Annotated in this window: 47 protein-coding genes (1 of these 47 running past the window's edge); 27 read left to right on the top strand and 20 right to left on the bottom strand. The window is 54.8% G+C overall.

The features are described from left to right. From P3C29_RS25125 to P3C29_RS25115, 3 genes are all read right to left on the bottom strand, one after another. Window positions 1-827, bottom strand: the 5' portion of a protein-coding gene (locus tag P3C29_RS25125) for a CocE/NonD family hydrolase (protein WP_275965773.1). The gene continues 997 nt to the left of window position 1, outside the view; 827 of the gene's 1824 nt are visible here — the first part of the coding sequence; the start codon lies at window positions 825-827; the stop codon falls past the left edge of the window. Between the two features lie 19 nt (window positions 828-846). After that, window positions 847-2286, bottom strand: a complete 1440-nt coding sequence (locus tag P3C29_RS25120; RefSeq protein WP_275965750.1) for a Na+/H+ antiporter NhaC family protein — start codon at window positions 2284-2286, stop codon at window positions 847-849. 108 nt (window positions 2287-2394) lie between these two features. Then, entirely contained in the window at window positions 2395-3291 is an 897-nt protein-coding gene (locus P3C29_RS25115) for a LysR family transcriptional regulator (RefSeq protein WP_275965749.1), read from the bottom strand. Window positions 3292-3463: 172 nt separating this feature from the next. Between P3C29_RS25115 and P3C29_RS25110 the strand changes: the two genes are divergently transcribed. Continuing rightward, complete coding sequence (locus tag P3C29_RS25110) at window positions 3464-4687, top strand: OprD family porin (protein ID WP_201126111.1); 1224 nt, start codon at window positions 3464-3466, stop codon at window positions 4685-4687. A gap of 6 nt (window positions 4688-4693) precedes the next feature. Here P3C29_RS25110 and P3C29_RS25105 read toward each other — a convergent pair whose 3' ends face one another. The 5 genes from P3C29_RS25105 to P3C29_RS25085 form a co-directional block, all read right to left on the bottom strand. Next, entirely contained in the window at window positions 4694-6151 is a 1458-nt protein-coding gene (locus tag P3C29_RS25105) for a glycosyltransferase family 39 protein (RefSeq protein ID WP_275965748.1), read from the bottom strand. A 111-nt stretch (window positions 6152-6262) separates the two neighbouring features. Further along, window positions 6263-6811, bottom strand: a complete 549-nt coding sequence (locus tag P3C29_RS25100; RefSeq protein ID WP_275965747.1) for a nucleotidyltransferase family protein — start codon at window positions 6809-6811, stop codon at window positions 6263-6265. Further along, window positions 6808-7317 carry a hypothetical protein gene (locus P3C29_RS25095; RefSeq protein ID WP_275965746.1) on the bottom strand — a complete coding sequence of 170 codons (510 nt, stop codon included), beginning with the start codon at window positions 7315-7317 and terminating at the stop codon, window positions 6808-6810. The genes P3C29_RS25100 and P3C29_RS25095 overlap by 4 nt, the downstream gene beginning before the upstream one ends. A gap of 110 nt (window positions 7318-7427) precedes the next feature. After that, the gene (locus P3C29_RS25090) at window positions 7428-7715 is read right to left on the bottom strand and encodes a DUF6124 family protein (RefSeq protein WP_275965745.1); all 288 of its coding nucleotides are present in this window, start codon (window positions 7713-7715) and stop codon (window positions 7428-7430) included. Between the two features lie 1970 nt (window positions 7716-9685). Beyond that, window positions 9686-10498, bottom strand: coding sequence for a hypothetical protein (locus tag P3C29_RS25085; protein ID WP_275965744.1), 813 nt, complete (start codon window positions 10496-10498; stop codon window positions 9686-9688). A gap of 160 nt (window positions 10499-10658) precedes the next feature. On the opposite strand from P3C29_RS25085, the gene P3C29_RS25080 reads away from it, so the two are divergent. From P3C29_RS25080 to P3C29_RS25070, 3 genes are all read left to right on the top strand, one after another. Next, the gene (locus P3C29_RS25080) at window positions 10659-12008 is read left to right on the top strand and encodes a hypothetical protein (RefSeq protein WP_275965743.1); all 1350 of its coding nucleotides are present in this window, start codon (window positions 10659-10661) and stop codon (window positions 12006-12008) included. 78 nt (window positions 12009-12086) lie between these two features. Beyond that, window positions 12087-12266, top strand: a complete 180-nt coding sequence (locus tag P3C29_RS25075; RefSeq protein ID WP_010463641.1) for an AlpA family transcriptional regulator — start codon at window positions 12087-12089, stop codon at window positions 12264-12266. Window positions 12267-12751: 485 nt separating this feature from the next. Beyond that, window positions 12752-13420 (top strand): inovirus Gp2 family protein, encoded by a 669-nt coding sequence (locus tag P3C29_RS25070; protein ID WP_010463639.1) that lies wholly within the window; start codon window positions 12752-12754, stop codon window positions 13418-13420. A 569-nt stretch (window positions 13421-13989) separates the two neighbouring features. On the opposite strand, the gene P3C29_RS25065 is transcribed toward P3C29_RS25070, so the two are convergent. Then, a complete protein-coding gene (locus P3C29_RS25065) occupies window positions 13990-15063 on the bottom strand; it encodes a WYL domain-containing protein (protein ID WP_275965742.1) in 1074 nt (357 codons plus the stop codon). Here P3C29_RS25065 and P3C29_RS25060 point away from each other — a divergent pair. From P3C29_RS25060 to P3C29_RS25045, 4 genes are all read left to right on the top strand, one after another. Beyond that, complete coding sequence (locus P3C29_RS25060; RefSeq protein ID WP_275965741.1) at window positions 15062-16045, top strand: hypothetical protein; 984 nt, start codon at window positions 15062-15064, stop codon at window positions 16043-16045. The two genes, P3C29_RS25065 and P3C29_RS25060, sit on opposite strands and share 2 nt — an antisense overlap. A 75-nt stretch (window positions 16046-16120) precedes the next feature. Beyond that, the gene (locus P3C29_RS25055) at window positions 16121-16483 is read left to right on the top strand and encodes a hypothetical protein (RefSeq protein WP_230682624.1); all 363 of its coding nucleotides are present in this window, start codon (window positions 16121-16123) and stop codon (window positions 16481-16483) included. 81 nt (window positions 16484-16564) lie between these two features. Then, window positions 16565-16924, top strand: coding sequence for a hypothetical protein (locus P3C29_RS25050; RefSeq protein WP_275965740.1), 360 nt, complete (start codon window positions 16565-16567; stop codon window positions 16922-16924). Beyond that, entirely contained in the window at window positions 16864-17538 is a 675-nt protein-coding gene (locus P3C29_RS25045) for a UbiA family prenyltransferase (RefSeq protein ID WP_275965739.1), read from the top strand. Before P3C29_RS25050 ends, P3C29_RS25045 begins: the two co-directional genes overlap by 61 nt. A 338-nt stretch (window positions 17539-17876) precedes the next feature. Here P3C29_RS25045 and P3C29_RS25040 read toward each other — a convergent pair whose 3' ends face one another. From P3C29_RS25040 to P3C29_RS25020, 5 genes are all read right to left on the bottom strand, one after another. Further along, window positions 17877-18182 (bottom strand): hypothetical protein, encoded by a 306-nt coding sequence (locus P3C29_RS25040; RefSeq protein WP_275965738.1) that lies wholly within the window; start codon window positions 18180-18182, stop codon window positions 17877-17879. Between the two features lie 86 nt (window positions 18183-18268). Beyond that, the gene (locus tag P3C29_RS25035; RefSeq protein WP_275965737.1) at window positions 18269-21454 is read right to left on the bottom strand and encodes a UvrD-helicase domain-containing protein; all 3186 of its coding nucleotides are present in this window, start codon (window positions 21452-21454) and stop codon (window positions 18269-18271) included. Window positions 21455-21456: 2 nt separating this feature from the next. Beyond that, on the bottom strand, window positions 21457-24072 hold the full coding sequence (locus tag P3C29_RS25030; RefSeq protein WP_275965772.1) for a PD-(D/E)XK nuclease family protein: 2616 nt from the start codon (window positions 24070-24072) through the stop codon (window positions 21457-21459). Window positions 24073-24179: 107 nt separating this feature from the next. Continuing rightward, window positions 24180-25271: a WYL domain-containing protein gene (locus P3C29_RS25025; protein WP_275965736.1), complete on the bottom strand. Its 1092-nt coding sequence runs from the start codon at window positions 25269-25271 to the stop codon at window positions 24180-24182. Between the two features lie 30 nt (window positions 25272-25301). Next, window positions 25302-25952, bottom strand: coding sequence for a HEPN domain-containing protein (locus P3C29_RS25020; protein ID WP_275965735.1), 651 nt, complete (start codon window positions 25950-25952; stop codon window positions 25302-25304). A gap of 311 nt (window positions 25953-26263) precedes the next feature. Between P3C29_RS25020 and P3C29_RS25015 the strand changes: the two genes are divergently transcribed. The 5 genes from P3C29_RS25015 (at window position 26264) to P3C29_RS24995 (ending at window position 32934) form a co-directional block, all read left to right on the top strand. Then, window positions 26264-27541, top strand: a complete 1278-nt coding sequence (locus P3C29_RS25015) for a DUF445 domain-containing protein (protein WP_275965734.1) — start codon at window positions 26264-26266, stop codon at window positions 27539-27541. A 577-nt stretch (window positions 27542-28118) separates the two neighbouring features. Further along, window positions 28119-28985 (top strand): GTPase, encoded by an 867-nt coding sequence (locus P3C29_RS25010; protein WP_275965733.1) that lies wholly within the window; start codon window positions 28119-28121, stop codon window positions 28983-28985. 12 nt (window positions 28986-28997) lie between these two features. Further along, the gene (locus tag P3C29_RS25005; RefSeq protein WP_275965732.1) at window positions 28998-29453 is read left to right on the top strand and encodes a hypothetical protein; all 456 of its coding nucleotides are present in this window, start codon (window positions 28998-29000) and stop codon (window positions 29451-29453) included. A gap of 6 nt (window positions 29454-29459) precedes the next feature. After that, window positions 29460-31319 carry a hypothetical protein gene (locus P3C29_RS25000; protein ID WP_275965731.1) on the top strand — a complete coding sequence of 620 codons (1860 nt, stop codon included), beginning with the start codon at window positions 29460-29462 and terminating at the stop codon, window positions 31317-31319. Next, window positions 31306-32934 (top strand): GTPase, encoded by a 1629-nt coding sequence (locus tag P3C29_RS24995; RefSeq protein WP_275965730.1) that lies wholly within the window; start codon window positions 31306-31308, stop codon window positions 32932-32934. Before P3C29_RS25000 ends, P3C29_RS24995 begins: the two co-directional genes overlap by 14 nt. Window positions 32935-33089: 155 nt before the next feature. Here P3C29_RS24995 and P3C29_RS24990 read toward each other — a convergent pair whose 3' ends face one another. Continuing rightward, a complete protein-coding gene (locus P3C29_RS24990; RefSeq protein WP_275965729.1) occupies window positions 33090-33962 on the bottom strand; it encodes a WYL domain-containing protein in 873 nt (290 codons plus the stop codon). Window positions 33963-34081: 119 nt separating this feature from the next. Here P3C29_RS24990 and P3C29_RS24985 point away from each other — a divergent pair, with 119 nt between their 5' ends. From P3C29_RS24985 to brxL, 13 genes are all read left to right on the top strand, one after another. Beyond that, entirely contained in the window at window positions 34082-34339 is a 258-nt protein-coding gene (locus P3C29_RS24985) for a hypothetical protein (protein WP_275965728.1), read from the top strand. An 11-nt stretch (window positions 34340-34350) separates the two neighbouring features. Further along, window positions 34351-35403 carry an ADP-ribosylglycohydrolase family protein gene (locus P3C29_RS24980; RefSeq protein ID WP_275965727.1) on the top strand — a complete coding sequence of 351 codons (1053 nt, stop codon included), beginning with the start codon at window positions 34351-34353 and terminating at the stop codon, window positions 35401-35403. 206 nt (window positions 35404-35609) lie between these two features. Beyond that, window positions 35610-35813: a helix-turn-helix domain-containing protein gene (locus P3C29_RS24975; protein WP_033898344.1), complete on the top strand. Its 204-nt coding sequence runs from the start codon at window positions 35610-35612 to the stop codon at window positions 35811-35813. Further along, window positions 35806-36417, top strand: coding sequence for a DUF1819 family protein (locus P3C29_RS24970; RefSeq protein WP_275965726.1), 612 nt, complete (start codon window positions 35806-35808; stop codon window positions 36415-36417). The genes P3C29_RS24975 and P3C29_RS24970 overlap by 8 nt, the downstream gene beginning before the upstream one ends. Beyond that, entirely contained in the window at window positions 36414-37070 is a 657-nt protein-coding gene (locus P3C29_RS24965) for a DUF1788 domain-containing protein (RefSeq protein ID WP_275965725.1), read from the top strand. The genes P3C29_RS24970 and P3C29_RS24965 overlap by 4 nt, the downstream gene beginning before the upstream one ends. 11 nt (window positions 37071-37081) lie before the next feature. Next, complete coding sequence (gene brxC, locus P3C29_RS24960) at window positions 37082-40642, top strand: BREX system P-loop protein BrxC (RefSeq protein WP_275965724.1); 3561 nt, start codon at window positions 37082-37084, stop codon at window positions 40640-40642. A gap of 72 nt (window positions 40643-40714) precedes the next feature. After that, window positions 40715-42541 (top strand): BREX-1 system adenine-specific DNA-methyltransferase PglX, encoded by a 1827-nt coding sequence (pglX, locus tag P3C29_RS24955; protein ID WP_275965723.1) that lies wholly within the window; start codon window positions 40715-40717, stop codon window positions 42539-42541. After that, a complete protein-coding gene (locus P3C29_RS24950; protein ID WP_275965722.1) occupies window positions 42538-43695 on the top strand; it encodes an AAA family ATPase in 1158 nt (385 codons plus the stop codon). Before pglX (P3C29_RS24955) ends, P3C29_RS24950 begins: the two co-directional genes overlap by 4 nt. Next, the gene (locus P3C29_RS24945; RefSeq protein ID WP_275965721.1) at window positions 43695-44252 is read left to right on the top strand and encodes a hypothetical protein; all 558 of its coding nucleotides are present in this window, start codon (window positions 43695-43697) and stop codon (window positions 44250-44252) included. Before P3C29_RS24950 ends, P3C29_RS24945 begins: the two co-directional genes overlap by 1 nt. Before the next feature lie 230 nt (window positions 44253-44482). Next, entirely contained in the window at window positions 44483-46318 is a 1836-nt protein-coding gene (pglX, locus tag P3C29_RS24940) for a BREX-1 system adenine-specific DNA-methyltransferase PglX (RefSeq protein ID WP_345952314.1), read from the top strand. Between the two features lies 1 nt (window position 46319). Beyond that, the gene (locus P3C29_RS24935; protein WP_275965719.1) at window positions 46320-48188 is read left to right on the top strand and encodes a DUF262 domain-containing protein; all 1869 of its coding nucleotides are present in this window, start codon (window positions 46320-46322) and stop codon (window positions 48186-48188) included. Next, on the top strand, window positions 48185-50692 hold the full coding sequence (gene pglZ, locus P3C29_RS24930) for a BREX-1 system phosphatase PglZ type A (protein WP_275965718.1): 2508 nt from the start codon (window positions 48185-48187) through the stop codon (window positions 50690-50692). The genes P3C29_RS24935 and pglZ overlap by 4 nt, the downstream gene beginning before the upstream one ends. 12 nt (window positions 50693-50704) lie before the next feature. Further along, complete coding sequence (gene brxL / locus P3C29_RS24925) at window positions 50705-52807, top strand: BREX system Lon protease-like protein BrxL (RefSeq protein ID WP_275965717.1); 2103 nt, start codon at window positions 50705-50707, stop codon at window positions 52805-52807. A gap of 244 nt (window positions 52808-53051) precedes the next feature. Here brxL and radC read toward each other — a convergent pair whose 3' ends face one another. The 5 genes from radC to P3C29_RS24900 form a co-directional block, all read right to left on the bottom strand. Continuing rightward, window positions 53052-53549, bottom strand: coding sequence for a DNA repair protein RadC (gene radC / locus P3C29_RS24920; RefSeq protein ID WP_275965716.1), 498 nt, complete (start codon window positions 53547-53549; stop codon window positions 53052-53054). Between the two features lie 53 nt (window positions 53550-53602). Continuing rightward, entirely contained in the window at window positions 53603-54523 is a 921-nt protein-coding gene (locus tag P3C29_RS24915; RefSeq protein ID WP_275965715.1) for a hydrolase or metal-binding protein, read from the bottom strand. A gap of 106 nt (window positions 54524-54629) precedes the next feature. Then, window positions 54630-55634 (bottom strand): lambda-exonuclease family protein, encoded by a 1005-nt coding sequence (locus tag P3C29_RS24910; protein ID WP_275965714.1) that lies wholly within the window; start codon window positions 55632-55634, stop codon window positions 54630-54632. 81 nt (window positions 55635-55715) lie between these two features. Then, on the bottom strand, window positions 55716-56684 hold the full coding sequence (locus tag P3C29_RS24905; RefSeq protein WP_275965713.1) for a DUF932 domain-containing protein: 969 nt from the start codon (window positions 56682-56684) through the stop codon (window positions 55716-55718). Window positions 56685-56739: 55 nt separating this feature from the next. Further along, on the bottom strand, window positions 56740-57069 hold the full coding sequence (locus P3C29_RS24900; RefSeq protein ID WP_275965712.1) for a hypothetical protein: 330 nt from the start codon (window positions 57067-57069) through the stop codon (window positions 56740-56742). A gap of 333 nt (window positions 57070-57402) precedes the next feature. Here P3C29_RS24900 and P3C29_RS24895 point away from each other — a divergent pair. Further along, window positions 57403-57671, top strand: a 269-nt coding sequence (locus P3C29_RS24895) for a transposase (protein ID WP_275965711.1), incomplete at its 3' end; no start/stop codon positions are given.

Here is a 57671-nt window from a genome sequence, read left to right as displayed (position 1 = left end):
CCCGCGCAAAACGCCGAGTAATTGGCCAGGGTCGAACTCACGTAGGCGTCGTACCAGCTGGACATGAACAGCACCGGGATATCCGGCAAATCCTGATAGTGGCCCTCGGCGTAGATTCCCGGTGACTGCCAGTACGGGCCGAAATCACCCTGTGCCCATTGCTCCAGCAAATAGGCTTCGTATTCCGGCACATGGCGCAGCGGCGACTGCCCGGCCTGCCACGGCATGCGGGTGAACCACTGGTGAATATCTTCCTGTTCCAGCGCCTCAAGGATCGTCGAGTTTGCCAGCGCCGCCGGACTTTCCTTGGCCTGGCGCCAGGCCCAGGTGGCTTGCTTGAGTTCGAATGCGCCGCCCTGGCGAATCCCGCATTGGTAGGCGTTGGCAAAGCCGCCGCTGTCCAGGACCATGCTGCTCAGGCCGGGCGGATGCAGGCAGGCCATCGCCAGTTGGGTGTGGGCAGCGTAGGACAGGCCCATGCTGCCGATCTTGCCGTTGCACCAGGACTGTTCGACGATCCAGGCCAGGGTGTCGAACCCGTCTTCGCCCTCGGCGGTGTATTTGATGAACACACCTTCGGAGGCGTAGCGCCCGCGGCAATCCTGGAAGATCGCGACAAAACCCTGGGCGGTAAAGCGTGCGGCCATTTGCTCGCGGGAAATGTGCTGGCCGTCGAGCTGGATTTCCGAGCGCGACGGTTTGCTCTTGTCATAAGGGGTACGTTCGATCACCACCGGAAACGGGCCCGCGCCCGGCGGCAAGTAGATGTCGGTGGCCAGGTGGATGCCGTCGCGCATGGCGATCATCTGGTTGTGCAGCGTCTGCATGGAAAAAACACTCATGGGTTCAATATCCGGTCCCAACGGCAATGGCCAACAGCACCATCGCCAGCACGGCATAGATCAGAAACAGCGGCAGGATGTAGCGCGCCCACTGGCCCCAGCCGACGTTGGCGGTGGCCAGCAGCACCAGCAGGCCGCTGGAGGTCGGGGTGATCATGTTGGTCAGGCCGTTGCCCATCAAAAACGCGAACACCGTGGTTTGCGGGCTGACACCGGAGAGTTGCCCCAGCGGCCCGAAGATCGGCATGGTCACGGCCGCCTGTCCCGAGGTGGACGGGATCAGCACATCCAGCCCCAGTTGCGCGAAGAACATGCCGTAGGCCGAGACCACCGGGCCGTGATCACCCACCAGGTTGGCCAGGCTGTTGACGATGGTGTCGAGCACCTGGCCGGTGCTGAGGATGATTTCCACGGCGGTTGCCAGGCCGATCAACACACCGGCAATCAGCACCTTTTTCATCCCGTCGACAAAGGCGCTGGCGGCGGTGCTGGCGCCAAGCCCGGCGATCACCGTGAAGGCCACGGTCAGCAGCAGGTAGAACGCCGACAGCTCGTGGTATTTCCACTCCCAGCGGTTGGAGGCGTACACCAGGAAACCAATGCCGGCGCCGAGTACGATCAAGTTCAGCAGGTGGCGCAGGGGCAGCGGCTTGCGTTCGAAGGTGATCTGCGCGCTGGCATCAAAGCCGTGCTTGCGGATGCTCCACAACACGAATGCGATGCCCACTAGCAGGAAGGTGCAGTAGGCCAGGACGCGCATGCTCAAGCCGCTGAAAATCGGCAGCCCCACCATCGGCTGTGCCACGGACAACGCCACCGGGTTGGAGATGGAGGCCAGGTAGCCGATCTTCACCGAGATGGTCACGATGGCCAGCCCGATCAGGTTCGACAGCCCCAGGCGGTTGGCCATGGCCACCATCAACGGCACGATCAGGATGAATTCCTTGGCCAGGCCCATGAAGGTGCTGCCGGCGGAGAACACCAGCATCAGGCTGGGCACCAGCACGTAGATATTGCCCCGGGTCAGTCCCAGCAGGCGCTCAAGGCCGGCGTCGATCACCCCGGCCTTGTTCAGTACGCCGAACATGCCACCGATGAACAGCACCATGAAAATCAGCGCAGCGCGTTTTTCGATGCCCTGGGGAATGGCCATGAAGCCCTCCACCAGCGACACCGGTCGGGCGATCGTATCGCCGACCTTGCGCGGTTCGAGGGAGAACAGTTGGCCGAAGGAGTCGTGTTTTTCCAGCACCTGATAGGAGCCCGGCACCACCAGGCCATTCTGGCGCTGGAACTTGCCCGAGTTCACCGCGTAGGTGAAGGCGACGGCCAGCAGCACGATGCTCAACAGGATGATGGCCGGGTTGATCTGCTTGCGCTGCGCCGGTTTTTCCACCGGCGTTTCAGTGGGCGAGTGGGTACGGACGATCTGCGGTTCGGTCATGCTGGTTGCCCCGGTGTGCGCTGTTATTGTTGTGTCGGGTGACACTTGTGGAGCGGACACTAGGGCAAAGTTTTAGCGGCGACAACGTTATGCGCGGGCTGGGTTGGGCTATGCGTTTTGTGCGGCCAGCCGGTGCTTGAGGTGCTCGGCAAACGTCGTCACCACCTTGGACCTGGGTTCATTCGCGCGAAACGCCAGGCCGAACGCATAGGGCAATGCCGGCCGAAACGGGCGGACCACAATCGGCAAATGCATGAAGTGGCTGGCCAGCAAACCATTGACGATCGACACCCCGAGCCCCTCGGCAACAAAGCTGCACGCCGCGCCCACCGAATGCACTTCGACTCGCACCTGCGGCGTCAGGTTGGCTGCGCGAAACACCTGATTCAACTCGGCCCGCAGCGCCCGTTGCCGGCCCAGCATCACCAGCGGCACGTCTCGCAGGTGTTGCACCTCAATGCACGCGTGACGGGTCAACGGATGGTCCGCCGGCATCACGCACACGCCTTCGGTTTCCAGCACCGGTTCAATCTCGAAGTCGGGAATTTCGGTGGGCAAACGCACAAAACCGAGGTCGGCGGAGCGGTCGAGCACGGCCCGCTCGATCATGTCGTAGGAGCCGGTCAGCAACTCGACGACGATGTCTTCACGGCCCTTGAGAAACTCGGCGACGATCCGTGGCAGCAGCTCTTGCGTCATGCTGGTGGGCACCCCGACCTTGATCAGGCTCTTGCGCGAACGGCCCACGCGCATCTCATCCGCCAGGCGCTGGATACGCTGCATGCCGTCCACCAGTCCGGCCACTTCGGTGAGCAGTTCTTCAGCCTCCGGGGTCGCCATCAAGCGGCCCTTTTTGCGCAGGAACAACGCGAAACCCAAGGCCTCTTCCAACTGGCTCAACAACCGGCTGACCGCCGATTGCGACAGGCCCATGCGGGTCGCCGCACCGATGGTCGAACCGGTGGACATGATCGCCTTGAAGGCTTCGAGCTGCTTGAGATTCACCGTGATGTTCCTGTGGTTTGAGGGCTTTGCGCATAGCCTGATGCGCTTCTCGCATAACGTTGCCGGGCGTTCGATCAGCCGTTAGTGTCCGCCGCAATGCGACACGCCGTCCAGCCTGTCGCAGGCAGCAACTGCCCATAAAAAACCACAATACGGCATTCGGGAGACGGTTATGCGTGAGCTTTTCACGAGGGGAGGAGTGGTGTCTGCAGGCTTGTTGGCGAGCTTGTCACCGGCGTTGATGGCCCAGGGTTTCTGGGAGGATTCCCACGGCAAGCTGACCTTGCGCAATTACTATTTCAACGACGGTTACCGTGACGGCGGCGAAGACCGCAAAGAGTGGGCCCAGGGCTTTCTGCTCAACCTGCAATCGGGCTATACCGAGGGCACAGTGGGCTTCGGCCTGGATGCGTTGGGGTTGTCGGGGATCAAGCTCGACTCCAGTCGCGCCCATGCCGGCACCGGGTTATTGCCGGTGCACGATGATGGCCGCGCGGCCAGTGAATTCTCAAGCCTGGGCGTCACCGCGAAGATGCGCATCGGTGAGGCCGTGGTGAAAACCGGTACGCTGCTGCCGAAAATTCCGGTGCTGGTGTACAACGATGGCCGGCTGTTGCCGCAAACGTTCCAGGGCACTCAAGTCGAGTACAGCGGCATCCGTAACCTGTACGTGCACGCCGGGCATCTGGACAAGTTCAAGCTGCGAAACTCGACCGACAGCGTGGACATTTATCCCCAGGGCTACAGCGGCAAAAAGGGCAGCGACTTTGATTTCGCCGGCGCCACCTACGCCTTCACCCCCAAGCTGAGCGGCACCTGGTACTACGGCGAAATGCGCGAATTCTATCGCCAGCAATTCGTCGGCCTGGTGCACAAGCAGCCAGTGGGTGCCGGCAGCCTGACCAGCGATTTGCGTTACTTCATCAGCAACGAAGCGGGCGAGGCACGCAACGGCAAGGTCGACAGCGACATGTTCAGCGGGCTGTTCACCTACCGGCTCGGGCCGCAGGCGTTGGGCGTGGGTTATCAGAAAGTCACCGGCGATACCGCCTTGCCCTATGCCAGCGTGTCGACCGTGTATTCCTTCAGCAACGCCGGCGTCGGCAAATTCATCCAGGCCGGTGAGCAAACCTGGATGCTGCGTTATGACTACGACTTGGTCGCCGTGCTGCCGGGTCTGACCTTCATGACCCGTTACTACAAGGGCCAGAACGGTGATTTCAAGGGCCGCGAAGCCCGTGAATGGGAGTCGGACACCAACCTGCGCTACGTGATCCAGGACAGCACCTTCAAAGGCCTGGGCATCGAGTTGCGCAAGGCCACGTATCGCTCGACTTATGCGAGCGATCGTGACAACTATCGGGTTTACCTCACGTACGACCTGGCGCTGTGGTAACCGGCCTTACTGCTCGACGAAATAGTACGGCTGACGGTTGATCGCCATCTCCTTGACCACCGTCACCGGTACGTTCAGCCGGTCAGTATTGTCCACCAAGGCCACGTTACCGGGCTTGGCCGCGAGGTAGCTTTTGAGCTCCTCCGGCGTCTGCAGAATCGTCAAATAGGCCTGCATGTAGAACACCCCGGCGCCGGCGATTCGCTCGTTGGCCTGATACAGCACCACTTCCTTGCCTTGCGCCTGCATGGCCTGGATCTGGCTGATCACCGGCACAAACGACTGGCGCTTATCGGCCTTTGGCGCGTACCAGAAAGCAGCGATCAGGTAGCAGGCAATCACCACAACGAAAAAGCCCCCCACCAGGCCACGGCGATGTTCATAAACATGTTCGGCGACGTGGGAAACCTGTCCGCGACTTTTCAGCCAGCCCAGCAGCACGCCGCCATACTCGGCTGCCAGCACCGCAGCGGCGGGTGTCAGCGCCATCAGGTAGACCGTGCGCTTGCTGGAGGCCAACGTCAGCAAGGTGAATTGCGCCACCAGCCACACGCAGAAAAACAGCCGGTAGCGGTTACGCACCAGGCTTTTGCGGAAGTGCCACAGCCCCAGGTACACCAGGATGTTCCACGGCAAAAACGCTTCGGGCAACTTGACGATGTAGTAATAGAACGGCTCGTAGTGACCGGCTTCGACAAACGAGCCGCTGAAACGCCCGACGCTGTTGGTCAGCAGCACTTCACGTACCGCTTGCAGCCCGTCGCGCTGGTACAGAAAACCCAGCCAGATCATCAGCGGCACCAGCGCCAGCAGCGTGAACAGCCCGGGTTTGATCCAGTCGCCCAGCTTGAATCGTTTGTCCATCAGGCTGGTGCTGACCAGATAGACAAAGATCACGATGCCCGGCATGGCCAGGCCCAGCACACCTTTGCTCAACGTAGCGATCACCATGCCCAGGCTGAACAGCAACCAGGTGCCCAGGTTGGAACTGTCGCGCTCCGATTCGGGGCGGTTGGCCTGATAGAACGCCAGCAGGGCCGTGGTGACCCCGAGGGTGAGCAGCGAGTCTTCACCCACGCCGCGCACATTGCTCCAGTAACTGGCCATGGTCGCCAGCATCAACGCCGCGATAAACGCCAGGGTCTTGGGCCGGCCAAACTTGCGCAGCATCCCGTACAGCAGCATCACACTGAACAGCCCGGCAAACGCCGACGCCAGGCGCACCGCCCAGGTGGTGCCGCCAAACAGACGAATCGCCCCGGCGTCGAGCCACAGACTCAGCGGCGGTTTCTCCAGGAACGGTTCACGAAACAATCGCGGCACCACCCAGTCGTTATCCAGATGCATGGCCATGGCAATCCCGGCCACACGGGCCTCGGTCGAGCCTTGCAACTCGTGATTGCCAAGGGCAAAGAAAAACAACAGCGCAGCAAGCAGGAGCAGCAGAGGAGCGGAACGCGTCATGGATTCTGGCTACCGGGGCAGGGGACCGTTCGGGGGAACAGTCCGGGCGATCAGTGAGTATACGAGGGCGATTCTTAATAATTCGTGAATGAATGTGAGGTTTTTGTGGGGTCAGGGCTGTTTCAGCAGCGGCCAGCGGGTTAGCCAGCGTTTGGAGGCGATGCGTTGCTGGTAAATGGCGTGTTTTTCTTGGGTGAAGCGGTGTGTGGGTTTGAGTTGGAGGTTGAACAGGTCATCCAGGCCAAGTGGTGCTGAAACTTCGCACAGGTCTTCTGCGGTTCTTCTGACGGCTACGGCGGTGGCCGTCTCTGGCCAGAAGCGCATGGCGTCGCTGGCGTTGCAGTAGGGCGCGTCGCTGTTGCGCAGGTGCATGCGGGCCTGGTTTTTGACTGACCAGTCGATGGAGGGTTCTGCTGCGCGTAACAGCGCTTCGAGGCGGCGGTCTTCGGCGGGGTCGGTGCAGGTGGCGTCGAACCACAGTACGTCGACGTCACCGGTCAGTGGTGACAGGGGGCGACCGTGCAGGTGATCCCACACGGCGTTACGTACGAAGCCGGCGCCGATCCAGCAGTCGGGGAGGGCGAGGGAGCGGACGACGGCCAGTAAGTGCCAGCGTTGGACATCGCTGCTGATCAGTGTCTGGAGGGCTTTCTCGCTCAAAGGATTACGGCCTCTTTTACAACGATCCCCAGGTCATTGCTGACTTTCACCACCCTTACTTCATCGCGGTGACCGATCCACGTGGGGCGGCAGATTTTAATCGTCTTATTCAGTTCAGCATCGAAGACCGTGATTCCGCTGCAGCTTTTACTTCCGCCTGACGAATATTCGTAGTGAGCCGTATAGCTGCTGCGGGTGCCGCCTGAACATAAAATGGCCAACGAAAACAGCGTCACCGATAACAGCGTGCATAGGATGAACATCCCGGCAAACGCCTTAAGCAGGGTCCATTTTTTTTCGAGCCGCAGCTGAGGTTTTCTTACACGCCAGACAATCACGGACGCAGCCAGGGTCAGGACGAGCGATACGAATAAACAGGCTTTCCCCGCGATCAGCTTGAAGTGGATGGCCGGCGAAATGCTGAACTGCCATATAAAGAGCAGGGCCAACAGAAGCTGTACGCCCAGCACGACAGGTATCAGGTAGGCGTAGGAATTCTTGTTCACTGCGGCACACATCCTTATGTTTCAACAAAGGTGGGGTTTATCTTAAAAGAAAATAGACCCTCACCTTTTTCTTACTGTTGGGGTACTCAAGCGGATCGCTATGTTCCCTGTCAGGAAACGGCCCTATCCGCAGCTTCTGAATCTGCCGTTGGCGCAAGAATGTCCAGTGCGCGCGTCACCAGCAACTCACCCAGGACGCTCAATTGCTGGGTGGCCAGAAGTTTATGGCGAAAGGCGCCATCAAGCTCGAAAGCCAGGTCGGTAGTGAGCGCGTTCAGTGAGGCGAGGGTTTCGCAGGCTTGTACCAGCAGGGTTTCGGGGTCGATGTTTTGGGCGATACAGAAGATATCCGTGCCGGATTGGCTTGGGTGTGGAGGGTTGGGGCTGTGCTTTTTCATGACTGCAACTCCTTGATTGGTGGAGTCGCCAGACATCGCTGCTAAACGAAAAGGGTGGCGACTGTACGCGGGTTAGCAGACCAGGAATCAAGGAACCCAGCGCACTCGAAAGTGCCCCACGCACAGCCGCCATAACGCGGACTAGCGAACGCGGATGCTCGCTTGAACGGATGGTGGCATTGCATGCCTTGATATTAACCGAGCTGCTAAACCCGGTCGCTGATTTTGCAGCGACGTTTCAAGGCTAGTCGTGTCGATTGATCAGCACCAGTTCACCCAGGGCGCGATGTCTTGCGGGAAAAATCCGAAGGTTCATTCGGCGGTGTGTTTTCAGGAGGCCAGAAACGACAAAACCCGCACGAGGCGGGTTTTGGTGGTGCTTCGTATTTGGTGGGCCGGGGTAATCTGAACAGATGTCATAATTTGTTGATTTTAAAGCAAAAAAAAAGTTTATATTCTTTGTGGAATACTATTTGGAATACCGCTCTTAAGGACATTGATAACCTAGGACGGCTGTGAAAGGTGACTGAGGCGCGGCCCCACCGACAAGCTCCTCTCAGCTAACAGCTGTTTCTTTTCCACAGGGCTCGAACACCGACGAGGTCCGTTGAACAAATTTTAACCTGAGCCTTGGGGAAGGTTGTCAGCGCCACCTCCAGTCCAGAGGTCGGCTCCCCAGGTCAGTACTCGGTGTCTGCGAATCAGTTGTTCAGAATCGCTGTGCGCAGGAGTGCGATTTTAAGTACGCCTTAATTGATAGTGCTGAGGCACTTAGGCTTGTGAATTACATATCGAAGTGGATCTTCATCTAACAGTAATGATGAGTCGTTCACGCTCTAGAAAACAGCGCTCAAACTGCCAGATACAGATGATCTAGAAACTTTGAAGTATTGCGAAGCATTGGTTTTTCAAGGACGCTCCTCATGCGGTAGGTACGATCTTACTTAGCACACCTACGAATAGCTTTACGCAGTTGCAGGGCTGGTGACTTCGATACTCAAAAATACTCTTCAATCCTGCAGAGTCCCACAAGGATTTAGTCCTCATTTACCGTTATCTGGAATTTTTCCTGCCGGTACAAACGACTAAGGGTGGGTTCCCCACTAGACCTAACCAGCCTGTATGAAAAGCAGATTCGGAAATTATGATCGAAACTCAGTTGTACATGATGCTTATGGTAAATAATATATAAATTGCCCTTGAGTTCATGGAGCTCATCCGCAAGTGGATCGCATAAGTAGCCCCGTACTGTAGGAGTTTCCTGCAGCAACATCTGAAGTTGGCGCAAATCGACGCACCGATGAACTTGACTGCCTATTTCAGGGCAGTAGGGATAAGGCAGAAATGCTGCCCCTTCACGGGTATCAAATTGTAATCAATGGTCAGCCTTAGGAGTGGCGTCTGGAGGTGCTGGGTGACGTTATAAATCTTGGCCTTAGTGTATCCCAGTTCTCCGAGTCCTATCGTCAGGAGTGGGGTGCTGGCTAGCACGATAGACTGTTGAAAATGGCCAACATGATTTCGATATCTTTCCGAAAAACTAACCTCTCACCGGTGTACTACAAGCGGAAGTTCGAGAGCGGGAGTTGAACTGTTCTTATCCTCACGATCAGCACTATGTCACCTGTCTGAACGACCAGCCTTTCACTTTTCCTCGTGCCTTAGATCAAATACCAAATCTCGCCATGATTCTGGTATTTTGAAGGTTGCTATGATCTAAATTTCTGCAGTACTTCGTTTAACTATCGCGCCATGGACTGCTTCATTTTGAGTGCAAAATGGTTAGCTCGGCTAGTTGTCCGGTTGCTGTTTAATGCTTTTCAGGTTCGCTTCTAGTATGTAGTCATGCATCTGCATCTATAGTTCTATCTCTTGCAGCTTTATACAGCCATTCCTGGAGTTGGATTCATAATGATCGCGAAGTTATTGAGGTTGCTATGGAGGTTGCGGTATTTCTCTGAAAGGGGATTTTATATTTTTTCTGAATGATCTTCTGGTTTGGTGTGGGGCGGCTGGTGAGATATCGTCGCGGATTCTTGTTGGCGTTTTTTTGTTAATTCAGGTATGGAGGAGATGATGTCTATGATCTCTTCATCGCTCTTGTCCTTGTCCTTGTCCTGTACCTGGCTCTGGATTTTTGGTTTTATTAGTTTTCTATATTTTCTTATGTCCTCGGCTTCAAAAATGGAGTTTGTACTTAGTAATGTTGTTTTTCTTATATTAAAAAGCTCTTCGATTTTTTCTTTTGGTGGGGTTGGAAGTGTTTGATGGTCAGGCGCCAGGGTTTCAAACTGAAGTTTTAGTTTGCAAATTTCGGTTAGGGTTTCGCTTAGTTTTGAAGCGAGTATGGATGCTGCGTTCCGCTCGTTTCGTAGGCTTTTAAGGTTGTCCTCATTCAGAGTCCTTGCTTGAGTCTTGTATTGCTCTTTTAGTTCGAATCCGCTCTGGATTAACCATTCCAGGGTTTCAGTAATAGTGGCTTTTCTTGACGATGCCAAGCTTTTCAGCTTTCGCTTTGCTAGAAGTGAAATTATGAAGTTGTTCGCTTGTCGCCCGTCTTTGCTTTCTCGGAGTTTTTTCTGGCGCCAAGCACCTTTCATGTTCTTCAGAAGCTCTCTTTTTTCGCTATTCTCAGGCCAATTCTCAGACCATCTTACAAGTTCGTCGTAGGTGGTTTGTTTGGAGATGTCTGCCCCCTTACCATTCAAGTATCGAATGGCCCATTGCTGCATGTCTGGGTTGTTCCTTTCTATCCATTCAAGTCTTTTTTTTGGCTTTTCCAAGGCATTCCCCCGCTAATGCGTTTATTGCAGTAAAAGTTATTTTTATGTTGATCGTTACGGAGTGACGTTACGGAGTAGCATACGCTTCTCTGATTGTGCTTGAAATAGGGTGTTTTTCTGCGATTTAATGGATGTTTTTCTAGAGGGGTGGAGGGTAGTGGTGCACTGCGTTCTGTTGGGTCTTGGATTGGCTGGGATCAGCCCAGAAGCGAAGTTTGTCCTCGTAAGGCTCGTGCAGCTGTACGGGGTGGGCGAGTCGATCACGATCGGGGTTAAGAAGTTAGCCAAGGTTTCAGGTGCCACGGATCGTGTGGTATCTAGCGCTCTGTCTGAATTGGTGGCGGAAGATTTTTTGATCTGCACCCCTATCGTCATCGGGCGGGGACGCCCTAAGAGCGAGTATCGAGCTTCGAGTAAGTTAGCCCGATTGCTGGAAAACTGGGACGAAACGTCTAATGTGATAAATCGATCGAGAATCGATCATTTGCTGCATGCTGCGGAAGAGCGTAAGGGCAGTCTTAGTGTCTGTAATCGATTGCTACTATCCACCCTGCTTCTTTACGCCGATCAATTTGGGATTGTACGAGAAGTCGGAGTATCCAAGCTATCCAAGGTAACCGGCCTAAACCGAGAGAGAATAAAGGCGCAGGTTCACAAGCTTATCGCTTTGAGGGTAATGAGAGGGGTGATTCCTGGGGTTACAATGTCTGTTGTATTGGGTGTTTCAAAGTCGGTTTATTTTATTAATTTTAATCATGATGTTTTCCCAGAAGGCAGTTCGGGAACGATCGTGCTGACTGCCATTTCGAACGCCAGTGGGGGTGTCGGGGAGTGTAATGAGGTCGGAGCTCTCATTGAGTCGGCTAAAATAGGTAAGTGGCTTAGGTTTGAGAGGTATAAGAAATTCTTTGGAATGCTGCCGGATAGCGATCGATTTAATGCTTTGGCAAGATTGTTTTCTTCTTTCGCCAAGAATGGCGAATCCCCAAGAGTGCTCCAAGTTAGATTGGAGGAATACGCGTCGATGCTGCTGTCCAAGCATTGGAAAGCTTTTGAGGTAGGTGAGTTTAGATCTGATGATGAATTGCTGATGCGTATTAAGAAGGGTTTCAGTAAGGGGGTGGGGTTAGGGCAAGATCTGGAAATTGACAACCTGCTAGGTGAGCTGTTTTTTGAGTTCATTTATGAAATTGTTGTTCTGATGGCTCGTCGCGTCCAAGGTGTGATATTAAGTGCTAAGGGGTTTCCGTACGAAATTGCTGGGCTGCAGATTCTGCCGAGTTTTGACCTAGGTGGATATTTTGGTCTGTTCTCTTTTGGTCGGTCGTTGTTAATTGTTCCCCATCAAGAGTTTCGAGCGGGGGAGTGTTATGTCATGAATAGGAACATCCATGGCGAGCCTGTGTGTGAGAGGTTTTCTGACGAGGTGGAACTCTCCGAAGAGGATCGTTATCGTTTTGGTCTGCTTACTAAGGTTCATACTCCTACACGCTATCGATATCGAGGGTAAGACATTCGGCAGATTGGTGGTGGGCAGTAAAACTTTATCGGCTTCCCAGATCCTGTGTACGGATTTGAGGAGTTGGTCATGCGCATACTACGAATGAAAATGGTTGTTGAGATAACAGGTCTGGCCCGGTCGACGGTATATAAGTACATTGCAGAAGGGATATTTCCTAAGCCCATTCCGCTGGGCGGTCGAAGTGTCGGGTGGGTAGAGTCTGAAGTTTTTGCGTGGATTCAGGCTAGGGTAGCAGAACGCAATTAGTTAGGGTTGATTAGCATGCTTGCGATATCTGGTCTTGCTTTTTAGATTTCATTTACTTTCAATGAAAACATCATGCCCGGTTGATTTCCGGGCATGATGTTTTTTTTGCCGGACCTTTTGGTTGTGTTGGTTTCCTTGGTCCTGAACAGGAATGTTTAACTTCCCCTTGTGTTTCAAGTGATGAGTTTTTCGGTGCGGGTAATATGCTTTAGTGTTTAAAGTGTTACCTTCTAATAACTCAAGTCTATCATTTATGTAGAGATGCATATTGAGCAATTAAGTTAAGGGCATAGATACCCCTTCAAAGGGAATCTGTGATGGTTGTCTGATCAATGCCTAGCAAATGGCAGTATGGCATAGGTAAACGTCATTGGTGTTGTTAGTGTGAGCGACTCATTGAAGTCTGGCTCAATGGGCTATGTTGAGCGTGTAAATAACTACCGAGCTGACTGAAGATATGATCTTCAGTAAAGTAGGTAGTAACCATGCTTCGTTTCTCCGAAAATCGTAATCTTCGTTTGTACTCAGCAGCTACGTTTCAAGGCCTGCCGATAATGGTTGAAAAAGGACCTTTTATACTTGGGTACCTTGAAGCGCTGAATCGCACCATTAACCTTGCCCTTGATCAGTATCCTAGGGTGATTGCATTCAGGGTGGATTTACGTCTTTCGCGTCTGATGGGGTTTCCAGATGACGCTTTGTCAAATCGTGTGATCAGTAGGTTCATCGAGTCGTTCAAAGCAAAAATTGAGCATAACCGTGATAAGGCGCGTGAGCAGAACAAGTACGCCCACGACTGCAGGGTGCGTTACGTCTGGGCGAGGGAGGTGGGCTGTGGAGGGCGACCGCATTACCACCTGTTGATTCTGCTGAACAGAGACGCCTACTACACAGTAGGGCGATTGCAGCCACAGAGGCCCAACATGATCAGCCGTATGCAAGAAGCTTGGGCCAGTGCACTGAAGTGCGAGGTTGAGCAAGTGCGGGGCTTGGTACATATCCCGCCTAACGCAGAATTCCGAGTAGATCGGAATGTCCGGCCAGGGAATGTGGATCAGTTGCCTGAACTGTTTCGACGCGCGAGCTACCTCTGCAAAGCTGCGACAAAGCGTTATGGCGATGGATCCCATGGCTTCGGATGCAGCCGGGGGTAAGCTAATGGTTTAGCTGATCATCACCATGGTGGCGTTCGATCCAGTGTTGTTTGTTTTCCTCACAGCCCCGGCGTCAGTGAAAGCAGGCGCGCGTTGTTAGTGTGTCTAGAATGGCGACATATCCTGAAGATATGTCCACTTGATGTGGTCAGGCGCGGAGCCAGCCGGTCACGGATGACCAACCTGACGGGCCTCGTATCGACGTCGGACAAAGGAGCATCGAAATGGAACTCACCGGCACACGCAGTGCAGCGTCGCATCCGTATGCAGCAGATCGAATGGTTGATCTCCTATGGGGGCCACACCTATAGCCAAGGCAGGGGGAGTACTTCTTCGACTGGGCGCATTTCCAGCAGATGCTGCTCGACCTGACGGCCATGGAGCGGCAATTGGTCGACTAGGAACGGAATAGCTACGTGGTGGTGAAGGATAATCAAAATCTTCACAGTAAGGTATCGCTAGGGGGCGATACCACCATTTCAGTTCCCTGGCCGAGTCAGGGAACCATCCTAATTGGTGATGTGGTTGAAACCCTCAGCCAACATTACATCAAATCTGTGGCCAGGCAATTAATCGCCAGCGTATACACTCGCTGCGCGACGAAGAGTATCGCGCACGTGCGCTCGGATTAACGGGGGCTCGAGCACTTCAATATCCCCAGCGTTGCTGAGCAGGAACAGGCGTAGGCCTTGGGTGTCGTGGAGAGTGCAACTCAAGTCCCACTTGTCATCGGCGTATTGCACTACGACCTGGTCTTCAGCCAACGGGTTCTCGGTAAGCCGATTTTGCAGGTTGGGGCCAAGACGTAGTTTGAGTTGTACGGGGTCATCGCCGTGTATTGTCATGAGGTGCTTTTGGGCTTCAAGCGAATTGACGTCGTAGTTTTCCGGGTCAGCTATTTTTAGCCAACTCGCTTTGACCTCTACCATTCGATGCAGCATGAGGGCGCACATCGTCTTGGGGCCGTTGCTGCTGTACTTGCCGCGGCGGGTGTTTGGTGAAGGCGTATGCCCCTCCGGCCATTGCTCCTCGAGCACGTATGCCGACAGATAGACGTTTGAATCCTGATATGAGAGGGCCAAGGGTTTGAGTAAGTAGATGCATTCGGCGCCGCTGGCGTCTCTTGGCAGGTAGGTCACCTCAAGCGAAGCATCGTCCAGAATGGCCTGTTGGATTCTGGTTAGGTGTGCAGGATCATATTTACCTGGCCTGAGCAGCGTAAATCGGGTCCCAGTAGTGATTCGCTTTGTCCACACATGTGTTCGCGTGGAGCGCTTCGTCATTTCCGTGGTTGCGTATTCGCGTAAATCGACAAGTTGTTCTGTGTGGGCCTTGAAGCCGAAGCGCTCTGCGTGGTCGAAAATAGCTGCCAACGTCATTGCCTCTGTGGGGGAAAGCGTCAAGTCGAAGCTGCCACGACCGGATTTCCAGTATTTTGATTTTTTATCCGAGCCAGCGTCACCTTTGGCTACAAACTCGGCTGCGGTCAGAGCCTGGAGGTCACGCAGTGTGGTTTTTATATGGAGACTGGAATCATCGAACCACCGACATAGTTCACTGTGGATATCCGCCGTCGACATAGACTTGCCATAGCGCTGGAGGATTTTGCGCAAAGTGGTGCGGCGTCGGTGATGATTGATCATGGCAGAAGCTCAGGGACAAAAAGTGGGTTTATCTGCTGGGAATATGTTCTGGCTGGCAAGCAATCCTGCGACTACAAGCGCCAGCCCACAGGAGCATTTCATGAACAGCCAAACCTATCTAGCCCTTCCCCACGTTGCTGGATTCATCCGCTGGCTGGCCTCTGAGCTCAATTCTGAGTCGTGTTTCAAGCACCAGTACGTCAATCGTCGTAGCGGTGAGAAATGGACATGCAGCAGCCTGTATAACGCCTTCGAAAACTACCGTTGGAATCACCCGGGTAATGCCCGCTTGGGATTCAATCCAGGCGTATGTTCCAGCAGCAACGGGATCGCTTTGTCCGCCTTGCGTCAGGATCTGGTAAGCGCTACTGGGAGCGACTCACACACTCTTGAGGCAGCCGTCGACGTCATGCGCTGGGGCGGCGTTATGGCCCGCAATGCGGACTGGCTGAAGGCGAATAATGTGGGGCTTGGCCGAATGCTGCAAGGCGTACAAGCTGCGATAGTTGCCGGCGACGATCAGGCACCTGTCTTGCGTTCGAAAAGCCTTCGCTTCAATTCTGGGATGACCAAAGTTTACTCCTTGCTCTGCAAGAACTTCATCATCTACGACAGCCGTGTTGCGGCAGGTCTGGGCTGGTTGGTCGTGAAGCATTGCCAAGCGCATGGGCTGTCCAAGGTACCTGAAGCGCTGTGCTTCCCTTGGGCAGCTGCCAAGGAAGGAGAAAATACGCTCGCTCCCAAGCGCCGCGACCCTGGTACCGGCGGGCTTAAGTTCAAGGGCTTGCGCTCAGGCCACCATCACGCCATGTGGAATATGCGCGCCAGTTGGGTACTGAGTGCGGTCCTGGCGCATCCAGACGCCGCCGGCAGCCGTTTCCATGTGGTTCCCTCTCCGAATGACCCGCTGCGCGCACTGGAGGCTGCACTCTTCATGATTGGCTACGACTTGGGCGATCAGCGTCCAGCTTTTGCGGCTTAAAACCTGGTCGACAACTTCCTCCCCTTTGCTTGGCGGGGAGGTCATTCTGAATGAGTGAGGTACAGGATGCGTGACATGAATCCGTTGCAGGCTTTGATTATGCAGCTCGCCGCTGACGGAATCAGCGCTGGTGACTTGAGAAAGGCCGTGATGCAGGCATACCCAAATCTTTGTGATGCGAAGTATCAATCCACGCTATTTGGTCTGCAGGAGGCCGATAGCCTTATGGGCCAGGAAGTGGGCGGCGAGTGGTGCTTCACAGCAATCGATAAAACTGATCCGGACTACCCTCACCCGGAGTACAGCGCTGAATTCGCCGAGAAGATCTTGGCCGCATCATGCGGGGAATTTGTAGAGATCAGCGCAGATGATTTGCTGGCTCAACTGGACGAGATGCTGGCAAAGGCACGCGCCAAGAAACCGGACACAGGACCGTAAAACACCCAGCAGCCCAGTATTCAATACGGATGCGGTGTTTAACGAGCATCAACTGTGTATCAGTCTGCAAGGGGTGTCTTGATGGACATCAAGTCCGATTTTGTGTCCGTCGAACGTGATGAGTTCGATGGTCTCACCACGATTCAGCACCTGCGTCACTGCCGGTATCGTTCTGGCAAGAATGAAATCACCTTCTCGTGGCGCCGCAATATTCGTCCTGCTTCAGACCGCATGATTCTTGATGTTGAGATAAAGACCTCGCGCCCGGGCGGCTGGCTGCCCTCTCAATTGACCTTGTTGGTCGATGGTCGGCGGATCGAGTTGAAGTACCTGACAGGCAAAAGCAGCGAATTTCGAGGGAAAGCTTCTTCGAAATCGGTATGTTTTTCATCGAGCCATCTGAAAAGGTTCTTCGCTGCCTGTGTGATGCCAAAGTACTGAAGCTCAAGCTTAAATCTGACGAGAAAAATGAGCACACGGTTCTTCCGGACGAGTTTTGTGCCCAACAGTTGCAGGCTCAGCAGTTCTATAACAACGCTTTCGATGGTGACGAGTATTTGTCAGCCGTCAGTGGCGTAGCCGTACGGACAGAAGACACAACGTTCGCTGAACAGAATGCCAGCCGCGAGTCGCGCTATCCGCAATTGTGCAAATATCGACTGCTCTGGGCTGTACTCTGGGGCAGTTTTTTTGGTGGGCTGTGCGTGCTTGGCGCGTTCGAGATCATCACGTTCTCGGTCAAGTCGACGGACCAGTTGATCATCGCTGGAGTGCTCAGCGCCTCAAGCTGGCTAATTCCCCATCTTCAGATCCTTTGGATCGAACACCAGAAAAACAAAGAGTGTCCCAGTTGTCACCATAGAGCGATAAAGATGGTCCGCTATCATGAGGCGGTTTATCAAGTCCGATCCGTGGAGCGTCTTGTCATCGACAGATTGACAGGGCAGCGCAAGTCACGGCAGGTGACCGTGACGGACCATGAGGTGACGCAGGATTTCGAGTGCAAGGACTGTCGGCATCTATGGACGCGAAGCCATATTGCTCGAGGTCTCTAAGACATCCTGTCAATGAACGGCATCGCTAGGCTCGGATCTGATTTCGGCTAACGACTCATCTTGTCGCTCCCCGCTGTAGTCTGGAGTAAGTGCCCACAGATTGAGGAGTTTCTATGGTCAGGCCAGTGCGTCCTTTCACCATGCGTTGCAAAGATTGTGGTTGGAGCCAAACGGTTGTCCCGCTCAGTGATGTCTTGCGATTCGAAGACTGTCCTGAGGTTTGCCCGCGTTGTAAAAGTCGGGATGTAAAGATGGAACAAGCCACGGCCCTGGAAGTGGCCGTGGCAAAAGTAAAGCGATTATTTGGTTAGTCCTGAGCCTGAAACTCTGCCTAGCGGCTATAGCGCACCATTCAGTTCTTTTACTTTGTATACGCCAGGCTTGACTCGCAGGTACTTTGCTTCGGCACCCTGTTCGACATTGTAGCCGCCGACTCCCGTCTGCTCGTCCTGCGCGTAGTTGGCGATGGTCGTCCCGATCGTCGATTCCATAAAGAACTCGAATCCGATCCGATATTTTTCAACCAGCTTCTGCTCTACAGAGCACATGACCCGACGACGTTCGCTAGTCAGTTCCTGCACTTCAAAGGGTTCGCTCAGCGCACCGTTGCGCACTTCCAGCAGGATTGATTCATACAGCGTCATGGTTTTTTTCCTAGTGATGTCAGCGGCCGAGATCAACCCGACCTCCGTGATTGGTCGTTTACGCGAATGTGGAATCACGCCGGCGGCTAGAAAACCTGAATCGCTCCCGCGGCCACCGGCAGAAAGAGCCATGCGGCGATGACAGGCCGCCCCGATGCGACCTCAATCGCTTGGGCGTAAGCATCAAGCTGACCCGCATGTTCCTCGGCCAATCGCTCCCACTGGGCTTCGGGCGCCGGGTTGGATTTGTGGTCAATGAGCACCCAGCCATCTTTTGTGTCCAGCAGAAGATCGATCCGACCATTGAGCACCTGACCCGAGCGCAGCAACTGTTGCACCGGGTATTCAGCCATGGCTTTGGCCGCTGGCCAGTGGGATTCGATCCAGGCGTGCAAGGCCAGTTGCTGTGCGATGACCTGACTGGCATTTACGTGCTCGTGCACTGCGTGGCTCTGCAACAGGTCCTGCACTTCGTCTAAGGTGAGGGGGCAGTTGGGGTCAGTGAATGAAAGGCACAAACTGGCATGAATGGCCGTTCCCAATTCACTCATTTCCGGGCTGCCTTGTAATGCGATCCGAGTGCCGATCCGGCATGTATTGCGGCCTGCGGTGCTGGCGCGAGCGCCACCGTTGGACGGTTGAAAGCCCAGTGGCAAACGAGACTGGATCACTTGTACCGGGGCAAACCAGTGCAGATTCTGTTCAATTGCCGCCACGGGCACAGGTGAATCACTGGCAGTGAGCGTTTGGCAATCGGCGCGCAGTTCTTTTCCATTCGGCAGTTTCAAAGTCGACAGCCCGGGAGGTGTCATCAACCAGGGTGCCTGGACAGTGTCGAGCCACTCTCCTGTGATTTTTCTACTCGAACGGGCAATGACCAGCAGGTCTCGGGCGCGGGTCATGCTCACATAGAGCAGGCGTTTTGCTTCTTCAACGGCTTCAGCCCGGCACGCCAGGCCTATGGCGGTTTGTTCGAACGTTTCGCTCAACGGAACCGTTTTCTGTTTGCCCAGCGGCCATGGCCAGTAGCGGATAAAGCGGTCATGCAACGGTTTATGTGGATCGAATGCGCTATTGGACTGAGCCGAGACTGACCATAACCGGTCGCTGATATCGCGTGCCAGATCCATCAAAATCACGACCGGCCATTCCAGACCTTTACTGGCGTGATGAGTCATCACTTGAACGGCATCCAGCGCAGGAGTGGCCAGTGCATCGTTTTTGGCGTTGGCGATTTCGTCCAGCCACAACAACAGCCCGGAGATGGATGCCGCCCCTAATCCATTTCGGCAGAGATCCTCATATTGCTGCGCGAGATCGATCAATGCATCCAGGTTGGCCAAGCGCTTTTGCGCCAGCGCTGTCGTGGTTGACCAGACGCTGACACGTGTTGGTAAATCGCACTCGGCGATCAGCCGTTGTAATGCCTCTACCGGTGTTAGCACTGGCAGATCTGTGCGCAGTTGTGCAACGGCCGCCACAAGTGGGTGTTGCGAATACTCGCCGAGGCTCAGTTCACGCCACTGCGCTTTGGGGTGTCCGGCATTGAGGTAGCGCAGGCGCTCGGCAACCCAGCTTTCCGGTCCTTCGGTTTCGGTTAACGAGATGATCTGCGCTGTTGCCAGGGTATCGGCTGGGTCGTTCAATCGGCGCAAACACGCCAGTGCCAGAGTTGCCTCTGCGGTTGCCAGCAGTCCTGGTTGTGCTGTGGAACAGGGGATGCCCAGAGTAGCGAGGGCTGCTGTTACTTTCGCGACGTTACTGTGGGAGTAGCAAAGCACAGTGATATCGCCCAAACGCACCGCTCGGGCTTCCTGGCAGGTTTTATCGAATACCTGATAACGGCTAGCCAGCAGTTGGCCAATCCCCTCGGCCAATGCGTTGACTTGCAATTCGGCATTTTTGCCGTCCAGTACCCAATTGGCGAAGGCAGGGCCGGGTAGTTGATCCGTACGGGTTGGTATCAGCTCAACGTCCTTTGTTTCCAGGCTATTGGCGAAGGCCTTGTTGAATACATCATTCGCCAGTTCGACCAGTTCGGTACGTGAGCGCCAAGAGTGAGGCAATACCTCTTTTTTGCCACCCATATCGGGCAATGCCTTGAGGATGGCTTGCATCAGCGCACAGTCGCTGCCCCGAAAACCATAAATCGCCTGCTTGATATCCCCGACCCAGTAAACCTTTTTGGCAAAGCGTGAAAGCTTGAGGAAAATCGCCAGCTGCATCGGGCTGGTGTCCTGGAATTCGTCGACCATGATTAAATCGAGCTCATCCTCGAGCACCTGCGCAACGGCTGGGTTGTCCAGCAACTTGAGCAAGGCGTGTTCCTGGTCGGCAAAGTCCAGTACGCCAAACTCACGTTTGCTGTGTTCGTACACTTTCAATACATCAATGGCCAGGCCGAAAACCTGTTCGAGGTAGGCGCGGATATCGCGATGCAGATCCGGGTGTTCGGCATAGCGGCCAATGGTTTCAGAGAGGGTTGTTACCAATGGTTTGAGCTTGGCCTCAGGGGCTTCCTTCGCCAGTTTCGCCCAATCACTCCAGCGGGCGTTGTCATGCTGCAGTTCATACTGGAAGCGGGTGAGCAACGCTATGTAGCCTTCAGTGTTCTTTTTGTCGCTGTTAGCTGCCTGTAACAGAGCCAGCACCTTGGGAATGCTGTGCAGCAACTCTCCACTCAAGTCGGTTTTGGTCGGTTTGGGGAAATGCTTCAGCATGTCGTCGGCATTTTGGGTAGCAAAACCTCGAGACAGTTCAAGATCAATGTCATTGGTGCGCAACTGATTCAGAAGCTTGCGCAGCTCATCGCGCCAATTGGTATTGGCAAAGTCACCCTGTTGATAAGTGTCTTCAAGGCCCAGGCGTCGGGCGACAGCGAGTAGATTATCCAGGCGCTCACCATCAAGGACCCGGTCAACCGCCTTGTTCAGCAGCAGGGCTGCCTGGTTTTCTTCCAGCACACGTTGCTCGGGCGGCATGCCGGCTTCGAATGCAAAGCGTTCAAGCAATTGCCCGCAAATACTGTTGACGGTACCGATACGGGCCTGGCCCATGGCGGTGGCCAGGTTGATTTGACCCTGCTTTAGAAGGTGACTACGGACCCGCTCGCGCAGCTCGGCAGCTGCTTTTCGGGTAAAGGTCGTGGCGATCACCCCCGAAGGCTGGACCTGCTGATCGAGCAACTCCTGGTGCAGTATTTCAGTAAGCCGGTGGGTTTTGCCGCTGCCGGCGCCAGCACTGATAAAAGTGATGTGTGCGGTGGTCTGCATTGTCATTGCTCCCAACCGGCCAAGGCCAGGTAGTCGTTGTAGGCTTCATTAAGGTATTCCATCGGCATCGCCTGATCGGGAGGGATCGAGTCCTCATCCTCTTCAATACTTTGCAGGGCAACCTCAAACAGCCCCTCTGCCTGTTGCGCCTGCCGCCACTTCCAGGCCTCGGTAAAGCTGAGCCACAGTTGTGGCGTTGAGCTTGGCGGACTGGCAGGCACCTGCTCCGAATCTCTGAAGGTTTGGTCATCCGGGGTTAGCAGGCGCGCGGACTCAAGGATGAAATAGGCTACGGAAGGCCATGAACCGCTGTCCTGACGAAGCAACTCGGCATAAATCGCCAACTGCAGATGGCGGTTTGCCTTGAGCTGCTCCGGGTATTTCTTGCCCCCCGACCACTTCATGTCGACGATGGCTCGATGTCCTAGCGCAGTGGTCAATACCAGGTCAGCAGAGCCGCCCAATGCGCCACCCTCGAAACGACCGGCCAGCGCCTGCTCAGACGTTACGACCGTGATGCCAGCATTGAGAATGTGCGTTCGCAGTCGATTCAAAGCACGCAGCGCACGATGGCGCAGTGTTGCCAGGTCGGCACCGCGTCCCTCCATCAACAACACCGCCCCTTCTTCACGTACCACACGGGGGAAATGGGTCGAGAACCAGCTGTTGAAATCTGTGGTGCTCATGCTCAGCGCGTCCGGCCGAGTGAAAAAGTGCTCAGCCAGGCGATGGGTCAACGAACCATAGAGCAAAAAACCGTCGCTCAGGCTCTGGCTTTTGGACGCCTGAATCTTGGCTGCGTATTGCAGCAACCATTGATAAGGGTTGAACAGCAGCAGGTTGAGGCTCGAGAAAGACGCTTTCTCAGGCGTATCGATCGGGATGTCGGGTGGCAGGCGCCACCAGCGTTTGCGCAGTGGTAGTGGCGCCGATGCTTGGGCTTGGCAAAGCGGGCCGGGGGTATGCAGAAGCTCCTCGAGAATATGCACCTTTGGCTGCTGCACAACGGCTTCGATCATTTGCCAGAGCGGGTGGCTTTCCTCCCGTGGTGGCGCGAGTACCAGTATCAGCCGGCAGTTTGCTGCCAGGACTGGTCGCAGCCAGTCACGGGCTGCTTGAGTCAGCAGTGTGGCACCGTCCGGTAGCGCCACCCCGGCATCGGCCAATTGAATGCGTTCGGCCTTGGACCAGGGCGATAGGGGCGGTAACACCGGCATGCTCAGGTGCCACCAGATCACTGTGTCGGCTTGCTCAATGGCCGCACCTGGACGCGAGACGCTCAAGTGGGCGCCGACTTGTGCGGCCAGCAATGGATTATCCACGCCGCTGGCTGTGGCTTGCTCGATGACCTGCTGCAACTGCCGCGGTTTTAACCGCTCCACACCTTGTAGATGCAAGGTCTTGAGGGAGTCTAGTGCCGCTTCACACTGAGCATAACCTGCCTGAGCCGCGAATCTATGTGCGGGCTCTTGGTGCCCCAGGCGTGCTTTAAAAAACTTCAACAACCGTTCGACACGTACCAGCACCTCACTGGGCGCTACACCGTCGTCAGTCGTAAAAGTGGGCATATTCAGCCACTCGTCAATCGAGGCAAGTACGTCGGGCGCATCTGCAGCGTAATGCGCTGCGATTTCCTCCAGTGCATCCTCCCACTTGCTCCCGACGAGGCCGGGTGAGCTTGCTATTTTGGTTGCCAAGCGCCGACGTGCAAACAAGCGAATCGGGCATATCGAGTGGGTCAAAAACTGCAGGAGTGCCGGGTAGTTGGCTGGTGCCCAAAGCAGCTCCATGGCCAGTGGCAATACCTGCAGGGCAGGGCGCAGATTGCTGCTGCCATTGAGGCCATGGCGAGCCTGGCCGGCACCGATAAAATGACCATCAAGACAACCACCCACGCCACCCGTCACCAGCAAGGTGGGGGTATCCTGGCCCAGTGAGCGGCTCAGCCAGCTGGCGGCCAATGCTCGAGTTTGCGCTTGAACAACTTGCACTGTGCCATCTTCTTGCCATTGAATGGGCGTGACCTCTAGACCGGCAATGCTCTGGCGCAATTGCATTTGCAACTGCCCCAGAAAACCTTGCGCCGTACCCTCCGGTATCTCCAGGCGCCCGTTAGGCAGGTGATTCAGCACTATTTGCCAGGCAAGTGGATAACACTCGAAAGCGTCAGCCAAAAGCACGGTCTTGATCGGGGGGCGACGAGAGTCCAACGCCTTGGCAACATTCTCCAAGCGCTGTCCCATGGAAGGGGCGACCTGCACGCGAGCTTGAGTCTCGATCTCGGCAAGGTCTTTCAGACGTTGGCTGGCATCGGCACCGACGCACCCATCCCAACCGTGCAAATACAAATCATCCCGCCAGGCCAGCAATGCAGCAGCCACCCCCAATTCATCGGCGGAAAAACTGGCATGATAGAAGCGCAGTGGGTTATTGCAGTGCGCCAGGCAATCGCGGTACGTGGCTGTACGTTGTGCCGCACAAGGCTGACGTGCCACTAGGCCCAGCTGGGTCTCCAGAATATCCAGCAGTCCCTGTGGCCCGACGGTCAACGCCCCTAATCGATTACTGGCTCGGGTTGCCCGCTGACCATCGAGTTGCATGCCGAACGTGATAAGCATTTCTGACACGTTGACGCTCCTTGTGAGCGCTGGTGGTTCAACGCACCGTGATTGGCACGTTGTTGCATAAGGAAAAATAGACTGCTGATCAGCGACGTGGCGCTACCCTACGAACCTAGCGCGACGGTTTGTGTCGCGCCTGCCAGGTTTTGTAGCGAAACCACGGTACCTATTGCATCCGCCACTGAATCCAGTGGCCGGTAGGCTGCCGCCGCACGATGCAGTGTTTTGCCAATCTGAGCCCGCAGCTCGGGCGGCTGCTCCACCACCATTGAGTCGCCCAGGGACAAAATCCACCAGTGTAACTGCCAGGTGTTGCTCAGTGTCGAGCGTACTCGAAAGCCATCCTCCAACGGCTCCAGCGTCATATCGGCACTCAATGGTGTCTCACGAATCAGCCGCGTCTGATGCTCACTAACCCAAGCTTGAAACTGAATCTTTTCGGGGGTGCCGAACTGCAAGGCGTCACTGGCCAGGTACGCACACAAGTCAAATGCCTGTAATCCCTCTACGGGTTTATCGAGCTGATCGACATTGCGAAAACGATGCACCGCAAACTGGCGCACATCGGTATACGGATGTGCTGTGGCGATCAAATAGGTCACCAATCCACGCTGCACCATGGCTAATGGATTGAGTGTCAGTTCACTGAGTTTGTCGGTGTGTGCCGAGTAATACTGACATTGCACTTGACGCTCATTAATCAGCGCCCTCTGCAATGTTTCCAGCAATAGTGGGTCGATATCCGGCGCCTGCAGGTTTAGGTCCGGTCGCACACTGGCGACCTTCTCCAGCCAACGGGCAGCCGGGTTATCGTCCTCCAATCCCTTGAGCTTCTGCCGCGCATGCACGAAGCGCGGCTCCAGCACACTGAGCATGCTAGAGGGCAACAACGGGCGGATCGCGTCTGCAACCAGTGTCAGGCTCAAGGCTTCGGTCAGCGTTATGCCTTGCAATTCCACATTTACGCCAGGAGTCCAGTACCAGGCTTGTGGCGTGATGTTTTCGCTGCACTGCAACGGGAAAACCAGTGACAGATCAATCAAGTCACGTTCAACGGTGCGCCGGCTAATCTTGAAGCCGGAAGACTCCAGTCGTGCCAGCAACTCGGTGACTGTAATACCTGATTCACGTTTGGGCAGGTGTTTGAGCAGTTCCCACTGGCGGCTGACAGTGGAGTGCGATTTGGCTGACGGCACGCGATTTTCCTTGTGCAGGCGAGAGGCAAGTTATGACTTGATTACCGGATAACTGGCATCGCCCCAAAGTGTTTTCGGGTTGTCGAGCATAAGCAGAATCACCAGGGGCACGAGCTTTGCCAGCAGGTTGGAGCAATCACGCAATTGTGTGCGATTGACGCTGCCGTCCCAGGTGGCTCCGCCATGAATCATTTGGTTGCGAAGGGTATAGATGCGGTTAAACATCACTCCTAGCACTTTTGCTGTATCGCGGCCGGCCAGTGCTGCATGTGCGCTACGTTTGCCGTTGCGCAAGCGCTCCTCCCACATGGCTTCAGTGATCTTGCCGTTCTGGAAGTCCCAGAAGCTTTGAAAAACGTAAGGGTTGTCTAGCAGTGCACGTATGCTCCCGGAGAACTCTGACCAAACCATTTTTTCGATTAGATGCTCGGTGTCCAGCGTACAAAGTTTTTGCAGGAAAGCCTTGAATGCCTCCTGTTCGGACAATCGATGCTGCTCATCAATATCGGTGGCATAGGCAGCGTTGAAAGCGATCCAGAGGAAGATGAAGCGCCCGTCTACGTCCTCTGCCTGTTCCGCACGATTGAGCCAGCTCAGGGCTCGGTGAACCCGTAGCGCAAGGTTGGGGTGGTGCGCGTCGCGTTCGTTACGGTGGCGTGTCTTGAGTGACTGGTAATCCATTCCAGGTGCTTCCTTTGGCTGAGGGGATCCGCGGGACCTTGATGATCATGGTTTTATCGGCGGATGAGGGGCGGGATTGAGCATTCAATGAGCCCCTGCGACACATTATGACGCGATATGGCGTTAAGCTATCACGTAATAAAGTTCTGTATCTATTCACTGATACGTTATAGGGCATGTGTTTTGGATAACGCATTGTGTGTCCATCCAGCGCAGGCTCATATCTAGGCCCCAGACAAAAAATTGAGGCCGATGGTCGCGGAAGCGGGTGACGAAGACCTCCATTGCTTACTTACATTTAAGGTTTTTTGATGTTGAAACTCGATTCGCCGTTGGCGCGGATGAAGGCAATAGCGTCTGGGTTGTTCTTGTTGGCGGCAGCGCTCTATGTCGCAGCCTTGATGTTGATCCACTCCCATCCCGTGTTGGGGGGGTATATGAAAGCCTTCTCCGAGGCTGCGATGGTTGGCGCTATCGCCGACTGGTTTGCCGTTACTGCCCTGTTCCGACGCCCCTTGGGATTGCCTATTCCTCACACGGCCATCATCCCGCGCAACAAGGCGCGTATTGGCGCCAACCTGGGGGACTTTATTTGTACTCACTTTCTTTCACGTGAGCAGGTACTTCAGAAGGTCAGCGAATTTGATACTGCCAGGCGGTTGGCGCAATGGCTGTCGAAGGAAGACAACGCCGCAGTCTTGTCGGGTTTAGCCGTCAAGCTGGCTGGGCATGGTATTGGCGCGCTGCGTGACGAGCGTGTGCGCCAGTTTGTACGCAGCACTGCTCTGGCGCGCCTGGAAGAAGTTGATTTGGCAAAAATGAGTGGTCAGTTGCTGGAGGTGCTCACCGATGATGGGAGGGCACAGGAGGTACTCGACGCCGTATTGAATCAAGTCGATATTTCACTACAAGGCGAAGCGACAAAAAAACGCATCGCCGACGTTCTGGCCGCGGAGTTCGAGTTCTTGCGGTTCAACGTTTTCGGCAAGGAACTGCCTCTGCACAACGTTGCCGGCAACTGGTCATCGGCAAAGTTGGTCGAGCGAATCTCTGACGTGATCAGCGAAGTCAACCACGACACTGAACACCCGTTGCGCAAACATTTCGACCAGCAGTTGGGAGCCTTGGTGCATAAGCTCAAGGAGGAGCCAGCTTTTCGTTTGCGTGCGGCACAACTGCGCGCTCAACTCGTTCAGCACCCGGCACTGCACAGCTACCTGACTGACATGGTCGACGATGTAGTGAACTGGTTCGAGGAAGACATTACTCGAAATGATTCCACAACGCGCCAGCGCTTGGAGGAGGGTACTCGCAAGCTTGGTGAAGCATTGAGCGAAGACGCTTTGATGCAGGGCTGGATAAACGACCAGATTCTGGCAATGGCGGGCCCATTGGTTGAGCGCTATCGCTCAGAGATCGGCCGCTATATCGCTGAACGCATCGAAGCCTGGAACGAGAAGGAACTGGTGGAGCAACTGGAGTCACACGTGGGCAAAGACCTTCAGTTTATTCGTATCAACGGAACATTGGTGGGAGGGCTGGTGGGGGTGATCATTCATCTTGGGACTGAGTTTGCATTACAGATGTGAGAAGCACTTTGAATCGTGGTCCTCAGGAGAGTGTAAATCCCCAGTGAGCTTGCCGCTTAAAGATTTCCAGGCGAAGGCCGACAAAACAAAAGGCTGAGGCGATCAACGACTGAACCTTCAATGAAGTTATCAGCCTGCCCGTCACAGCGGGTTCGGCGATTTAAAATGGATTTTCTCGGGGCGACGCAATTTGTCGCGAGGCATGGTCATGCTCAAACCAGCCAATAAACAGGAGTATGGATCATGCTGAAAAACTTTCTCGCCGCAGTTGGCCTCGTCGTTATCGCCAAGAAAGGGTACGAGGTGTATCGGTCTTACAAGTCAATGGAGGCGGAAAACGAGTTTTTGCGAAAGGGGCAGGGGCCGGTTTAGTGTCCATCCCATCGCCTTATTGCTGCTTGTAGATCTGCGTTTGATTGACAGGTTACCAAGGCATGGCAAAGTGATATCGCTTGAAGGATGATCCGGGTTGCAGGTGTTCAGGCGCTAGTGTGCGCGCTGAACGTTATGACTTGGGGGCAACTTGTATTTGATCCCGGATGCGCCAGCGCTTCCGACACTGCAATAAGGACATTTCATGCCAGCTGAAAATTGGCTGATTCAGCTCAATCGCGAGTCAGCTGAATTCGCGCGTTTGTATCAGGAGCGTCAAGAGGGAAAGACCGTCGACCGGACTTTGCGTATAGCGGTCTGTGGTCTGATGAACGCTGGCAAGAGCGCACTGCTCAATGCATTGACCGGCCATCTTGAAAGCGAATTCTTCGAAACCAAAGCAGTGCGCTCGACTAAGACGGTGCAAACCTTAACCCATGGAGGGATTACTTACGTAGACACTCCGGGTATTGACGCCAATAACGAGGATGACCAGCACGCCTGGCGTGGCTTGGCGACTGCCGACATTATCCTGTTCGCCCACAACCTGGGCACGGGCACTCTGGAAACCGTAGAAATCAACTTCCTTAAGGAATTGAAACGGCGGCGTCCTGATATCGAAGACAGCTTACTGGTCGTTCTGACTCATGCCGAAAGTGCGTCGGAGCAAAGGCAGGATCGCCTGGACGCAATCAGCGCCATCCTCTCGGCGTTGTTCAAGGCACCTCGCACGTTGATCCCGACCTCGTTCACGACATACCGCAAAGGCGTGTTGGAGCAAAAGCCCGCCCTTATCGAACATAGTGGTATCAACCTGCTGCACCAGCACTTGAAGGCATTTGTCGAGCGCACCGAAAGCGAACTGCACGCCGTCCGCCGTACGCGAGATCAGCAGCGTCTGGGTAAGTTGGAGGCCATTGTCGATAAGGCCATCGCCAAGCGTGAACGCGCACTGGCTGCCGTCGAAGCCAAACAATCACAAGCTTTTCTAGTGTTGAGCCAGAGTGTGAATCAGTTGGTCAGCACGACCCGAGAACGCATCAGTCGCTACGAAACCCTTGAATCCGATTGAGAGAGCATTGCTATGTGGTGGTTTTTGGTCGTACCCGTGATCGGCGCCGTGGCTGCGGCCCTCACTAGCTCCGACGATAAAGAAAAAGAAGAGGCTGAACGCCGGACACGCATTCAGGCCCGTGAGGCCGAAGCACAGGCCATTGCTCGTCGCAAACAGGCAGACCTGGAAAAACGTAAGGCTCAACTGGTTGCCGACGTTGATGGCCAACTGAACGATTTGTTTGCGACGCACCCCGCCGTGCTCTATCGAGCCGACGAGGGCGCGTTGCACGTCAGCGTTGACAGCCTTCGTGCCTTTGCAATCAAGAAGGTGCCTAGCAAACCAAAAACCATGTTGAAGCACCTGGAGGCAATTGCCCCCGGTGTAACCTTCAGCCCGATCTGGGTCAAGCAAGCTGTCCAGGCGCACGCGCTTCAGAAAGAAATCACGGGCCTTCAGCGCCTGAAAGAAGAATTGCTGGGATAAGTCACGATGACAGACCGCCACGCCAACAGAAATGATTTGTTAAATGTCTTCGCCGGGATTGCCGGTGAGTTCGATCAGGTCAAACGCCAGATCGATCGCCGGGAAAATGTCCTCAAGGCTCAGCTGAAGAAGCTTGACGACGCGCGCAAGACTTCGCCTTGGCGTGAAAGCCCGCTTGAGCAGCGTCACCCGTTGCAGGATATGGCTGAGCGCTGTCAGCAGGGGCTCGACAGTCAGCTTGATGCCTGGATCAGGAATGTCGAAAACTATGAGCGCAATACTTCGTTTCGCAAGGACTTCGATGACTCGCTACTGATCTTTGTCTACGGCAAGGTCAAAGCTGGAAAATCCTCCCTGGGGAATTATCTCGCCTACGGGAACTCTGCTCCGGACGCGGCCTTGATCGACAGCGCTTCCCCTCGCCCCGAGTTTTTCTGGCGCGAAAGTACCGGGACTGCAGAAACCATGTCCGCAGAGTTGATGAGCAAGCAGCGATGCTTTGGCGTCGACGTGGTGGAAGCGACCAGCTCTATCCAGGGTTTCAGGTTGCCGGGCATGACCTGGGTCGATTCCCCGGGGGTTCACTCGGTCAACAGCGTCAACGGCCGGTTGGCCGACGACTATGTCGCGTGTGCCGACCTGATCGTATTCCTGAGCAACTCTAGCAGTCCTGGCCGGCACTCCGATATGAATGAGGTCGTCGGGCTGCTCCAGAAAAAGAAAAACCTCATGGTGCTTATCACTGGCAGCGATGTGATTGAGGAGGATGTTGATGACTTGGGTAACTTGGTTAACCAACGGGTAATGAAGGCGCGATCCGATCGTGATGACCAGATTGGTTACGTCGGGTCGGAGCTGGCCAAGATTGACCCATCAGCACAATCGCTCCTGAATCAAATCAATATTCACTCGATTTCGGTGCGTTATGCCGAGGAAGGTGGCACCCAGGAGCAGGCGCAACGCTGGCAGGACAGTGGGCTGGCCGACTTCGCCGCAGATATTGGCAACATAGCCCGTTCCAGTGGGCTCGCCCTCAAGCGCCAGACACCCTTAAAGAATCTGCAGGCGTTCTGCATCAAGCTGGTCGAATCGACGGATCAGCTGGAAAAAGAGCTGGTTGATATCAGAACAGGGCTGAGCGCCGCGCGTAAGGACCTGAAGCTGAGCGTCGATCATATTCTGAGTCAGCTCAGAAAAGAATTACCGGGTCAGATCGAAAAGTATGCCGATCAATATGCGATGAACGACCAGGCTTTTTCTGAAGCCTGCCGTAAATTGCTCGATCATGCTTTCCAGCATTACGCCAGCGAACTGTGTGATTCGATTGGCCAGAAATTCGAAAACATTGAAATTCACGACCAGGCGGTTGGACCTGTCGCCCGAGAGGCCCCTCAGTTTTCAGAGCGCGTTGAAAAGATCAAATTCGACTCCCGCCGCAATGAGTCATTCGGCAGGGCCGGCGGGGCAGGATTCGGTGCCTGGGGGGGCGCTGAAGGTGGGGCAGCTCTAGGCACTTTGATTATGCCAGGTGTGGGGACGGTCATCGGTGGCCTGATCGGTGGCGCACTTGGAGCCTGGGCGGGAAACAAGGCTGGGGGCGCAGCGGGCGAATACTTCAATACCACTGAAGAAATCGAAGTGGCTGTGGGCGACAACCGCGACGAAGTTTCACTGGGGACCCGCGAACAGTTGCTTGAGCTTGCCGAGAACCGGCTGAATGTCCTGTATGAGCAACTGGACCAATTGTGCTTTATCGACATTGCCGACTGGTTGAAAAACTTCCACAGCGCATTAAAAGAGATGCGCCAGCACACGCTTACTCAAATTCAGGAAATCGAAAAGGAGCTGTCCCATGGCATTGCCTGACTTCGCACGGGTTATCCACACCTATGAACGGGTCAGCACCCCGCTGGGCCGTTGGCTGTCCGAACAACAACGTGATGAGCTGGGAGCCCGGTTGCAGACCAAGGCTGAGCAGTTACACCCTCGAATCATGGTCTACGGCAACTACAACGCTGGCAAAAGTACCCTGCTCAATGCCTTGATGGGGCGGGCAGATGCCAAGATGGCGGATCGACCGGAAACGGCCGCGGTAACTGAGTACCGCTGGGGCAATTACACGCTGCTCGACACACCTGGCATCGACGCACCGATTGAGCATGAAGAGGTGGCTGAGAACCAACTGCACAATAGCGAAGTTGTGTTGTTCGTGGTCGCTGCAGGCGGTGCCACCGACGAAGCGAAAACCTGGGAGCGGTTGGTCGATATCGTCGCCTCAGAGCGCCGGGTAATGCTCATCGTCAACAACAAGGCAGGCATTACGGTCGGCGATCGCGATTATGTCGGCATCACCGATCGCCTGCGCATTCATCTGCAACGTGCGGCGAGTGAGCGCGGTATTGAAAACATTCTGGACAAGGTCCCGGTGCAATGGGTCAATGCCAGAAGCGCCCTCAAAGGACGACTCGAGGACAAGGCGCCGCTGATAGGCGCCAGCGGCATTCTTGACTTGGAGGAGGCGCTGGGCGACTTCCTGGAACAAAGCGACACCGGGACAATCTTCGCGGCTTGTCGCAAAGACTTGGTGGTTGCGATCGAACAAGCCAATTTGCGGTTGGTGCAGGCCGGCAATGACCGTCAGGCTGAAGCGCTGACGAAAGCCAAACTGCAGATTGAAAACGAGCGCAGCCGTCTGACTGCATGCCTGAACGATCACCTGGATCGCGATTGTCGTAGCGCAAAGCAGGCAATTGTCAGTCTGATTACTTCAGTAGCAGAAGGACAAGTCAGGGGGGACACCAACCAGGCGATGGAAGAGGGGGCGGCAGACGCTGTCCAGTCTCTGGGCGACAAACTGATGCGCACGCTGGAGTACGAGCTGCCCAAGACTCAGCAGAGCCTGGGTGAAATCGGTGAGAAATTGGCCGAGTCCACTCTCCGACACGCTGACGCCATGCTGAATGCGGATCTGGATGCGCCGCAGGATGCTGGTGAAAGCATCCTGTCGCCAGCCATCAAGGATGCCTTGAAGAAAGTCCCCATGGGTAATGTCAAGGACATGACTGAACAGGGAGTGAAAGCGGCACTGGAGCTAGGAAAAGAGTTTCTGCCCAAACTGTTCAAAGGTATTGGCCCCAAGACCATGGGACGCTGGGCCAGTACAGCGGGTCGCTGGGCGGGGCCTTTGGTACAGGTCGGCGTGGCGTTGTACGACATCTACCAGGCTATTCGTACAGAGAATGCGGAGAAGGCAGCGCAAGCTCGTCGTACCAAAGCCATCGACGACTCTGCCAGTTCGTTTGTCCACGATTTGCGTCAGGCCTACCAGTTCCAAATAACTCTGGTGGTTGAGCAGGTGTTCAAACCTATGGATGAGTGGATCGACGCGCAAAGCCAGGCTCTGGTGCAACAAGACAAGGCCGCAGAGAACGATAGAATTCTGTTCGAACAGGCACTGATTGAACTGCGCCCGCAAGACTGATCTGGTCATTAACGCATCTCATCTCAACATTCGCTCCGGACATAGGACGGGGCGAATGCTTCCAGAGAGCCCAGAGTCATGCCTATTATTCTTCCATCTCGGAGGTTCAATTAATTCGTGATGCAGTGCGTCACGAATTAAAATGCCGGGTTGAGTCACTCATAAAGCCAAGGCTTCAACTCATCCAGATTCTTCACCACGATCTGCTGCGCCGCCGCTTTGGGGTCGAGCTTTTTCGGATCGATTTGAAAACGTTGCAATACATACTTGACCAAGGCGCGGCGTGTCGGAATGACCAGCACACCATCCTCCATGCCGAAATCCGCTTCGATGATTGCCTTCTGTTCTGGCTTGAGCCTTGAGTCGGGTTCGATGATCACGGCTACCTTGGTGTTCCAGTCTTCATCCTCGTCGATGAGATTCTCGGTCTTGCGTTCGAACTCCGGTTGGCCGCGCAGACGACTCAGCACAAAATCCCGGTATTCACGATTCTTCTCGCAATACGCCCGTACATGCCAACGCATACCGGTGTAAATCAGTGTGTGTGGTGCAATCAAGCGAGTTTCTGGAGCCGGGTTAGCGAGTGAAACGTATGCGACTTCAATAACCTCGCTGTCGCGGCATGCCTTAAGCAAGGGACGCAATACTTCAGGTCGAATCGTCCGGTCCGGCACCTCTAGCACCATGGTGTGGGCATACGCCAAGGCCAACCCTTCCACATGCGGCGCACGGGAATGGGTCTGGTTCAGCAGGTGAAGATAAGCGCTGGCGCTGTCGTCGATGAACAGTGGCTTGAACTGTTTGCTGGGGACGTAGCCCTTTAGCTGCTTGTCATATGTAAGGTTTTTAGGCGCATGTTCGGTGATGTAAGTGTTTATGTCCTTGGACGCCTGCTGACGACTGATCCCGAAGCTCTGGATCAGGTGCACCGTAGTCAGCCGGCCTTCCCACCAGGCGACGGTCTCGATCAAGCGATAACGAAGTGCCAGATCCCAACGAACCTGCTTGATGTCTTGCTTGCGTTTCATGACCGCTCCATATGCGTGAATACTTTACCTGTATAAGTCTACATTCTATACCTGTCGTAAAACACTACATATCATTGATCTGTCTTCGAGCTCAATCGAACTCACGAAAGGATGTGGACATGACAATGTCGGATGCTGTTTCGACAGGTGCATTGGTGATGATGGGGGCAATCCTGCTGACGCTTGTGCTGCAGTGCCTGAAGTTGCGGGAGCTCTGGCAAATGGCTCTTGGCTGTCAAAAGGACAAGCGCTGGGTACGGATTTGGGAGATGGAAAACCGGGAACTGCGCTCGGCGCTACGCGCTGAGAAAGCGCACATCGAGCAGTTGCAAAGAAAGCTTGTGATTTTGCAGGAATTGATCCCAGCAGAGGGATAAGGGCAAAGGATATGAACAGACTTGAACGGATCAAAGGCTGCCTGCTGGGTGGCGCCGTCGGCGATGCGTTAGGCGCCCCAGTGGAGTTTCTCGAGTGGTCTGCAATCGAAGCTAAGTTCGGTCCACAGGGAATTATAGATTTTACCCCGGCGTACGGTATCACCGGTGCTATAACCGACGACACGCAGTTGATGCTTTTCACTGCAGACGGTTTGCTGCGTGCTTTTGTGCGCAGCAGCTCACGAGGGATTTGCCACGTTCCTAGCATTATTCACCATGCGTTGCTGCGCTGGCTGATAACCCAGGATTACCCTGTGGCGATGCCGGTCAGTAGAGACGGATGGCTGATCAAACAACCGGAACTCTGGTCTCGCCGCGCCCCTGACGCAACCTGTATAGGTGCACTCACGGCCAGTTCGCGGCAGGGGGGTGTCGCGGAGAACAACAGTAAAGGCTGTGGTGCTGTGATGCGTGTCGCGCCCTGTGCGTTCTTTTCCAATGCCTTTGAAAATGCTAGCCAATCTGGGCGGTTAACCCACGGGCACCCTACGGGCTATCTAGCTGCTGGGTTGTTTGCCGATTTTCTCCAGCGCATTGTCGATCGGCAAGACAGCCTGGAGCATGCCGTCACTCAAAGCTTGGCCAGGTATGGGCAGAAATCCGGGTTGGAAGAAACACGCAGGCTCATCGAGCGTGTGCTGTTCTTCTTTTACGAAGGCTATCAGCCCACCCCGCAACGCATTGGTGAGCTCGGGGGCGGTTGGGTCGCCGAAGAAGCGTTGGCTATTGGCCTGTGGTGCGCCCTCGCGGCTCGCTCCTTCGAGGAGGGAGTGATCACGGCTGTGAATCACGGTGGCAACAGCGACAGTATCGGGCTGATCGCCGGACAACTGTTGGGGGGGCAATATGGTGCTGCGGTGATTCCTGCTCGATGGTTCGAACAATTGGAGTTGCGTGAGGTGATTGTGAAGATTGCGGAGGATATTGAGCGTATTCCACGTGATTACTGTGGGTATGGCGGAGAGTTCGATCATCTGATCGAGCAGATGTATCCCGGCGGGTGAGGGATCTGATGGCGACGCATTTCATTTCGCTACTGAGTTACTCGCTTCGTAGGCTTACCAAAGCAAACTCGCGAAGATGTCCTTCGAAGGCATCTTGAAGTGGCGCAGGCATTTGTCAGGAATTTACCCTGATACGCAGCTTTAACCTTATTAAAACCGACAAAAACGGCTAATATCAGCAGGTTTTTTTATTGGCAGATTTAGCTATGACTGATCGTTGGCACAGTGTTGATGAAATTGCTGAACACCTCGGCGTCAGCAAGGACACCGTTTATGCATGGATCGCCAAACGCAGCATGCCAGCCCATAAGGTCGGTCGGTTGTGGAAGTTCCAGAAGGTTGAGGTGGATACCTGGGTCAAAGCTGGCGGAGCCAGTGACGAATCGCAACAGGCGCAAAGTGATGGCTGAACGTTATCGCCTTTCTTTCACCACAGGTGGCCTTTTTTTGCAGCAAGCACCGCTGGTTGTGGAGCGCTATCTAGCGCTGCGTGATTGGAAGCAAACACGGGAGCAGGTGCGTGCTGAGAACCTGTTACAAGTTCGTACATCAGCTGCTGCGACACGTATCAGTAAGGAGTTGATCGCGCGTCTAGAACTGTTGGATCCAAAGGAGCTGGAGTTCTTGGTGGACGGCAGCCTGCGCGAGCAAGCCTACCTCCTGTGGGCTGCAACTTGCCGGCGCTACGCTTTCATTCGAGACTTCGCACGCGAAGTTCTGCGCGAGCATTACCTGCTCATGCGCCGCCAACTCACGACAAGCGATTACGATGCTTTCTTCAATGCCAAAGCTTTGTGGCATGTCGAACTGGATGAACTGGCTGCGTCCACGCAAAGCAAATTGCGGCAAAATCTGTTCCGCATGTTGCGAGATGCCGACTTGATTAGCGCACAGCACCAGATTCAGCCTGCGTTGATAACTCCAGCGCTGGCCCATTTACTGGTCCACGACGGTAACGAGCAATTGATGATATTTCCGGCAACTGACCATGAAATTAAAAGGTGGCTGCAATGAGTCAGAAAATCAGTCAGCAGCCGCTGGCAGCTCGCTTTGAGCATCTATTGAGTGTCATGAGTGGTCGGCGCTTTCTGGAAATGAAGGGGCTGAATAACGATCTGCCGTTCTATATCTGCGAATTCAAGGCTGCTGAAGCCTTTGAGATACGACGCATGCAGCGGCAATTGGTCAATACGCTGGCTGGTTTGCGTGTCGATTGTCTGCAGGGACGTGGCGTGAAGGTGTTGGAAATCAGTCTCTATGACCTGACCATCGATCTCTTAAAGGCTCGTGAGGGCGGTGACGAGGGGATCAGCTTGTGGGAGCAGATCCGCGCGGTTGAGTCTGATGTAGAAAAAGACAGCCTATTGGAACTTTTGCAGGGTGTATTGGACGTCAAGGAGCACCTGATCCCAGCTATTGGCGAACGGATTGCCCAGGCGGATTACGACATTCTTTTTCTCTCCGGCATCGGAGAAGTGTTTCCCTATATCCGCTCGCACAACGTACTCAACAACTTGCAAAGCACGGCCAAGAACAAGCCCACAGTGATGTTCTTCCCCGGCGAGTATCGGCATTCGCTAGAACAGGGCGCGTCGCTGGAGTTGTTCGGTTTGCTACACGATGACAAGTATTACCGCGCATTCAATATTTTCGAGTCTCAGGTGTAAGGAAGCAGTCAATGGAACTCAATGGCATTTTCAAAAACTCCGTCGGCCGGCCGATTGAAGGCGTCATCAAAGCTGACGACGAGACCAGCCTGTACAACGAGCTGAGCGAATACGTACTCACTGACGAAGTTGCCAAACGGCTGGAGCATTTCCTGGATGCCTACACCGACTACCACCATGCCAACGGTGTCTGGGTGTCCGGCTTCTTCGGCTCGGGTAAGTCGCACCTGTTGAAAATGCTTGCCTTATTGCTGGAAAACCGCCGAGTCGATGGCAGTACCGCACTGGATATTTTCCTGCCCAAGATCAAGGATGACGATGAGTTGCTGCGCGCTCAGCTCAAGAAAGCTGTCGCCATCCCGTCGAAAAGTATCCTCTTCAACATCGACCAGAAAGCCGACATCATCAGTAAGACTCAGATCGATGCCTTGCTTTCGGTGTTTGTCAAAGTCTTTAACGAAATGTGCGGTTACTACGGTAAACAGGGGTATATCGCCCAGTTTGAGCGCGATCTGGACAGTCGCGAAATGTTCCGCCCGTTCAAGGATGCCTACCAGAGCATCGCCAACAAGTCCTGGGAGCGTGGTCGCGAACAGGCGCTGCTGGAGGCAGGTAACATCGCCAAAGCCTACGCTCAGATCACTGGCGAAGACCTGGCACTGGCCAAGGGTATCCTCGACAAATACCGTGCCCAGCACAGTGTCTCCATTGAAGACTTCGGCAACCAGGTCAAGGAATGGCTGGATAAGCAACCGATCAACTTTCGCTTGAACTTCTTTGTCGATGAGGTCGGCCAGTACATCGCCGATAACACCAAGCTCATGACCAACCTGCAGACCGTGGCGGAGAGCCTGGCCACCAAGTGCCAGGGTAGGGCGTGGATTATCGTCACCGCACAGGAGGATATGGACTCCGTGATGGGTGACATGAGCAAGCAGCAAAGCAACGACTTTTCTCGGGTCCAGGCGCGTTTTGCCAACCGCCTCAAGCTAACCAGTGCCGACGTGGCTGAGGTGATCCAGAAGCGCTTGCTGACCAAGAACGATACTGGTACGGAGCTGCTGAAAACCGTCTACGAACAACAGTTCAACAATTTCAAAACCCTCTTCGAGTTTGCCGACGGCGGCCAGCACTATCAGAACTTCCGCGATCTGGAGCACTTCACCTACTGCTACCCATTCGTGCCGTACCAGTTCCCGCTGTTCCAGTCGGCTATTCGTGGAATATCCATGCACAACGGCTTTGAGGGCAAGGCCAACTCGGTGGGCGAGCGCTCCATGCTCGGCGTATTTCGCGAAGTGGCCATGGCCATCGATAACGAGCCAGTCGGTCAGCTGGCCACCTTCGATCGCATGTTCGAAGGTATCCGTGGCGCACTGAAAAGCGCCATCCAGAGCGCCATCAACACCGCCGAGCACCACTTAGGTGACCCTTATGCAGTGCGTGTGCTCAAGGCACTGTTTTTGGTCAAGTACGTCAAGGAGTACAAAGCTACGCTGCGCAACCTCAGCGTGCTGATGCGGGAGCGCTTTGGTGAGGACGTACCCGTGCAGCGCAAAAAGCTGGAGGTGGCGCTCAATCTGCTGGAGCAGCAAACCTATATCCAGCGTAATGGTGAGCTTTACGAGTATCTGACCGACGAAGAGAAGGACATCGAGGAAGAGATCAAGAGCACTGAGATCGAGTCCGCCGATGTCATCAAGGAGCTGGAAACCCTGCTGTTCGACGGCGTGATCAAACAACGCAAGATCCGCTATGAAAACGGCCAGGACTACGCCTACACGCGCAAGATGGATGACCGCTCTCTCAGCCGCGAGTCTGAGTTGGCCATCCATATCGTCACGCCGTTGAGCGACAACTTCGACAACCTCATGGTTCAGCGTATGCAGAGCATGGGCCGCGATGAGCTGCGCGTGGTGCTGCCGGCCGATGCCCGCTTTATGCAGGATCTCACTCTGCACAAGCGCACCGAGAAATACATCCGCCAGAACAGCAGCACCCAGCAGGAAGCGGTTAAGCGCATTATCGATGCCAAGGGCTTCCAGAACACTGAGCGTCTGGCCGACCTGCAAGATCGTGCCAAAGAGTTGCTCGGCAAGGCCCATCTGATCATCAACGCTGCCGATGTGGACGCCAGTGGCAGCGACGGTCAGACCCGTATTCTCAAGGGTTTCTATCTGCTGATCGAAACGACCTACCCGAACCTGCGCATGCTGCGCGATGTGCCGTTCAGTGAAAACGACATCGGCAAATACCTGCGCCAGGCACAGGACGGCTTACTGGGCAACGATGTCACTAGCCTGACCGAGCCGGAACAGGAGCTATTGGCTTATATCCAGAGCAACGCCCGCAGCGGTGTGCGCACTACGGTCAAAACGCTGCTGGAACGCTTTGAGCGCAAAAACTACGGTTGGTACTACGCGGCAATTCTCTGCAACCTCGCCTTGCTTTGCGCCCGTAGCAAGGTGGAAGTGCGGCAAGACAGCAACCCACTGGAAGGCGACAACCTGGAGCGCAGCCTGCGTAATACCAACGCCCACACCAGCCTGGTGCTAGAGCCACAAATTGAGTTCAGCGCCTCCCAGGTCCGCCATCTCAAAGAGTTTTTTGCCGATTTTTTCGACCGCCCGGCCAGTAGCAACGAAGCTCGCGCTTTGGCGCGAGAAACCATCGATGCCATCAAAGAGCTGGAGATCGAACTGGCCGACCTGCACGGGCAAAAAGCCCAGTATCAGTTTCTCAGTGTACTGGATGGCGTAATGGCCACCCTCAAGGAAGTCGCCAGCAAAAACGCCAGCTGGTTCCTTACCGACCTGTCTCGTGCCTCCGATGCCATGCTCGACAGCAAGGAGCAGATCATTGAGCCTCTGCGCCGCTTTATGGGTAGTCCGCAAAAAACTATTTACGATCAGGCGCGCCAACTGGTACAGGACCAGGAAGATAATTTTGCCTATGTCGCCACAGGTGAGGTTGAAGCCATCAAGGCGTTACTCACCGAGAATAAACCCTGGCAGGGCAACCGACTGCAGCAGGCCAGACCGCAACTGGAGGCCCTGCAAGAAGCCATTACCAACCAGCTTGCCAGCGAAATGAGCACTGCAATCAGTCGGCTTGCTGAGTTGGAACTGCGTCTGCAGGGCACTAACGAATACAGCGGCCTTAAGAACGAACAGCAGGCCGAGCTTGGCGCATCTTTTGTTGAGGCTCGGCAATCAATGCAAGGGCAAAAGCGCATCGCCATGATCCGCGATCAGCTGCGTACTTTTGAGGAGAATCAATACGCACAGTTGCTACTCCAACTGGAGCGGCTTGCACACCCTAAGCCAGCACCCACTCCAATGCCGCCTGCTTCGCCGCAACCGACAGCGGACAAGCCGGACATCGACTATCCACAGCCACCAAGCGCAGAGCTGCCCAAAGTGGCCGATCTGCGTCTCGTACCCGCACGCACCATCAAGGTGGGCTACAGCAAGCCTTGGTTGGCCAGCGAGGCCGAGCTGGATGACTACTTGCAGCAGCAGCGCGAAGCCTGGCTAAAGGAAATCCAGGCCGGCAACCGCGTGCAGATCTAAAACGGACAAGTGGCCTCGATCATTTGCGTCACACCATGCAAATGATCGAGTCAGCCCATAAAGAGAAGAGAAATGGAAACCAGCAAACTCAAGAAGTTCGCCCAGCAAGCCCGCCGTCTGCTGCTGGAGCAAGTCGGTGCGAAGCTCGCTCTGGTGCTGGATGCCAGCAGCGCCGCCCGCCGTGAAAATCCGCAGGCCGTGGCTCAGCTGGAAAAGCAGATCGCCGCAACCAGCCGTGGGCAGTTGATCGACAAGGTTGCCTACACCTGGTTTAACCGCTTCTGCGCGCTGCGCTTTATGGACGTGAATGCCTACACTCGCATCCGCGTGGTATCGCCCGCTGACGAAGGCCAGTTCCAGCCTGAAATATTGGCCGAGGCCAAAGCTGGGCATATAGATAAAGATCGCGTGCCAGAGAAAGTCAGCCAGCAGATCCAGGCCTTGCTCAGTGGCACTACACCCAGCCACGATCCGCAGCAGGAAGCCTATCGTCTGCTGGTAGTGGCTGAGTGCAACAGCTTTCACAGCGCTATGCCTTACCTATTTGAGCGTATCGCCGATTACACCGAACTGTTGATGCCGGATGATTTGCTCTCGGGCAACTCAGTACTGGCCTACACCCGCGAAGCGATGACGCCTGATACTTGCAAGGAAACAAATCGCGACGGGGTGGAACAACCTATTGTTGAAGTGATCGGCTGGCTATACCAGTTTTACATCTCGGAAAAGAAAGACCTGGTCTTCGAGGACCTAAAGAAGAAACGGAAAATCACCTCGGAGAATATTCCGGCCGCCACCCAGCTTTTCACCCCGCACTATATCGTGCGCTACCTGGTGGAAAACTCCTTGGGTCGCCTGTGGATGCTCAACAACCCCGGCTCGGGGCTGGTTGGGCAGATGGACTACTACATCAAGCCCGAGGCTGAGGAAACAAACTTCCTCAAGATCATTCGCCCCGAAGACATTAAGGTCTGCGACCCGGCCTGTGGCTCCGGGCATATGCTGACCTATGCCTTTGATCTGCTTTATTCCATCTATGAAGAAGTGGGTACTGACCCCAGTGAGATCTCCGAGAAAATCCTGACTCACAATCTCTATGGCATCGAGCTGGACGAGCGGGCTGGGGAGCTGGCCGCTTTTGCCCTGACCATGAAGGCCCGTGGCAAGCAGCGCCGTTTTTTCAATAAGGCCATCAAGCCAAACATCTGCGTGTTGGAAAACGTAGCGTTCAGCCACGACGAGCTGGATGAATACTTCTCGGCCGTGGGGCGCGACCTGTTCACCCTCGACCTGCGCGAAACTCTCAAGCAATTTGAGGAGGCGGACAACTTCGGTTCGCTGATTCGCCCCAAGCTCATAAGTGTGCGGAACGTGCTACCTGTGCTGGAAGCCAAGGACATAGCCGGTAACTTGTTCTTAGCCGGAACCCACGCCGAGGTACTGCGGGTACTGCGCATGGCAGACTTTTTAAGCCCTCGTTACCAGGTGGTGATCGCCAACCCGCCGTATATGGGTGGAAAGGGCATGAATGGACCGCTGGGAGCCTGGGCCAAGGAAAACTACCCTAGTAGCAAGTCAGACCTGTTTGCCATGTTTATCGAGCGCAATCTTGACTTGACCCTGCCTGCCGGGGCAGTGGCCATGATCACCATGCAAAGCTGGATGTTTCTATCGTCGTTCGAGTCCTTACGCGCTCGCATATTGGGCCAGAACACCATTTTATCAATGGCTCATCTGGGCGCACGGGCGTTTGACAGCATCGGTGGTGAGGTGGTCTCAACCACGGCCTTTGTACTGGAGAACCAGCACAAGCCTGAATACAAGGGCGCGTATCTGCGGCTGGTGAGTGGCAACTCTGAAGCGGAGAAGGCCGCGATGCTCCTGGAGGCCATTCGATGATTACTCGCCTGGAGCTGACAAACTTCACTGCGTTCACTGACCTAGCCATTGATTTCTCCCCCAAGATCAACGTGATCATTGGCGAGAATGGCAACGGTAAAACCCAGCTGCTTAAAGCAGTTTATGCTCTATGTACGGGCGGTGTTCTGCAGTCGACGGCCGAAGGTAATGGGCTAGCGAAAAGCCTTACTCGTAAACTGGTTCGGCTTCTAATGCCATTGGATAACAAGCTTGGCACCATGCGCCGTCCTGGTGTGCGTGGCAATGCGCAACTGAAGGCATGTTTTTCGTTAGGTGAAGAAATTTCACTGGCCTTCAACGGTTCCGCAGACGTAGCCACCGTCAACACCAATGTAGCGTACGCCAATTATCGGGCTGAGCCGATATTTGTACCCACCAAAGAAGTATTGTCACTGGTGCGCGGTATGACCGACGCCAATCATGATCAACGCACAGTCGAGTTGATCTTCGATGACGGTTATCTGGATCTGGCGCAGATGTTGTTGCGTGAGGGGGTGGATGATCCAGAGTCGAAGGTCAATTTAGATCCACGCTTTGACAGCATTGTGCCCATGTTGGCCAATCTGATTGGTGGTCGCTATCAACTGGAAAACGGGGGATTTTGTTTCCAGTCAGGAACGTATATTGAAAAGTTGGGGAAAAGTAGCTCTGAAACAAAAGCCCCACAAACATTTAAAAAAGCCACTACACGATTCGTTCCTGAAAAGTCTGTAATGATTTCAAGCGGTATGACCGCCGAAGGCTTCCGTAAGGTCGGCATGCTCCAGCGCTTGTTGATAAATGGCACTCTTAATCCTGGTGTCAGTGGTCCACTACTGTGGGATGAGCCTGAGTCAAACCTCAACCCAAAACTCATGAAGTTGCTCGTAGAGATCCTGCTGGAGTTGTCCCGTAACGGCCAGCAGGTGATTTTGGCGACGCATGACTATGTGCTGCTCAAGTGGCTCGATCTACTTATGGATCGAAGTAAGGGCGACCATGTGCGTTTTCACTGCCTGAATCGCAACCAATCCACTAATAATATTCAAAGCGAAAGCCTTGATGATTACAGCATTATTGGTCGTAGTGCTATCAGTAACACCTTTGCTGAGCTGTATGACGCAGATGTCGACCGTGCGCTGGGAGATCTTTGATGCAGATTTTCCGCGCTGAAGAAACCGCTGAACTGGAGTTCCGATTTCCTGATGAGCTACGTTGGAGCGAACTCGACAAACAGGGGGTGAAGCTGCCAGTAAATATGAAGTTTGTCGATATCGTGATCGAACGTGATCACGATATTCTAATGGTTGAAATCAAGGATCCATCACATTCGCGCAGCCGGGACAAGGAGCGTAATGCCTATCTGAAACGGCTGAGGGACAACTCCGTGCTATCGCAGGAGCTCACCCCCAAAGCACGCGATTCCTACCTTTATCTGCATCTGATGGAGCGTGACCAAAAGCCGTTAAAGTATGTAGTTCTGCTGGGGTTGGATGCATTCGATCCCAACGTCCAGAAGTCATTGTTGATGGGATTTAAGGATCGACTGCTGGCCGATATTCGGGAGGAGTCCTTCGAGGCGTGGCGGCGCAAGCATATTGCAGATTGTTTGGTGCTGTCGGTGGAGTCATGGAATCGAAAGTTCCCCAACTGGCCGCTGAAGCGATTGGCGCTAGTTGAGGCCGTCGACGAAAGGCAGGCTGTCCAATGATCAGTCTCCACAGCCACCATCCAACCCAGTTCAGCCGTTACCTGATGGACCGCATCCGCAAAGACCGTGACCAGGAGCTGGTGCTCAAACTGGAGCCACCCTTCACGCCATTTTGCTCAGCCGGGCTTCGGAATTGCTGTTACTGGTACAGATGAACGAGTTGCCCGAATATTACCGTCCCAAATCGGAAGACCTGGATTTCCGGGCGGTGTGGTCAGGGTAATGCAGTGATGGCTCGACGGTCGAACATCCGGTTGACTGGCAGCGGATCGATGCGCCAGCTCAAGAGCAATATATGGAGAGCAACAATGAGTAACCATTCTACAGACGCCGAGCAAAAGGTTGCACACTACATCTATCGGGCTTCTGCGGTTGATTTCAATAAGGTTCCGGGTTCGCCTGTCGCTTATTGGCTCAGCTCAACGTTTTTGGAGCTGTTCTCATCCGCCGAAAAGCTATCGGACATAGCTTCGCCTTGCGCTGGACTGCAAACGAGCGACAACAATAGATTTTTGCGACTTTGGCATGAAGTGTCCAGTGACAGATTGATATTTAAATGCAAAAGCCGGGAGGCATCAAAATTATCTGGTGGAAAATGGTTTCCTTGCACTAAAGGTGGAACTTTTAGGCGGTGGTATGGAAACAACGATTATGTTGTTAATTGGGAAAATGACGGTGAAGAGCTTTTTGAGTTTGCTGGAGAACTCTACGGGGCACCCACTCGCATCATTAAAAACGCTAGCCGATATTTTGAAGCTGGATTAACTTGGTCAAGTATTGCGCCTGTTTTTTCAATGAGATACAGCCCGAATGGGTTTATTTTTGAAACAAAAGGTTCAATGTGCTTTCCAAAGAAGCCATCCGACATGATGCCTTTGTTGGCAATCACGAATTCAAAAGTTATAGAAAGGGCGCTTGCCGTATTTAGCCCCACACTCGATTTTCACGAAGGACCTCTCGGAAAGGTGCCTGTTTCATTTGGCAAATCAAAAGAGCTGTCGAGTATTACAGCCTCACAGGCAGTCTCGCTTGCCTCTAAGGACTGGGACTCTTATGAAACTTCTTGGGACTTCACAGTTTTGCCACTGCTAGTCCCTAGCTTTCGCCAGTCCACTATCAACGCCACCTACCAAAAACTGCGTGCTCAATGGCGGGAAACTGTGTTGGAAATGCAGCGACTCGAAGAAGAAAACAACCGTGTTTTCATCGAGGCCTACGGGCTGCAGAATGAGTTGGACAAAAAGGTTGATCTCAGAGAAATCACCCTGACTTGCAACCCGCATTATCGCTATGGAGGCGCGAAGACAGAGGCTGCGCTGGAGGAGCTGTTACAGGCCGACACGATGGCTGAGTTTCTTAGCTACGCCGTGGGCTGCATGTTTGGCCGCTACAGCCTCGACAAGCCGGGGCTTGTGTTGGCCAATCAGGGCGAGACGCTGGCTGAGTATCTGCGTCAGATCCCCGAACCGCGTTTTATGCCGGACGAGGACAATGTGATTCCGCTGCTTGATGGCGAGTGGTTTGCTGACGATGTCACCGAGCGCTTCCGCACTTTCTTGCGCGTGACCTTTGGTGAACAGCACTACGAGGACAATCTGGCTTTTATCGAGCAGTCGTTGGGTAAGGATGTGCGCAAGTACTTCATCAAGGACTTCTACATTGACCATGTGAAGCGCTACAAAAAACGCCCCATTTATTGGCTGTTCGCCAGCTCCAAAGGCACCTTCAGCGCGCTAATCTACCTACACCGCTATCGTACGGATACGGTGAGTGTAGTGCTGCAATATCTGCGCGATTTTCGCAAAAAGCTCGCCGCGCGCCTGGACTACCTGCAACAGGTCGGCATTAGCACTTCCGCCAGCCAGGGCGAAAAGACCCGTGCCCTTAAGGAAATCGAAGCGCTCAAAAAACAACTGTTGGAGCTGGACGACTACGAGCGCGATACCTTGTACCCACTGGCAACCGAACAGCTGCCACTGGATCTGGACGAAGGCGTCAAGGTTAACTATCTCAAGCTCGGCTCAGCGTTAAAGAAAATTGTTGGACTGGAAGCCAAGGAAGACTGAAATGGCAGGCCGCTTTGAAAAGGCGATCACGATTCGCCAGGCGATACGCAACATCGATGACCGGACGTTTCTTCTACCAGCGATTCAGCGCAACTTCGTCTGGTCAACACAACAGGTCTGCGTGCTGTTCGACTCCCTAATGCGGGAGTACCCCATCAATACCTTCATGATGTGGGATGTGACGAGCCCGGAGATCAAGAACAAGTATCGCTTCTACAGCTTTCTCACCGACTATTGTCAGCGATTCAAGGAGTCCAATGACTATGTCCCGACGCAGGGCGACTTCAAAGACTTCAAGGCGGTCATCGATGGACAGCAGCGGTTGACCTCAATCTACATCGGTTTGAAGGGCACTTACGCCTACAAGCAGCCCCGTGTCTGGTGGCCGAATACGCGTAACGACCAAGTGCTGCCGCCGCGTCGACTCTATCTGGATCTTGCAAAGGGGCTGGACGGTGATGACAACGAGTCGATGGCCCAGTATCACTTCCGTTTCCTGACTGAGAAGCAGGTGGCGGCGTATAGCGATGACCCTACCTCGCGCTGGTTTGAGGTGGGCAAGGTGTTGAACCTGCCTGACGTGCGCTCTGTAGATGAGATTCCGTTTGAGGTGGTGCTTCCCTACCTTGAAAAGCATGGCCTGGCCTACAACAGTTTTGCGCGCAGGGCGTTGACCCGCCTTTACTACCTCGTCAGGCATGAAGAGGTGATCCACTTCTACAACGAGGAAAACCAGGACATTGATCACGTTCTGGATGTATTCATCCGCACCAACAGTGGCGGTACGCCGTTGGCGTTCTCGGACTTGTTGATGTCGATTGCTATTGCTAACTGGGAGGGGGATGCCCGGAAAGACATCGACGAACTAGTGACCGAGATTCGGCAAAGCTCAGAGATGCAGTTCTCAATTGGTCGAGACTGGGTGCTCAAGACCTGTCTGATGTTGATTGGTGCTGATGTGCGGTTCCGAGTCAGGAACTTCGACTCCGATCAGGTCAGCGTCATCCAGCAGCAGTGGCCGGAAATCAGGGCTTGTGTGGTCGAAACCTTCAAATTACTGCGCAAACTCGGCCTGAACGACCAATCCTTGAGAGCCAAGAACGCGGTCATTCCGTTGGCGTTCTATGTGTACAAGCAGTCCTTTCGGGATAAGCCGCTGTATCAAACCATCAACAACATCAATTACCTGCGTGAGGAGCGGCTAGAGCTGTCCCGCTGGCTACACATGGTGCTGTTGCGAGGGATATTTGGCGGGCAAGCAGATGGTGTGCTGACCAAGATGCAGCGGCTGCTGAGCAAGCATTTGGACAAGGGGCTGTTCCCTTTAGATGAGATCATTGTGGCCTTCACCGCAACCAACAAGGATCTTCGTTTTGATGAGGCTTATCTGAGAGGTTTGCTTGATATCCAGCATGGCGACGCACGGTGCCGTTCTGTGCTGAGCCTACTGTTCCCTGAGATCAATGAAAACCTGCAGTTGGACATCGATCATCTACACCCGAAAAGCGCCTTTGATAAGGGAGCTCTCGTACAGCAAGCCTTCCTCAAAGAGGATGATGAACTGAGGGCGTTTTATCAGAGCCCCATTAATTGGAACTCGATTGCCAACCTGCACCTGCTGAACGCCTCGCAGAATCGTTCGAAGAAAGATATGTCGCTGATAGAGTGGATGGCCGAGAAACACACAGGCTTCAAGCCGGCTGATCTTCTGCTGGATGATAGCGACAACCTACATTTTGCTGACTTCCAGTCGTTTTGTGAAAAGCGCCGGCAAGCCTTGCTGCAACGGCTGCGCCGCAATGTAGCGATGAGCGGAGCGCTTTCGGTGGAAGTGTTGGACGAAGAGGAAGAAATCGAGACCATGGCATGAGCAATCCTAAGATCACCCAGGCCCTGAGCAATCTGTTCGACAAGCAGCGCATAGTGTTCTGGTATGACACGCGCCTGGAGTTTCGCGCTGATTTTGAGACGCTGGAGCTGCCGGATGTCGAGAAGATCGAGCTAGCTAACAATGAGTTCGGCGTGAAATACCGCCTGCTGCGCGAGCTACCCGAACAAAAGTTCCTGCTCTACCGAGAAGGTGCCGAACCGCCTCATTTACAGAATTGGCTGCTGGATGTTCAGCTCGCCAGCGGCAATTGCTTCCGCACAGATCAGGTTGCCTTATGGCTGGCAGAACTGGAGCTTGGGCCAGACAGCTATCCGCTTCTCGAAGCGCATGTGTCGTTTTTCGAGTCCGCCAAGCGCCGCGAGGCACTCGGTAAGTTGCTGGAGGCGGGTGATTCGCAGAACCTGCTGCAACGCAAAATGCTTGCCGTATGCGCCGGCAACGAACCGCGCCTGGATGTGATCCTGGAAAATCTGCTGGGTGATTTGGCCGCTAGCAAAGATGTACGAATCAACTTAATCGAAAGCAGCGGCTTAAATGCTTATCTGTGGGAGCAGTTGAAGCGCGCCTATGGCTATAGCTCCGAGCAACCAGGGTTGCACGATTTCGTTATCGAGCTGTTTAAGGCTTGTTTCATGCTTGGGATCGACCCGGCTTATAAGGCGCGACTGTCCGCTGAGGCGCTGGTGTTTCTTAAACGCTGGAAGGACAGTCGTTCGCATGAGCAGAGTTTCGAGACACTGTCTCAGCAGTGCGCGGTGGTGCTGCAGATCGACGACAAGTTGCAAACCCTCGACTGGCGTAGCCTGCTGGAGCTGGATTATTTCGAGCTGATCGACCGAAAAATCCTCAGTGAGCTGGTACGTGCCGTGGTGGCCCGTACAGTGACCGCTCAGGAGGTGGAACAGTGGGTGCGCCAGCGCCGTCAGAGCCACTGGTTTGAGCGCTTCAAGGATATGTACCTGGCGTTGGAGCATGCGGCGCAGTTCATTCAGGTGCTGGACATAACGCAGCTACAAATGGAATCGTTGACTGATGGCGTGCAAAAATACGCCAGCCAGTGGTTCCGGCTGGATCAGCGTTACCGCAAGTTCGTCTATCACTTGCGTGAATCCGGTCAGGCTTCGCTGCTGGGTGAGTTGGCTAAGCAGGTTGAGAACCTGTACACCAACAACTACCTGAGCCGTCTTAACGACCGCTGGCAGCACCACGTGGATACGGCACAGTATTGGGAGGCCGCACCCGTTGTGCTGCAGCGCAATTTCTTCAGCCGCTATGTGCAGCCCTTTGTGGAGCGCAAAACTAAGGTGTGCGTGCTGATTTCCGATGCGTTCCGCTATGAGGTAGGCGAGGAGCTGCAAAGCCTGATTCGTCAGGAAGATCGTTTCGAGGCTGATCTGGAGCCGATGCTGTCGATGCTGCCGAGTTACACCCAGCTCGGCATGGCGGCGCTACTACCCAACAGCAGCTTGCAACTGGCCGACAACGACAGTGGCGATGCCACAGTGGACGGTCAGAGCGCTCAAGGCTCGGTCAACCGGGGCAAGATACTGGCGACCAGGGTGCCAGCATCCCAGGTGGTACGAGCCAAGGATTTACTGGCGATGAACCAGGCCGATTCTCGGGCCTTACTGCGCGACAACGAGGTGGTTTACGTTTATCACAACCTGATCGATAAGACCGGCGACACTCGTGATACAGAGGAACGGGTATTTGCGGCGGCTGAGGAAACGCTTAGTGAGTTGATCCGTCTGGTCAAGAAGCTAACCAACGCCAATGCCAGTAACCTGCTTATTACAGCCGACCATGGCTTCATCTACCAGAATCATCCGCTGCAGGAGAGCGATTTCCTCAGCAGTGAGCCGGAGGGTGATGAGGTCCTCTACCGTGACCGGCGTTTTGTGCTGGGTCGTGGTTTGCGCGAAGGAGCCAGCTTTAAAACCTTCAACCCGGTGCAACTAGGCCTGACGGGTGCGCTCATGGTGCAGATCCCCAAGTCCATCAACCGTCTGCGGCTGAAGGGCTCTGGAAGCCGCTTTGTGCATGGCGGTGCCACGCTGCAGGAGGTTGTGATCCCGGTCATCCGCATTAACAAGAAGCGCCAGAGCGATGTGGGTCGGGTAGAGGTGGAGTTCATCGGTGGCGGTGGCAAGACCATCACTACCGGGCAGTTGGCCGTGGTGCTCTATCAAACCGAGGCAGTGACCGAGAAACTGCAGTCGCGCCGGTTGCGTGCAGGTCTGTTCACGCTGGACGGAGAGCTGGTATCCGATCAGCATGAGCTGTTGTTCGACTTTAGCTCTGCCAACCCGCGTGAACGGGAGTTGCCGGTGCGTTTCATTCTCAGCCGTAAGGCCGATGAGGCGAACAATCAACAGGTGGAGCTGCTCCTTGAAGAGACCGTGGAAGGCACTTCACACTTCACACGGTACAAAGCTGCGCGTTACTCCATTCGCCGCTCGTTTAGCAGCGAATTTGATTTTTAAGCAGGAGCTCCAATGAGTCAGCTCGACGACAAGATCAACCAGCACTTTGCCGGCTTAGTGGTGCGCAAAGACTTGGTCAAAGCTGTGAAGGGCAACGCCATCGTGCCGTCGTATGTACTGGAGTACTTGTTGGGTCAGTACTGCGCGACCAATGATGAAGCGACGATCCAGACCGGTATTGAGACCGTCAAGGAGATCCTGCGTAAGCACTATGTCCACCGCAACGAAGCTGGGCTGGTGCGCTCGACCATCAAGGAGAAGGGGCGGCACAAGGTTATTGACCGTATTAGCGTCTCATTAAACGACAAGGATGACGTGTACGAGGCTGAGTTCGCCAACCTAGGCATCAAGAAAGTGCTGATCGACTCCAACACCGTCAAGTCTCACCAGAAGCTGCTGGTAGGTGGTGTTTGGAGTATTGCGGATGTGGAGTATGAATACACCGAGGACAAGTCTGCTTCACCTTGGATTCTGGCCTCGCTAAAGCCAATTCAGATTTCCCGCTTTGATTTCGACGGCTATCTGGAGGCACGTAAGCAGTTCACCACTGATGAGTGGATTGACCTGCTGATCCAGAGCGTAGGTTTCAATCCGCAGATGTTCGGCAAGCGCAATAAGCTTGCTCAGCTTATCCGCCTTATCCCGTTCTGCGAGCGCAATTACAACCTGATCGAGCTGGGGCCGAAGGGCACCGGCAAGTCGCACGTTTATTCGGAGTTCTCGCCCCACGGCATTCTTATATCCGGTGGCGAAGTTACAGTTCCCAAGCTGTTCGTCCATAACGGCACGGGTAAACTCGGTCTGGTGGGTTACTGGGATGTAGTGGCATTCGATGAGTTCGCCGGCAAGCAAAAGCGAGTGGATAAGGCGCTGGTGGACATCATGAAGAACTACATGGCCAACAAGTCGTTCTCGCGGGGTGTGGAAACCCTCGGAGCTGAGGCCAGCATGGTGTTTGTGGGTAATACCGATCACACCGTACCGTACATGCTTAAGCACACGGACCTGTTCGACCCACTGCCGGAAAAGTTTCACGATTCAGCCTTTCTCGACCGCATTCACAGCTACATCCCCGGATGGGAAGTGGATGTTATCCGTGGCGAGATGTTCTCCAGTGGATACGGCTTCGTGGTGGACTACCTGGCCGAGATCCTGCGCTCGCTTCGTAGTCATGACTACTCAGATCGCTACAAGGGACAGTTCACGCTATCCGACGATATTTCGACGCGTGACCGCGATGGCATCAACAAAACCTTTTCTGGTTTGATGAAGATCCTGTACCCGCATGGCGAGGCGACAGACGCCGAAGTGGAAGACGTATTGCGCACTGCTATTGAAGGGCGCAAGCGGGTGAAGGATCAGTTGCTACGCATTGACGCGACCTATCCGGCAGTTCGTTTTGCCTACCAGGGGGCGGATGCTCAGGAGCGTTTGGTGCGCACTCTGGAAGAGGATGAGTATCCTAATCAATACCATCGTAGGGGAGCGACTGAAGTTTCTACTGCAGACTTACCCCAAGTCGGCACTGACCCTTTGGCGCTTATCGAGGCAGCGCCAGCCATGCAAGGGCCAGCTTCACGCCCAAGCAATCCTGTGCCGATGGAACCAGTGCTGAAAGAGCAGCATTTGGTCTTCCACGAAAATCAGCGCGGACTGAGTTTTGACAAGTTGTTCAGTCCCTATCTGGTAGGTGCCAAGCGCATCATCATCACAGACCCCTATCTTCGTATGTTCCACCAGTTGCGCAACTTGATGGAACTGATGGAGACCATTAGCAAGCTACAAGGTCCGGAAGATGAGGTGGTTGTTCATGTGGTGACTGTTGAGGATGATTCCAATGGTGATCGTCAGACCGACAGCCTGCAGAAGATCGCTGATGCTTGCACCGGTGTTGGCATCCAGTTCAGTTGGGCCTACGACACCAGCGGCACCAAGCATGACCGAGACATTACAACCGACACGGGTTGGAAGATATTGCTTGGCCGTGGCTTGGATGTTTTTCAGCGCTTTGAGCTGAATGATGCCTTCAGCTTTGCGAATCGGCTCCAGCAGCATCGGCAGTGCAAAGAATTTAGTGTGACCTTTGTGCGAATTGGCCCGGCCGCTTGTTCGTAGGTTTACGACTATTAGGCAGAGGCAGAGGCAGAGGCACTCTGATTTGTGTTCGCAGCACGACTAAAGGAAAAAAGTTAGGCCGACTGCGGATGCCCTTAGGCGTCGGGAAGTCATAGTTTCGGCTGCAGCAGGAGCTGACTACAACCGCTGGATCACGACAAAAAATAAGTGAGGGGAGTTTCCCTGCCGATGACTGCCCTAGCATCAGCCAAGGGCAGTCTATCGGGCGGTGTGAGCCTAGGCGTTATAGGTAACCTCGTTCAGCCAACGATACGCAGCTTTCGTGGCCTACAACGATATGATCCAGCGTCTGTGTGCCAATCATGTTGAGGGCGTTCTTGAGGGTGGTGGTCAGCGTGCGATCGGCCTGGCTGGGTTCGGGATCTCCAGAAGGATGGTTATGCACCAGTATCACGGCTGCTGCGTTGTGCTCTAGGGCGATCTTGACCACTTCCCTTGGGTAAACGCTGGCCCCGTCCAGCGTGCCGCGAAACAGCTCCTGAAATCCGATAATCCGGTGCTTGGTGTCGAGCAGCAGAAGAGCAAAGACTTCGTGCTCATGGTACTGCAGCAGTGTTTGCAGGTGGCTGAAGACCTGCTTCGGCTCAGTCAATGCCCGGCCTTTAGACAGACGACTCATTGCCAGTTGTTGAGCCATACGCAGGATGTCAGCTTCGGTGACCGGGGCTTCCATAACATAGGTACCGGTATCTTCACCGGCTCTGAGCTTGTGATATTTCATGTGGGTCTTCCTGTACGAATGCGTGAGAAAACGGAGGGATCTGAGAAACCCTGTTACTGGACGGTGGGCTTGCCGTTGTGCCGCGTGGCTTGCGACTCCAACTTTTGACCGAGTGAGGGTTTGGCAGGCGCTGCCGGTTGGGCTTTTGGCTCTACATCGCTGGGCTGATCTTCAATGGCGGGGAAGAACTCTTCGACGATGGCGCCGGTGTCCTCCTCGCTGTCTTCAAATGCCCCATTGTTAAAGCCTTGCCGGGCCGCGTGATCCAAGGCGCTCTGGTCAAAGCCCGCGGCTTGCCGGGTTTCCTCCAATTGCTTGGCTGCCAGTAAGGCGTCTTTTAGGGGCAGTCCATTGCGTACCGTAATGTCCACGTAGAAGATCGGCGTGCCATGGCTTTGCCGGGTGGATTTACCGCGTAAACGCAACTCCAGCGGTAGGCAGGCGAGGCGATCGCCGGAGATGGCTTGCAGGTAATGCAGACGCGCTGCCAGAGTGCGGATGCTGTTGTAGCCTGTGGTGCGAAAGACAAAACTGCCCAGCGGATCGTCATCGCCAATCACTACGTTGAGCCGGCCGTAAGGCTTGCAGGCTCCGCCTTGCGCCAGTGAGCAGCCATCCGGAGAAGGGCAGGGCAATGCCTGAATGCCGTCCTCGGTCAAACGCTTGCAGGTCAGGCCGTTGCCGACGCATAAAGGTCGGCCAGTGGTGCGGTCGAACAGGCTGTAGTCAGCCCGAAAGTTCAGGTCAGGCTCGTTGAACAGCAGCCGGATTGGAATGCTGCGCAGTTTGCCGTCCTGGCCATTACGCAGCTCCTCATTGAGGGGGTGCAGCAGCCAGCCGTCACGGCTCTGTACTTGGGAGGTAAGGGTGAATTGATCGTCCTTTTCCGGTAGACGCTTTCCGTTCTTTTCGACGAGCTTGCCAATGGATATTCGGCCCAAAATCGGCGGAGTGATGGCTAAACCTTTGAGCATGGGAGTTCTCCTGTATCTGAAATAAAAACGCCACCGAGACCGCGTAAACGGCCAGGGTGGCGTTGGAGAGAAAGGGCATGGGAATAAGGGAAGCGCGAACGAGCGTTCAGGCCAGTAGAAAACGCCGACAGCCGGTTTTTGTGGTCGAGTAGCGCACTTGCAGGTAGGGCTTTTCTTTCAGCAGGCGGGGGATATCCAGTGCCACGCTGTCTTTGGCTTTCCTCCACGTGATGCTGCCGGTTGCGAAGGTCGCCCGACTGGCATCCCCCATGGCCTGTTGCAACGTTTGCTTGAGCTGAGCTTCCTGCTTCTCCTGCAGAGCAATCGATCCTCGCACTCTCTGCAGTTCGGTAAAGGTCGTACAGAGCAGCGCGTCCTGGCTGAAGTCCAGGCTTTGCCCACTGTCCTGTGGATACAGGCAGCGCAACGCCTGCTCCGCCGAGGCCGATCCGTCTGCCGGAGGTGGGGTATCACTGACCACGTAATCCCAGAACAACCGCTCCAGGTCGATCAGCCGAGCAATCAGCGACTCGTCCCGTTCGATGCGATGGATCTCCAGGTGCTGGCCACCCAGCAGCACTGCCACATCGGCTGCCTGCTTGCCAGTCACGGCCAGTTGGTGCATCACTTGCAACTGAACATACTCCGGCACACCCTCTTTCCAGAGGCGTGCGCCGTTTATGCCAGCAGTTTTACATTCAAGGATCTGTACCTCTGGCGCACCGATGACCTCGCGGTCGATGTTGGCCAGCATCCAGGCCAGTTTGCAATCAGGATGCTGCAGCACCGCATTGACCCGGCGGACCCGATGACCACTGCGCCGGGTGTAATGTGTTGCGACAATCGGCTCCAGGATATTGCCCCAATAAGCCGGACTTTCCTCATCCTGCGGATCGAGCTTGGGCAGTGAGGTGTCACGGCCGGTTTTCTCCAGCCACAGCTCCAGCTGGGATTTGTACGGGTTCAGGCCCACGGCTGCGGCGGCATCCGAACTGCCGATGCCTTGTTTGCGTACGGCCAACCATTCCTCTCGCGGCAATTGTTTGGTGCCCACTAGGCGCAGCGCAGGCCGTAGTTTGCTCCTGGTTTGTTGCAGAGTTTGCGTGCCCATGATGTTTTCCTGTGCGGCATAAAAAACGCCCGGCCAGCAGAAGCTGACCAGGCGTTTTAATAGTTGAGTAAGTGAGTGGAGCTAGGCGGCGAGCTCCAGTGCGGCCTGCAAGGCGCGTTGTTTGATCACAGCGCCTTGGCCAAACCAGGCCGAGTCCATGCGGTATTCAGCACTTCTGGCGCGTCGCTCGTGATCGACATACTCGGTCACGGCGTTGAGCAAGCCCCACGCAGTTCCTTGGGCTGATTCAAGCGTTGCTCCCCGACCCTCGCCTTCGTACAGCCCTTGGACTTTGCGCAGTGCGCGCTCGTTCGGCAGGACTTCGGGTAGTTTGCTGTTGGGGGTTACGTCACACAGCACGTTCATGAAAAAGCCCATCGCTTCATGCCACTGCACCTTGCGTTGAGCCAGTGCTCGCATGCGGTACATAAACTCGTCCCACTGGGAGACGGCGATGCCCAACTGCTTTTTCACTGCCTGCGGATCGAAGCGGGTGTTATGTGGCACCTTGATCACGCGGGTGGTGCCATCCAGGGCGATGGTCAGCGTGTTATTGCAGACCACACGTACGGTGGTGGGGGTTGCGGTGGTGGCCAAGGTGCCATCACAGGAGGTGGCCAACAGCAGGTAGCCATTCACCTGGTCGTTGCCCTTCAACGCCGTGCCTTGCCCAGTACGGGCCAGAGCCCAGAACTTGCGACCGCCTTTGAGCACTCCGGCGGTTTCCAGCTCGTAGCCCGAGACCTCAGTCAGATCGCGATAAAACTCCAACACTTCACGGGGCTGCACCACCTGGTAGCGGTTGGAGACCACTGACAAGGGGGCCTTGGTGTCGGAGCGATACAGCACCTTCTGTTCAGGGAAAGAGTGAATTGAGCCCAGAACACCGATGCTGTCGGACTTGAAATGCACCGGGCTGTCCTGGATCTTCCAGTCCATGCCCGCTTCGCGCTGCCAGACTTCGAGCGGTTGTTGGGGCGATAGGCGACTGCCCAGGCCATGCCAGGGAGTATCACCAACGTAAGCCATTTGTTCGATGAGGTGTGCCATGGGAATGACTCCTGCGAAATGAATGGAAAAGAGCGTGGCTTCAACAAACAACGAACTAACGGTTGATACTGAAGCTGTAACCGCATTCCAGGCACTGATAGTTATCCAGCACCTTCTCATCAATCTGTTCACCCAGTGTGGCCCCAGCGATCCCGCCGGCAGCACCACCAAACAACCCTCCGAGTATTGCGCCAGCGATACTACCCACAGCAATCCCAACAGGCCCGCCGACTATGCCGAGTACTGCACCGGCCTCCGCTCCCGACAGGGCTCCGGCGGCCCCACTGACTGCACCTCCTGCAGCGCCAATCAACCCACCCGTTTGCTTACCGATATTTTTCTTTGCGACACGTCCAGAATTGCAGCTAGGGCAAGGGGCATACATACGTAAATCCTCTCAAGTGATGAGCGTACTAGCCAAAAAGCAGGCACGCCAAATCCCTACCGCAGTTAATACGGTGGGCGTTCACAGAGGTGATATAGGTCTGAGTTTTTTTTGATTGGTATTCCAAGCCGCAATTAGTTGAAAACACGCGTCAGATCGACGAGGGTAGCCAGATCCAAATGAGTGTTTGGTCTTAGGTGAACATGTGACAACCGATTCAATGCAACAGGATGGTGTCAGCGCTGCGAGCGGGGAAGGTTATGCCGAGGAGTGAATCGCCCCGGGTTTCGTAGACACCTCTTTGCCTTAAACTGAGGTCAATTAGGAGGTGCCATGAGCAACCCGCGTTACCCCGAAGAATTCAAAATCCAAGCGGTCAATCAAGTGACCGAAAAGAAGCTGCCTGTCGCTGATGTGGCGGCGCGTCTTGGCGTGTCGTCGCATAGCCTCTATGCCTGGATAAAGCGCTACAGCAAACCTCAAGGAGAACGGAAGCAAGACGATGATCAGCACGCTGAACTGCGTCGTCTGCGAGCCGAACTCAAGCGGGTCACCGAAGAGCGAGCGAGCCGAACTCAAGCGGGTCACCGAAGAGCGAGACA

The sequence above is a fragment of the Pseudomonas sp. 1912-s genome, from assembly GCF_029269205.1.
Taxonomy (GTDB): domain Bacteria; phylum Pseudomonadota; class Gammaproteobacteria; order Pseudomonadales; family Pseudomonadaceae; genus Aquipseudomonas.
The sequence above is the reverse complement of the archived record's forward strand: the minus strand, read 5'-3'. Positions and strand labels throughout refer to the sequence as shown.

Excerpts from the sequence above, each read along its gene's own strand:
- P3C29_RS25120 (WP_275965750.1), bottom strand. The coding sequence starts at position 2,286 with ATGACCGAACCGCAGATCGTCCGTACCCACTCGCCCACTGAAACGCCG.
- P3C29_RS25110 (WP_201126111.1), top strand. The coding sequence starts at position 3,464 with ATGCGTGAGCTTTTCACGAGGGGAGGAGTGGTGTCTGCAGGCTTGTTG.
- P3C29_RS25105 (WP_275965748.1), bottom strand. The coding sequence starts at position 6,151 with ATGACGCGTTCCGCTCCTCTGCTGCTCCTGCTTGCTGCGCTGTTGTTT.
- P3C29_RS25090 (WP_275965745.1), bottom strand. The coding sequence starts at position 7,715 with ATGAAAAAGCACAGCCCCAACCCTCCACACCCAAGCCAATCCGGCACG.
- P3C29_RS25075 (WP_010463641.1), top strand. The coding sequence starts at position 12,087 with ATGCGCATACTACGAATGAAAATGGTTGTTGAGATAACAGGTCTGGCC.
- P3C29_RS25070 (WP_010463639.1), top strand. The coding sequence starts at position 12,752 with ATGCTTCGTTTCTCCGAAAATCGTAATCTTCGTTTGTACTCAGCAGCT.
- P3C29_RS25060 (WP_275965741.1), top strand. The coding sequence starts at position 15,062 with ATGGCAGAAGCTCAGGGACAAAAAGTGGGTTTATCTGCTGGGAATATG.
- P3C29_RS25065 (WP_275965742.1), bottom strand. The coding sequence starts at position 15,063 with ATGATCAATCATCACCGACGCCGCACCACTTTGCGCAAAATCCTCCAG.
- P3C29_RS25055 (WP_230682624.1), top strand. The coding sequence starts at position 16,121 with ATGAATCCGTTGCAGGCTTTGATTATGCAGCTCGCCGCTGACGGAATC.
- P3C29_RS25050 (WP_275965740.1), top strand. The coding sequence starts at position 16,565 with ATGGACATCAAGTCCGATTTTGTGTCCGTCGAACGTGATGAGTTCGAT.
- P3C29_RS25045 (WP_275965739.1), top strand. The coding sequence starts at position 16,864 with ATGTTTTTCATCGAGCCATCTGAAAAGGTTCTTCGCTGCCTGTGTGAT.
- P3C29_RS25040 (WP_275965738.1), bottom strand. The coding sequence starts at position 18,182 with ATGACGCTGTATGAATCAATCCTGCTGGAAGTGCGCAACGGTGCGCTG.
- P3C29_RS25035 (WP_275965737.1), bottom strand. The coding sequence starts at position 21,454 with ATGCAGACCACCGCACACATCACTTTTATCAGTGCTGGCGCCGGCAGC.
- P3C29_RS25030 (WP_275965772.1), bottom strand. The coding sequence starts at position 24,072 with ATGCTTATCACGTTCGGCATGCAACTCGATGGTCAGCGGGCAACCCGA.
- P3C29_RS25020 (WP_275965735.1), bottom strand. The coding sequence starts at position 25,952 with ATGGATTACCAGTCACTCAAGACACGCCACCGTAACGAACGCGACGCG.
- P3C29_RS25015 (WP_275965734.1), top strand. The coding sequence starts at position 26,264 with ATGTTGAAACTCGATTCGCCGTTGGCGCGGATGAAGGCAATAGCGTCT.
- P3C29_RS25010 (WP_275965733.1), top strand. The coding sequence starts at position 28,119 with ATGCCAGCTGAAAATTGGCTGATTCAGCTCAATCGCGAGTCAGCTGAA.
- P3C29_RS25005 (WP_275965732.1), top strand. The coding sequence starts at position 28,998 with ATGTGGTGGTTTTTGGTCGTACCCGTGATCGGCGCCGTGGCTGCGGCC.
- P3C29_RS25000 (WP_275965731.1), top strand. The coding sequence starts at position 29,460 with ATGACAGACCGCCACGCCAACAGAAATGATTTGTTAAATGTCTTCGCC.
- P3C29_RS24995 (WP_275965730.1), top strand. The coding sequence starts at position 31,306 with ATGGCATTGCCTGACTTCGCACGGGTTATCCACACCTATGAACGGGTC.
- P3C29_RS24990 (WP_275965729.1), bottom strand. The coding sequence starts at position 33,962 with ATGAAACGCAAGCAAGACATCAAGCAGGTTCGTTGGGATCTGGCACTT.
- P3C29_RS24985 (WP_275965728.1), top strand. The coding sequence starts at position 34,082 with ATGACAATGTCGGATGCTGTTTCGACAGGTGCATTGGTGATGATGGGG.
- P3C29_RS24980 (WP_275965727.1), top strand. The coding sequence starts at position 34,351 with ATGAACAGACTTGAACGGATCAAAGGCTGCCTGCTGGGTGGCGCCGTC.
- P3C29_RS24975 (WP_033898344.1), top strand. The coding sequence starts at position 35,610 with ATGACTGATCGTTGGCACAGTGTTGATGAAATTGCTGAACACCTCGGC.
- P3C29_RS24970 (WP_275965726.1), top strand. The coding sequence starts at position 35,806 with ATGGCTGAACGTTATCGCCTTTCTTTCACCACAGGTGGCCTTTTTTTG.
- P3C29_RS24965 (WP_275965725.1), top strand. The coding sequence starts at position 36,414 with ATGAGTCAGAAAATCAGTCAGCAGCCGCTGGCAGCTCGCTTTGAGCAT.
- brxC (WP_275965724.1), top strand. The coding sequence starts at position 37,082 with ATGGAACTCAATGGCATTTTCAAAAACTCCGTCGGCCGGCCGATTGAA.
- pglX (WP_275965723.1), top strand. The coding sequence starts at position 40,715 with ATGGAAACCAGCAAACTCAAGAAGTTCGCCCAGCAAGCCCGCCGTCTG.
- P3C29_RS24950 (WP_275965722.1), top strand. The coding sequence starts at position 42,538 with ATGATTACTCGCCTGGAGCTGACAAACTTCACTGCGTTCACTGACCTA.
- P3C29_RS24945 (WP_275965721.1), top strand. The coding sequence starts at position 43,695 with ATGCAGATTTTCCGCGCTGAAGAAACCGCTGAACTGGAGTTCCGATTT.
- pglX (WP_345952314.1), top strand. The coding sequence starts at position 44,483 with ATGGCTCGACGGTCGAACATCCGGTTGACTGGCAGCGGATCGATGCGC.
- P3C29_RS24935 (WP_275965719.1), top strand. The coding sequence starts at position 46,320 with ATGGCAGGCCGCTTTGAAAAGGCGATCACGATTCGCCAGGCGATACGC.
- pglZ (WP_275965718.1), top strand. The coding sequence starts at position 48,185 with ATGAGCAATCCTAAGATCACCCAGGCCCTGAGCAATCTGTTCGACAAG.
- brxL (WP_275965717.1), top strand. The coding sequence starts at position 50,705 with ATGAGTCAGCTCGACGACAAGATCAACCAGCACTTTGCCGGCTTAGTG.
- radC (WP_275965716.1), bottom strand. The coding sequence starts at position 53,549 with ATGAAATATCACAAGCTCAGAGCCGGTGAAGATACCGGTACCTATGTT.
- P3C29_RS24915 (WP_275965715.1), bottom strand. The coding sequence starts at position 54,523 with ATGCTCAAAGGTTTAGCCATCACTCCGCCGATTTTGGGCCGAATATCC.
- P3C29_RS24910 (WP_275965714.1), bottom strand. The coding sequence starts at position 55,634 with ATGGGCACGCAAACTCTGCAACAAACCAGGAGCAAACTACGGCCTGCG.
- P3C29_RS24905 (WP_275965713.1), bottom strand. The coding sequence starts at position 56,684 with ATGGCACACCTCATCGAACAAATGGCTTACGTTGGTGATACTCCCTGG.
- P3C29_RS24900 (WP_275965712.1), bottom strand. The coding sequence starts at position 57,069 with ATGTATGCCCCTTGCCCTAGCTGCAATTCTGGACGTGTCGCAAAGAAA.